Origin of the sequence: Rheinheimera sp. NSM, from assembly GCF_052380015.1 — a bacterium.
Classification (GTDB): Bacteria; Pseudomonadota; Gammaproteobacteria; order Enterobacterales; family Alteromonadaceae; genus Alishewanella.
The window spans coordinates 1,264,305-1,313,789 of sequence record NZ_JBQTCI010000001.1 but is presented as its reverse complement, the minus strand read 5'-3'; the positions used below and the strand labels follow the sequence as shown (position 1 = coordinate 1,313,789).

Here is a 49,485-nt window from a genome sequence, read left to right as displayed (position 1 = left end):
CCCGTGGCATGGCGCGCATTATAGGGCGTTTTAGAATACCTGCAAGCGGTTATTTGAGAAAACTTGTACTTTTAAGATCGTTCGCCGATTTATTACACAAAACGCTATAAAAGCAGACAAAATACGCTATTTTTCACTTGGTCTGATTACTACCGCAGCCTTAAGCCGGTTTTTACCGTAACTAAAAGCTTTGATAAACACGCTATGCTCTACCGGAATATATTGCCGCTCGGCGGTCGACAGCCAGGGGATATCTTCAGTATCGGGATCATTAATATAGACAAAGTGTTCATCCACTGCACATAACACCACCCAATGTGGCGCTTTGCTTTTATCAAACTGCCAGGTGCTGATAAGCACCAGCAACAAAGCACCATCCTGCAGGAGCTGTTTTATCTTACCGATACCGGGTTCTGAGCGGTGTAGCACTATGCCACTTTGTTCTACTTTTTGCCGGAATGAATCGTGCACGCGCTGCAAAATCGCTTTCTTTACCTCACTGCGCACAGTGTCAGTAAATAGCGGCCCCTCTTTATTTAAGAAAATTTCAACCGCAAAGCCCCGGCTATGTGCAGCCAACGCCAGGCCCCTTGGACCGCAGCCGCCATGGCCAGATGTCATAAAAATAGTAGTAGCCTCGCGCCAGATATCAATTTCCAGTGCCGCAGGATCAAACTTGCCGGGTTGAAAGTAATTAAACACCATTAACAAGCAAGCCGGTCCACAGGTAAAAGGTGTGGTTTGCGCTATATAAGGTACCTGACGGTTTAGCGATCCGCCATTGAATTGAATAATCTGTTTTTGCATACAGATAGCATCGGAGTGATCTTCGTAAAAGTCATGCTTAACAGCGAACTCATGGTAATTAAGTTTCTGATATAAGCGGATAGCAGCTACATTATCGTAACGCACCTCTAAACGCAGCAACACACAACGCCTGGCTGCAGCCGCTTTCTCAGCTTGCAACATCAGAAACTCTGCTATGCCCTGATTACGGCAAGCCGGGTCTACCGCCAAAGAATACAAACGTGCCAGGCTGGTACCTCTGCGGTATATAAGCAGAAAGTACCCCACCACCTGCTCTGCACGTTCAACTAACAGCAGGTCACTGCGCTTTTCCGCGATAAAACGCTTAAAGCTGCGCAGGCTGATGCGGTCAGCAGTAAAACACTTATGCTCTAATGCCACTAACGTAGCCGCATCAGACAAACTGGCATTTCTGATGGATAACATCGCCGGAGCTGCGGTTAACGCCATAACTACACTCATTATTGCCTTTATCTGGTTTTTAACTAAGTTTAGGATAACAACAGCTAAACAAATGAAAAGCCAACAAGAAATTTAACTGTTGTAGTGCAGATTTCTTCGCTGTCTTTTTTTGTCACACCACGACATGCTTTAGTAAAACTACAGGAGTGGCAATGGCCAAACTTATTATCGTAGTCGACAAAGCTCAGGATTGGGCACCTTTTCATCAATATGATGGCGTAATGACATTACCGGCCTATTTGAAATGGTCGGCGAAAAACAAACAACGTACCCGGGTCATTAACTTATGCCGCCAGGCGCAATACCTGGGGAGCGGCTACTACTGTTCATTGCTGGCAGAAGCGCGGGGCCATCACGTAGTACCTTCTGTACGGGCGTTTAATAAATTTAACCGCCATGAAATAGCGGATATTGCCGAAGAAATTCCGGGCACTATTCTGACGCAGCTAAACAAAGCCTTAGTTGATGAAACCAGCACGCAGCTTATTTTTAATATTTACTTTGGTGAAACCGAACATAAAGCGCTGAAAAAAGTGGCAGGCTACCTGTTTGAAGCCTTTCCGGTACCCATACTGCGCGTTGAACTGCAAAAGAAAGTCAGCTGGCAGGTGAAGACATTAAAAATTGGCAGTGTGCATAAACTGAATGAGCAAGAGCAAAGCTTGTTCGGTAATACGTTAGAACGCTACAGCCATAAAATCTGGCGGGTAGAACCAACTAACCGTAAATATAAGTATGATCTGGCCGTATTAGTCGACCCGAAAGAGAAGTTCCCGCCCTGCACGCCTAAATCGCTGGAACTGTTTAGCAAAGCCGCCAAAAAAGCCGCTATGGACACTGAGCAGATTGGCGCCAAAGATATTCACCGGCTGGCAGAATTTGATGGCTTGTTTATTCGTGAAACCACCGGTGTGAACCACCATACCTTTCATATGGCATTAAAAGCCGAACGCGAAGGCTTAGCCGTAATCGACGATCCTAACTCTATACTGCGCTGTGGCAATAAGGTGTATCTGCAAACTTTATTTGAGCAGCATAAAGTACCTATGCCTGATGGCATTATGCTGTTTAAGCAAGACGAAGATAATCTGGAGCGGGCCGCCGATACCTTGGGCCTGCCCTTAGTGCTGAAGATCCCCGATGGCAGCTTTTCCCGTGGGGTGGTAAAAGTAAAAACCCTGACCGAGTTACGCTCACAACTTAGCGCACTGTTTGAGCAAAGCGCGATTATTCTGGCACAGCGCTATACCTTTACCGAATACGACTGGCGCATAGGCGTACTGAACGGTATGGCTATTTTTGCCTGTAAATATTTTATGGCCCGCAACCACTGGCAAATTTATAAACATGGTAAGGCAAAAACTGAAAGCGGAGGCTTTAGCACCTGCGCTATTACTGAAGTGCCGGCGCATGTACTTGATGCCGCTATTCGCGCCTGCGCTCCTATCGGCGATAGCTTGTATGGCGTGGATGTAAAACAAGACGGTGACAAAGTTTATGTTATAGAAGTAAACGACAACCCTAATATCGATGATGGTGTAGAGGATTTATATCTGGGTAATAAACTCTATGACATGCTGGTGGATGACTTTATCCGCCGCATCGAACTAAAACGTTAAGTTTGGGGGGCACAAAAATGTCCGGAACATTTTTCACTCGCATCATCCCTAATGCTCGCCTTCGGCAGCAGAGCTGTGCAAAACGGCTATCCTGCCGTTTTGTGGACAGCCGAAGGCTGGTCCCGAAGGGATGCCTGCATGGATTGCAGGCACAAAAAAACCGGCCTGGGCCGGTTGATTTGGTGCAGATGGAGAGACTCGAACTCTCACGCCTTGTGGGCACAAACACCTGAAGCTTGCGTGTCTACCAATTCCACCACATCTGCGTTATGTCTTCGCTACCGCGTTAACATGGCGTGCAGTATAGCGACTTTATAAAACCAGTCAACTGTGAAAATGCACATTTTGTGTCGTTTTATATCGTTCGGGCAAATACTAAGCAAGGTGCTTAGTATTTCGCCTTTTTCAACAAACCAATCTCCTCTAAACGCTGCATTAAGTAGTCGTTAGAGTTAATCGGCTCAGGGTAACGATTGGGTCTGTCGGCGCTGATGCAGCTATCCAGGGTCTTTATGACATAATCCGGGTTCGGGTGCATAAAGAACGGAATTGAATAGCGCGGCTGACCAGCTGCAACACCTGCCGGATTAACCACCCTGTGCGTCGTCGATGGCAACACATGGTTAGTCAGGCGTTGCAACATATCACCGATATTCACCACTATGGTACCTTCAATAGTAGTAACCGGCAGCCAACTGCCATCTCGGCGCAGAATTTCCAGCCCGGCTTCATTAGACCCTACCAGCAAGGTAATAAGATTAATATCTTCATGCTGGCCGGCACGGATAGACGCCGTTGAAGTATCCTGAATTGGCGGATAATGAATCGGCCGTAAAATGGAGTTGCCGTAATTCACTTTATCGGCAAAGTAGCTTTGCTCCTGCCCCAGAAATAAGGCCAGGGCTTCAAGTACCCGATTGCCTAACTTTTCCAGCTCAGCATATAAGGCATAAGTTGCCTGTTTAAAACCCGGCACTTCTGCTGGCCAGACATTCGGATACAAACTCGGATGCGGTGCAGGGCCATCCAGTTCACGACCAACATGCCAGAACTCTTTTAAATCCGGGTGATTAGAGTCTTTAGCTTTTTCGACGCCAACAGCAGTATAACCGCGTGCTCCGCCCTGACCCGGTTTATGGTATTTCGCTTTAACCTCATTCGGTAAAGCGAAAAATTGCTTAATTACTGTGTAAGTATTTGCTACCACTTCGTCGGGAATACCGTGGCCACTAATGCCGCAGAATCCAAACTCAGTGTAGGCCTTGCCAATTTCGGCAACAAAGTTATCTTTGTCGGTGGCAAACCGTCTTATATCTAACGTTGGAACTTGCTGTGTCATATAAAAGACCTGTTTTTTAGCCTAAGGAAAAAAAGAACCCTGCAATAGCAGCGCTCATTAAGTTGGCTAATGTTGCTGCAAGCAAGGCTTTTAAACCCAGCTCCGCAATATCAGCCCGGCGACCCGGAGCCATACCGCCCAAGCCACCTAATAAAATAGCAATGGAAGAGAAGTTAGCAAAACCACATAGGGCGATAGTCACTATCACCTGAGTATGAGCGCTTAACTGCTCTTTCACCTGCACAAAATCGAGGTATGCGACAAATTCATTAATAACCAGCTTTTGACCAATAAAACTACCGGCAAGCCGCGCTTCTTCCCAAGATACGCCAAGGATAAACGCCAGTGGTTGAAACACATAACCAAAAATCAGCTGCAAGGTCAGGTTGTCCATGCCGAACCAACCGCCCACGCCACCTACTATACCGTTAACCAATGCGATTAAACCGACAAAGGCCAACAACATAGCACCAACATTCAGCGCCAGCTGCATACCACTGGACGCTCCGGCAGCTGCAGCATCAATCACATTAGTGTGTGGCTTGTCGGCGCTGATTTCAGTCAGCTCATTTTTAGGCTGTTCGGTTTCCGGCAAAATTAACTTTGCCATTAAAAAGCCACCCGGCGCCGCCATAAAGCTGGCAGCAATCAGATACTTCAGCTCAATGCCTAAACCGGCATAACCTGCCAATACCGAGCCGGCGACAGAAGCTAAACCACCTACCATCACAGCAAACAGTTCCGACCGCGTCATAGTAGGAATAAAAGGCCGCACTATTAACGGTGCTTCGGTTTGGCCAACAAAGATATTTGCCGCCGCAGACATAGACTCCGGGCGGCTGGTGCCCAGCAGCTTTTGCAAGCCACCACCAATGATGCGGATAACCCAGGTCATAATGCCAATGTGATACAGCACGGCAATTAATGACGAGAAGAAGATGATGATAGTAAGTACATGAATGGCGAAAATAAAGCCCTGCGAGAACCGGCCCAAATCACCGAATAAAAACTGGATACCGGCGTTGGCATAACCAATGACATTGGCCACCACCTGCGAAATGCTATACAGCACATCCTGGCCAAAAGGCACGTAAAGCACAAAAGCGCCTATCGCCAATTGAATAGCAAAAGCGCCGCCTACGGTACGCCAGTTAATACGGCTACGGTTGGCAGAGGCCACATAAGCCACCAGTAACAGGGCGAAAATGCCCACTAATCCCATCATACGTTATTCCCTGATTATTATTATTCTGCCAGTAACTGGCGAATTTTTGCTTTTATAATATCGATAGCAATCTGGTTTTTACCGCCGCGGGTCACCACCAGATCGGCATATTGCTTGGAAGGCGCAATAAACTCAAAAAAAGCCGGTCGCACTGACGTTTCATATTGCTCTGTTACCGAGCTTAAACTGCGGCCACGGTCTTCCAGATCACGCTTGATGCGGCGCAGCAAGCACACATCCAACGGCGTATCCATAAACACCGTAATATCAAACTGCTGCCGTAACTGCTCATCAGTAAGCAGCAAAATGCCTTCAACCAGGATTACTTTCGCCGGTTGCACCCTTATGGTTTCTTCTGTACGGGTGTGAGTTTTATAGCTGTATTGCGGCATTTGTATTGCTTTACCGCCACGTAGCGCACGCAAATGTGCCGCCAGTAACTCATGCTCAAACGCTGCCGGATGGTCGTAATTGGTTAAAGTACGTTGCTCAAACGATAAATGGCTCTGATCGCGGTAATAGGCATCTTCCGACAAAATAGCAATCCGCTCGCCGCCTAATTCAGCTACCAGTTCCTGGTATACCGTTGAAGCGAAAAGGCTTTTACCCGATGCAGAAGCACCGGCAATAGCAATAATAGTGTTTTTTCCCACAGAAACATTCACTTTGGCAGAAATTAGCTGGTGATTATCGCTAATAACCGCTGATTAAGAAATAAAAAAATGCCCGCACAAAGCGGGCATTTACTAATTACTCTGAAAGATTATCAGAACTTGTAGCTTAAGCCTAAGCGAACTTCCCATAAAGAAGGTTCGATACGACGGCTCTCTGCAGTCGGCTTTCTGAAATTGTAAACATACTGACCATTATCATTGATACTGGTTGTTACAGCAGCAGTTTGTGAGTTGCCTTCTTTAACAATACCCCAATCGTCGTTCAGGAAATTACCCACGTTTTCCATTACGAAATAAACACTGCCTTTGTGCTCAGCACTAAAACCAGCAAACTGTTGTTCGACGCGAATATCAAACTTGTTCCACCAGCTACCGCTAATTGCATTCCTTGGCATGATATTCCCGCGGAAACCTTCAAGTCCCTGCTCGCTAACCCACGCATTGAAATCTGCTTCGTTTTCCGGAGAGACAAAAACTACACGATTATCATTAACTTCAGGTACATACAATAACTGACGACTAGCGTCATTAAAGCCTAAACCTGAACTGGAGCGGTTAAATGTATAACCATAAGAGTTGCTCTTCACTGCCTGTCCAAACAAGCTAAAGCGAGTCTCGTAGCCAGCAAAAAATTCATGCGCATAGGTTAGATTCAGAGTCAGACGATGTGGGATCTCGTAATCAGAGGTCGCCAGCGCCAGATTTTGAGTATCCGACGCAGCTACGAAGTGATAGTTAGAGAACGCAACAGAACTGTTCATTGGGTGTACATCTTTGGCATCCGTGTAAGCATAACCTAAAGATGCAGCAATACCATTGTCATATTGCTTTGACACTGCCAGAGAAAACACCGTTGAGCGGGCATCGTCGCCCTTGCGGTTCGTCAACATAAAATCGTTGAAAGTACCACGGTTTGAAGTGTAAACAGGACGCCCATCAGGAGCTGTTGCTGTTTGTCTCAGTGCAAGATCTTGAATAATAGCTGAGTTTTTCTTACGGCTATGAATTAAATCTGCTGTCAACACATAATCATCCGGCGCAGTAAAAGTTGCACCTAATGAGTATTTCCATTCTGATGGGATCTTAAAGTTAGGATCGGTAACGTTCGTAGTAGCATCTGCGGTACCATCACCAACAGCATCATAAAGTGACTGCGGAATATCGTAACCCGGGCGTCCTTGTCCAATCAAATCAACGGCATCATCGCCAAGTAATTGGATATTTCGGAAGTTAAGCTGAATATTCCGAATACCGTCATTTGAATAGCTGTTAGAGATCCAGACATTAGGATTGCCGCCCGAATACAAACCAACACCACCACGCACTTCTAAATCATCAGTCGCAACCCAGTTAATACCTAAACGTGGTTGCAACAAGCTCTTACCATCTAAATTCTGCTGATTTGAAAAGCCATAACGCCCTTCGAAATTAGGGTTATTAGTAGGTACATCACTGCTGCTATACCAGTCATAACGTAAGCCTGCAGTAACAGTTACATCAGCATTTGGTAAGCGGTACTTGTCTTGAGCATAAACTGTGTGAATCGCGTATTTGAACTCACCGGCAGCATCAGCAGGGTTATGAGATGAGGCATTACCATAATAAACTCTTGCCAAACCATCGCGGAAAGCATCAATACCTTCAAAACGATACTGCCCTACTGAATTCTGTACAAACAGGTTATACACATCCAGATTCTCATATTCATAACCAAAATACAGCTCATGATCGTCCAGATAGTACGTGCCGGCTAATTTAAAAGACAGATTGTCATAGTTAAGCACATTAGATTGTCTTGAGTCATCAGGCCCTAAATAAACAGTGGCACCATTTACACCCAGAATTTGTACTTCACCAAAGCCGCTGGCTGCATCGATTGAAATTTGTCTGTTTTTCAGTTTGGAGTAACCAATGCGTACTTCAGTAGAAAAATCTGCAGTCCAATCAGAATACAGTGAACTGACATAAGACTCGAGCTTAGCTCCTCGTTCAAAGAAGTGATTAGATAAAGAAATCCGGTCTGAGCCAGCATCTGACTGTGATATTGAGAACCCGTCATTATAGTTATAAACAAAATTCAGACGGTGGTAATCATTAATATTCCAGTCCAGCTTGACCAGGATTTTTTCATCTTCAACCGGCATGCTCGGAATTAATGAACCAGGATCATAGTTATACAATTCTTTAGAAATGTTAACTATTTCGTCTATTTGAGACTGGGAAACTACACCATTAGCAAAGGGGGCGTAGTCAAAAATATCTGACCCTTCTAATTTTTCGTAAGCAACGAAGGCGAACAAATTATTTGCGATTAACGGGAAGCCGACGTTAAAGCCATAACGCTTTTCGTTATAAGAACCTAAATCCTGTTTATCTCCCTCTAATTCATCACCTTTTAAACTATCACTGGTGTAATCAATAAACACCCCACCGCTAAGCTTATTACCACCAGACTTAGTAACAGCGTTGATATTACAAGAGGTAAAACCACCATATTTCACATCGAAAGGAGCCAGCTCTACAGCAACTTGATCTATTGCATCAAATGAAAAAGGGATGCGCTCTGTAGGATAGCCACTTGAGTTCAGACCAAAATTATCATTCATTCTCACGCCGTCAACGGTCAGACTGTTCGAGCGAGGGCTGCCACCGGCACACTGTATGGCACTGGAACCACTTTCATTGATATAAATACGTGGGTCTATGCGAATAACATCTTTAATATCGCGATTTACCGCAGGTGATACTTCCAAAGTTTGCGCATCAAAACGGGCAGCAGGAGCATTATCTCCGGTAAAACGTGACAATGATGAGCCTGACACCTGAATTCGTTCTACACCTGAAGTTGCGTCAAGTGTTCTTACTAACTGATATGTCTCACCTAAACTTAAATATACATCGGAAACTTCTGTATCAGCAAACTGTTCGGAGTCAACCAAAATGCGGTATGGACCACCAACGCGAAGGCCTTGAGCATTAAAAACGCCATTAGCGTTAACTGTAACTGTGCTACTGGTACCGGACGGAACGTGGATAATAGTAATTTTAGTACCTTCCGCAGGTACACCTTGTGGGCCGGTAATAGTACCGCGAATAGCCGACGATGTATTCGCCAACGCAACATTACTGACGCCAAGAGCCAAAGTCACGGCTAAGGCTATATGTCTGATTTTCATATTTTCTCACCTGGTAGTTGTAGGTATTTATCTAAATCCATTTGAATACAGATGCTGCTTTCAATTTGGGAGATAATGGTAACTAAACCATATTACATTTTTCTTACGCCAATCCGATTTACGGGAACTTTTTGCTCCTCTCATTGTCATAGGCGATTGCCACATAAGTGTAACATAGCTGGTCTGAGTTGCGCACTATGCTGGCTAAAATTGGTTAAAAAACGACATCATATGCATTTTCAGCTATTTACTGGTGTTTACCTGCGAAGCCTTTTATCCTTATCGCCTGCCTGAATTAACGGTCCACTTTTAATGAAAAAATACGCTTTAACTCTTATTTTCAGTTCGCTGTTTAGCTTTGGAGCATCAAGCAATATGAGTGCAGCCGAAATTACTTTCGCCACCTTTAACGTCAGCATGGAAGCGCAAAATTATTTACCGCAGGGTGAAACCGGCGATGCCACTGTGCTGGCGAAATTGTTGCAAACCGGCAATCAGCCGCAAATTCGTAACATTGCCCACATTATTCAGCTGGTGCGGCCGGATGTGTTGCTGCTGAATGAATTTGACTACATTGCCGATGCCGATAAAGGCGTTAAGGCTTTTATTAGCAACTATCTGCAGCAGCCACAAGGCTCTGCTGCAGCTATTGATTACCCCTACTTCTACTACAGCACAGTGAATACCGGCCAGCCCAGCCCTTTTGATCTGGATAACGACGGCAAAGCAACCGGCACAGGCGCTGATGCCTGGGGTTATGGTTTTTATCCGGGCCAATACGGTATGGTACTGCTATCTAAATACCCGATAGACACAGCCAATGTCCGGACCTTCCAGCAGTTTAAATGGAAGGATATGCCTGGTTTTATGCCAACGAAAAAAGCGGACGGCCGCCCCTGGTACAGCCCTGATGCCTGGGCAGAGTTTCCGTTATCTTCAAAAAGCCACTGGGATATTCCGCTGCATATAAACGGCAAAACAGTGCATGTTTTGGCCAGCCACCCGACACCACCGGTGTTTGATGGCGCAGAAAACCGCAACGGCATCCGTAACCATGACGAAATACGTTTATGGGTAGATTATTTAACGCCGCAAAACGCCGGCTATATCTATGACGACAATGGCAAGAAAGGTGGCTTAGCTGCAGGTGCGCGCTTTGTACTACTGGGCGATTTAAATGCCTCAGCCGATGGCGAGGGTGATGCACTAAATGGCGCTATCAGTGCTTTGTATAATCACCCGCGCATTAATAATGCCATGCCACCAAAGAGCGCGGGCGGCGTTGAGAATACACCAGACAACCCCAAAGCAGCGTTCCATACCGCGGGCTGGCGTATGCGGGCAGATTATGTGTTGCCGTCTAAAGCCGGCTTTATATTAAAGGACAGTGGTGTATTTTGGCCGGCTAAGGCCGATGCGTTGTATCCGCTGGTGGGCTCACGCGGTGCCAGCTCTGATCACCGTCTGGTTTGGCTGAAGCTTGAGCTCAGCGCTGAATAATCAGCACTGAGTTAGCAAAAGAAAGATCAGAATTTCAATACCAGGTTTTGCACGTGTACCGTAACTTCTTCACGGTCATGGTACAGGTGCTTAACTTGCAAGCGGAATTTAATATCTGCATCTGCCAGGCGCTGCTCAAGCTGAGCCAATATATCCGTTACCGTTTCGTAGCGTTTTTTCATCGGCAGTTTTAAGTTAAATATTGCTTCCTGACACCAGCCGTTAATCAGCCAATCGCCCATTCGCTCCGCAACCCGCTGCGGCTGCTCAATCATGTCACAGACAACCCAATACACATTTTTCTTTTGCGGCTCAAACTTAAAACCATCTACAGTTAAATGCTTAACCTGACCGGTTTCCATCAGCGATTCCGCCATAGGGCCGTTATCGATAGCGGTAACCATCATGCTGCGCTTTACCAGTTGATAGGTCCAACCGCCCGGGCTCGCGCCCAAATCAACCGCATTTAAGCCGCCGCCAAGGCGCTTGTCCCATTCGTGTTTCGGAATAAACTGTAAAAAGGCTTCTTCAAGCTTCAAGGTACTGCGACTTGGCGCTTCATTGGGGAATTTAAGCCGCATAATGCCGTTTTCCAGCGGGCTGTTATTCTCCGGATACGACAAACCAACATAGCCCTGTTGGCCGGTTAGCAAAAATAAATGCAGCACCGGCGCGCGTTTTTGCTCTCTTGCCAGCATAACCCCGGCCTGGCGCAATGCCTGGCGCAGCGGCACAGTGAGTTTGCGTGCCAACGTCGACAGGGTTTTACCATCGTTAGTTTCCGGATACTCTACCCTTAACTCGCCGCAACCACTTAGCTCCGCTGCCAATACCGCTTCAATTACCGGCGCAATACGGTCGGCCGGCGGCAGCTCCAGCAGTTCCGCCTGTAACAGGCTCCACTGACGGATAAAAATAAACTGCTCAAACGGAAAGTCACGGTAAAACTGTGCCAGGCTGTCGGCGTCATAAGCTTCAAATATCACAAAGGCGCTGTTGGCACTGAGCTTACAAAAGCCGAACACATCGTACTGGCCGGCCTGGTGCTGAATTTCGGCCGCGCATTCTTTTTCAAAACCAGCGCGACAATACAGTAATAGTTGTTTCATGTTAACTCCGCCGCCAGGCACTGATGGCAAGCAACAGCCAGGCAGCTATAAAGAGCTGGCCGCCGATGGGCGCCAACTGTGAATAATAGAACGGCCAGGCAAATACACCTGCCAATATAGTCCAGACAAAACACCACAGCCCCAGATGCCAGATAACAGCCACTAACTTTGTCAGCTTAGCCTCGCTGTGCTGCCGGCCCAGCGCCAGTAACGCCAGGCTATGAAACGCCAGCATGGCCAGAGCACTAACTACCCTTGCTACCGCCTCTGTACTTAATTGCCCCTGCCACATATGCATTAGTACTGCACTTAAGCCCACTACAGCAGCGCCATACAGGGCTGCTATGCTGTTACTGCTTTGCCAAAAGTACTTCATCAATTTCCCTGCTGCAAAATTGGGCGGCCTGTGCGATAAGCTGCTGTTGCGTTAAGCCGCTTTTAAGCCGTGGTTTAAAATCATGATCGCCGTCGCTAAGCCAGTGTAATGTTAGCTGCGGCCAGCTTTTATCTGCCAGTTCAGCTTTACTGCCAAAAGCATCACGCTCTCCCTGGGCAATAAACAGCGGGCAAGCTAAAGCGGCAAAATGCTCAGTACGCCAGCTGTGCTTTTTCGGCGGGTGAAACGGATAACCAAAAGCGAATATGCCCTGCACCTTGTCATGCCCGCTCAGCAAACTGGCGACACGCCCGCCCATAGATTTACCGCCGGTAAACAGCGGTAAATCAGCCGGGCAGTTATCCAGCCGGCGGCTGAACTCAGCCTGCAATAGCGGCATTTTATCCGGTAAGCTGCGCTTACCGCTGTCGATAAAGCGCTGCATATAAGCAAAGTTAAAGCGCCATACTTCTATATTAAGCAGCGCCAGTTGCTGTGCCAGTTGTTGCATAAAGTCACTATGCAAACCTGCACCAGCACCGTGGGCCAGCAATAAGCGCGCCTTTGGCAAGCCGGCGGTATCAACAATAACCTCAGTCAAGGGCAACCGCATTGGTAAACTGCTGCTCGGCAAAAGCAGCTTGCTCTGCTTCTACCATGGCTACCATCCACTGGCGGAAGGCCGTTATTTTACCCAGCTCAGTCTGACTTTCACGACAGACTAAATAATAAGCATCTTTTGAAATCAGCACATGATTAAACGGCACTATTAAGCGGCCGGAGTTAATATCCGGCCGCGCCAGCACGTTATGCGCCAGCGCCACGCCCTGACCATGAATGGCAGCCTGCAATACCATCGACGAGTGGCTGAATATCGGCCCCTGATTGACATTAAAATGCTTAAAATTTTGCGTAGTAAACCAGGCTTTCCAGGCCCGGCGTGAGCCATCATGCAATAAATTATGGTATTGCAGATCGGTTGGCTCCTGTAGCGGCTTAGTGCTGTTTAATAACAGCGGCGAACATACCGGTAATAAATACTCAGTGTGTAGCTTATCAGCATGCAAATTGCGCCAACTGCCGCGGCCATAATAAATAGCCACATCAACATCATCGGTCAGTGAACCTTCGTCCAGATCCACCGCTTTAATCCGCACGTCAATATCCGGATGTTGCTCGCTAAACTGATTCAAGCGTGGCACCAACCACTGAATAGCAAAACTGGGCTGCAGGCTTACCGTTAACGAGCCTTTAGCACCGCGCGCCAACAGCTTTTCGGTAGATTCATGCAGTTGTAAAAAGATTTCTTTAATATCAAGAAAATAGCTTTGCCCCTCTTCGGTAAGCAGCAAAGAGCGGTTTTTACGCATAAAGAGTTTAAGGCCAAGATGATCTTCCAGCGCTTTAATCTGATGGCTGATAGCGGCTTGGGTAACGTACATCTCTTCTGCCGCCTTGGTGAAACTTAAATGCCGGGCGGCAGTTTCAAAGGCTTTTAAGGCATTAAGCGGAGGCAGGCGACGCGCCATAATATCTCTTAGATAACTAAATCAGTGATTAAATTTTCTAATCCGAATTATAACGCCGCCACTACTACTTAGCCAGCACTGAGATAAGCTAAACTTATTTTTCTACCGGCTTGTAGCCTTCAATCTCAACGTCTTCGCCTTTAAACAAGAAGGCTTCCATTTGTGCTTCCAAAAACTGCCGATGCTCGGGGTTCATCATATTCAGCTTTTTTTCATTAATCAGCATAATCTGTTTTGCCTGCCATAAGGCAAAAGCTTCTTTGCTGATACTGTTAAAAATCTTTTTGCCAAGCTCGCCAGGGTACAGCTGAAAATCCAATCCGGGGGCTTCTTTGTTTAAATATTCGCAAAATACGCTACGGCTCATACCTGTTTATCCTTGTTGTCCGGGGTTGTCGCCGGCAACTGCTGAAACAGTTGTTTTGCCGGTGCTGACAAACCTACCTGTGGAATGCGGTCTATTGTAAACCAAGTTGCCGCTGATTGCTCCTGCACGTTAGCAGGCTTGCGCGCCAGCTGCACCAACTGCGGCTGGATCCACAAATGAAAATGACTGAACGTATGGCGAAAGCCAGCCAGTTCGGTGCTGCTTTTAACATCCAGCGCATTAAGGGCGATATATTGTTCACGCTCAGAGTGTGAGGAAAACTCAATAAAGCCAAACAGCCCGCCCCACAGGCCGGCAGCCGGACGCTGTGTCAATAATACTGCATCGTCATGCTGCAGCAACAGCCAAAAACTTTGCTTCTCCGGCAGGGCTTTTTTGGCTTTTTTGCCGGGATATAAGGCCTGATCACCGGCCAGGGCCGCTTTGCACTTTAATTTAAGCGGACACTCAACACAGCGTGGCTTACTGCGGCTACACAAGGTAGCGCCTAAGTCCATCATCGCCTGGTTAAATTCTGCTACGGTTTTTTCCGGCGTTAGCTGCTCTGCCAACTGCCATAGCTGCTGCTCTGTTTTTTTATCACCGGGCCAGCCGGATATAGCGGCAAAGCGCGCCAATACCCTTTTGCAGTTACCGTCTAAAATCGGATAATGCTGCCCCAGCGCTAAAGATAACACCGCACCTGCGGTAGAACGCCCTATACCCGGCAACGCCAGTACCTGGTCAAATTCGGTTGGAAAGTCGCCGTTATACTGTGCCGCCATAACCTGCGCCGCTTTATGTAAATTGCGCGCCCGTGCGTAGTAGCCAAGTCCGGTCCATAAATGCAGCACCTCATCAAGCGGGGCCTGCGCCAGGGCATTAATATCAGCAAAGTGTTCGGTAAAACGGTCGAAGTAAGGAATTACCGTGGCCACCTGGGTTTGCTGCAGCATTACTTCGCTAAGCCAGGTTTTATACGGGCTTTTATTCAGCTGCCACGGCAGTGTTTTACGGCCGTGCTGCTGGTACCAGCTAACCAACTGATTTGAAAACCAAACTGCTTCTTGTTGCGGCAACATAACGGCCCCTGCTGTGAAGATTGCGCGCAGTATAAGCAGCACTGTTTGCCTTGCCAACCATAATCGCGGTTGAGCAAAGCCGCTAATACAAGGATAATACGCGCCGTTAACGATTATGCGGAGCAACAAATGACAGACAGTACCGGCCAGCAGCAGGATCAACAGGCTGAAAACACTACCTATATGCGCAGAATTCGCTCTTTTGTGCTGCGCGAAGGCCGGCTGACCAAGGGCCAGCAACATGCACTTGATACTTACTGGACCGACTACGGTTTAACTTATCAGAGCCAGCCGCTGCAATTGGCAGAAGTATTTGGCCGCGACAACCACAAAGTGCTGGAAATCGGCTTTGGTATGGGCAAATCGCTGGTGCAGATGGCAAAAGACGCTCCGGAAAAGGATTTTATCGGTATTGAAGTACACCGCCCTGGCGTAGGTGCTTGCTTATCTGAGGCCGTAGCGCAGCAGGTAAAAAACCTCAAAGTGTTTGAACACGACGCGGTAGAAGTACTGGAGCACAGTATCGCCGATAACAGCCTGGATACAGTACAGCTGTTTTTCCCCGATCCCTGGCACAAAAAGCGCCACCACAAACGCCGTATTGTGCAGCCGGACTTTGCGCAGCTGCTGCGGCGTAAATTAAAGCCCGGCGGCGTATTTCATATGGCCACCGATTGGCAAAACTATGCCGAACATATGCTGGAAGTGATGCTGCCTGCAGAAGGCTTCAGCAACCTGTCTGCTGACAATACTTATGTTGAGCGGCCAGAGCATCGGCCACTAACCAAATTCGAACAACGTGGCCAACGTTTGGGCCATGGCGTTTGGGATCTGATGTTTAAAAAGGAAAGCTAAATGCTAGCAACAGCCAGTCAACTGGTACTACGTAACATCGACGATCTACGCGGTAAAGTGTTAATAGTTGAGCCTATGGCCGACAACCTGGCCACTGAACTGCTGCATCTGGCGCCGGAACTGGAACTAAGCTGCTACAGCACAGATGCCGGCGCAGCCCAAAGCTGGAGCCATCCTGCGGTACAGCTGTATGCTGATGTCAGCCCGCAGTTTAGCGCCGGCTTTGACACTGTGGTGCTGTTTTACCCGAAAAGCAAAGAGCAACTGGCTTTTACGCTGGCCCAACTTAAACCGGCTCTTAGCGCTACCACGGCAGTGTTTGTTACCGGCGATAACAAAGGCGGCATTAAAAGCCTGAGCAGCCACGCGCAAAAACTCGGTTTAAATGCCAACAAGCTCGATAACGCCAAACATTGTTTATGGTTTGCCTTACATGGTGATTTTCAGCAATTGCCCCAGGCTAAAGCAGTGAGCTTTAACATAGACGCGGCCGGTGAAAAGTTAACCCTGCATTCGCTGCCGGGCGTATTTAACCACGGCAAGCTGGATGTCGGCACTGCACTGTTGCTGGATAATCTGCCGGAAGTACACCAGGGTAAAGTGCTGGACTTTGCCTGTGGCTGTGGTGTTATCGGCGCTATGTTAAAGCGTAAACATCCGGCAATTGAGCTGTTTAGCTCTGACATCAGTAGCTTAGCCGTAAAGGCCACAGAGCTGACCCTGGCAGCCAATAATCTGACCGGCACTGTCGTTGCCGCAGATGGCTTACCGGCCACGCCGAAACAATTTGATTGTATTGTCAGTAACCCGCCGTTTCACACCGGCATTAAAACCGACTACAGTATTGTGGATGCTTTTATCAGCCAAAGCGCAGCCAGGCTTAGCAGCAACGGCAGCCTGACTATTGTTGCCAACAGCCATCTGTCTTACCTGGAGCTGTTACAACAGGCGTTTAAAAAGGTTACAGTAAAAGCCAAAGCCAATGGCTTTGTGGTGTACCGGGCGACTAATCAAAGTTAAAGGATAAGGCTATGCGCAAACTGTTTGCTCTGTTATTGCTGATCTGGCTCACGCCGGCAACAGCAGCTGACAATTTGCGCTGCATTGAAAACCCGAAACGGATAAAAGCCTGCCCGCACTTGCTGTACCGGGTGGCACAATTATCCGACATGGCAGCGCCTGCTGTGATTTGTATTTGCGTCAGCGACTTTGCGCAAGTGCTGGCACAGCCCAAAGATGAGGCTGAAAAGATAAGATTAAATATGACTAAACGCCAGTTGGAAGTACAACATGGCGATAAGCTGCAGCAGGTACTGGATATACTGCAACGGCGGATTTAGTCCGGCAACAACACCAGCCGCTCGCTAAAACTACCTAAGCTTTCTTCGCGCTGCTGCATTAACACCGGCACCAAAAACAGCTCGCCCTGCTCCACCCAATAAATCGCATTTTGTTCAAAGCGCAATGCCAGTTGCACGGCACAGCTTTTATCACACAACACTATCCAGCTTTTTTCCTGAAAGCTTAAATCCGGTGCACTGCCTATTACCGAGCGATAAGGCAAGCGTTGCTGATTAAGATAAGCCTGCAATTCATTGTCACGACGTAGGTTAAGATAAGGATGTTCGGTGATACCGGCGGGGTTTTGCGCACTGACAATAGCAAAATCAACATCACAAGTCAGTGCCTGGTGGCAGAGAAAAATACTCGTTTTATAACTTTCCCACAGGCTCATAACCTAACCCAAAAGCAACAAGTGCTCTTACTATAAACGGCTTTACTAATTTTGCCACTGTTGTTTGCTAAAAAGCGTTAATGTGCATAACATCAATGCAGGGCTGGCAAAACAGCCGGCCAGGGCTCAGTTTGGATGAGATAAACGAATGATTACCATAGATAAAACCACGTCGATAAAAAGCGCTTTAATTTGGGTGATCATGCTTATATGTAGTCTTACGCTGTGCCTGGCGATGGTAATATCTACCATGCAGGATGTGAAGTTACAGCGAAAAAAACTGATTTCTCAGCTGGATGGCTATGTCAGTATTATTGCTTTTAACGCCCGCAACAGCATTTTGCAGGATGATGCCGACACTGAAGACAACCGCCTCAGCTCTTTTGCGGCAGTGAATATTTTGCACAATGTGCATATTTATAAAAAACTGACAGAGCCAGACAAGCTGAGTTTTTTTTCCAGCTATAATCGCCGTGATATAGGCCCTCATCCGGTGCAGTTCGACCGTGCCCCGGCCCTGCTTAAGCCATATATCAGTGACGACTATATAGAGCTGAGCAAAGCCATTAAAGATAACGATACCCTGCTTGGTTATGTGTACCTGCGTGCCAGCCAGGAAGAACTCAGCGCTTATATTCAAACACGGATCCTGCTGGACATCTTAATTGCTCTCGTCGCACTGGGCAGCGCCTTTTTTATCAGCTCCAGGTTACAACGGCGCTTTACCACGCCGATAGATACGCTGTTAGATGTAGTGCAAAAAGTCGCCAAAGAAAAAGATTACCGCATCCGCGCGCCGATAGCACCAATCAAAGAATACAATATGCTCAGCCGTGCCTTTAATACTATGCTGGACAGAATTGAGCAGCAAATCAGTAAGTTGCAACAAGCCGAGCAGGAGAACCGCCGCTTAACATTAAGCCTGGAGCAAAAAATTGAGCAGCGTACTGACGCATTAAAAACCTCAAACCAGGAGTTACTCAATACGCTGGCAACACTGCACCAGTACCAAAACCAAATTGTCGAAACCGAAAAGATGGCCAGCCTGGGCCAGATGGTAGCCGGCGTGGCGCATGAAGTTAACACCCCGATCGGCCTTGGCGTGACAGCCTCTACCCTGTTGCAGGACAGGCTGGCTGATATCCAAAAAGCCTTTGATGAGAAAAAACTCACCTCATCGCAACTGGCTAAGTTTTTATCAGAGAGCAAAGAAAACCTTGGCATTATCTATCGCAATATGGAACGGGCAGCCAGTTTAATTTCCAGTTTCAAACGGGTAGCCGTTGATCAATCCAATGAAAACCGCCGCCAGTTTAATATGCTGCAGCTGATCAACGAGGTACTGCTGTCCCTGAGGCCTAATCTGAAGAAAACCCAACACCAGATCAACGTTAACTGTGAGCCGGAGCTGGAACTGGACAGTAAGCCCGGGCCAATTAACCAGATTTTGATCAACCTGATAATGAACAGCCTGATCCATGCCTTTGAGCATATAGAGCAGGGTGAGATACAAATCACCGTCAGCGTCGAAAACAACAACTGTAAGCTGCTGTATGCAGACAACGGTGCCGGCGTACCGGAGTCAATTAAAAAGCGAATTTTTGACCCCTTTGTTACCACCAAGCGCGGTGAAGGTGGCAGCGGCCTGGGTTTGCATTTGGTGTATAATCTGGTCACTCAGGCATTAAACGGTAAAATTCAGCTGCAAAGCACCCTTGGTCAGGGCATTCAGATCCAAATAGACTTCCCGGTAATAGTACGCAGCAATAAATCAGCTAAATCATTAACTTAGTTAAAAAATGCTTGATTAGTAGCCCTGAAAACACATTAGAAAAATCTAATTGTTAACAAAAAACTTGTTAACAATTGGACAGATGGTTATAATTGCGTATTATTTGACAAATCCAAGTCATCTATAAAACGTAAACGCATTATAAATTTCACAAAATTCACATAAGGTTTAACTCCAATGCAAACACCTGTGATTCTGATCGTTGAAGACGAAGAAGTAACCCGCCTGAACCTGGTTAGTCTGTTCCAGGGGGAAGGCTATGATGTCATTGAAGCTGTGAATGGCGAAGAAATGAACCAAAAGCTTACCGACAATAAGGTAAATCTGGTGGTTATGGATATTAATCTGCCGGGCAAAAACGGTTTAATTCTGGCGCGGGAGTTACGCCAGAGAGAAAATATCGGTCTGATTTTCTTAACCGGCCGTGACAGTGAAGTAGACCGTATTCTGGGTCTGGAAATTGGTGCTGATGATTACTTAACCAAGCCTTTCAACCCACGTGAATTAACGATCCGTGCCCGTAACCTGTTAACCCGCACAGTGGCGCAACCTGTGGTTGAAGAACACAAAAGCGTAGTGAAGTTTAACGGTTGGACGCTGGATGAAAACAGCCGCAATCTTACTTCCCCGAAAGGTGTGGCGCGCCGCTTACCGAAAGGCGAATACCGTGCCTTACGTTTAATGTTGGATACCCCGGGTAAAATTTTCACCCGTGAGCAATTAATCCGCCATATGACCGGCCGTGATTTGCGCCCGAACGACCGTACAGTAGATGTGACCATTCGTCGTATCCGTAAGCATTTTGAATCTGACATCGACAGCCCTGAGTTAATCAGCACCATTCATGGTGAAGGTTACCGCTTTGTCGGCAAGTTAGAAAAGTAGACCGTTACGCATTTTCGAATCGGCAAGTTAGAAAAGTAGACCGTTACGCGTTTTCGAGTCGGCAAGTTAGAAAAGTAGACCGTTACGCGTTTTCGAGTCGGCAAGCTGGAAAAGTAAGCCGCTAAGCCTGTTCGATGTATTCAGACAGAGCAGCCAGGTGCTGCTCTGTTTTTAAGTGAAAGTCTACCAGTTGCCGCTCCAACCCCTGCCAGTTAACCGGGTCCTGTTCAAAGCGTTTTGCCTGTTGCTGCACCCATAACAAACCAACCGATGCTGCCGCACCTTTTAACTTATGTGCCGCTTCCTGAAAGTCATGCTCCTGACGTTGCACCGCAGTTTCCATCATGCGGTTCATATAACCGGGCAGCAACTGGCTAAACAGTTGCGCACTGCGTTTTATCGCATCCTTACCAAGCGATTGGATATAGTCATTCAGTGTGGCCTGATCCAGCACCTGTTGTTCATTATCCGGCGCCACCACTTTGGGCAGTTGCAACTTCATCGCGCTGGGTGAAAACAATCGCGCCAGCACTTGATCTAACTTAGCCGTATTCAATGGTTTAGCCAGGGCGCCATCGATATGTAATCCGGCCAATTGCTGCTCTGCTTTGCGCACATTGGCGCTAAGCACCACCACCGGCAACGCACATAGCCGCGCTTCATTGCGGATATAGGCAGCAATTTGCTCACCGCTCATATCCGGCAGTTGCATATCCAGCAGTACTAAATCAATATCATCTTCGGTTTCCAGCAGTGCGATGGCATCTTCACCGGTTTCTGCATGCACCACAGTGTGGCCACGTTGCTCCAGCAAGCCAATGGCAATTTCAGCATTAAGCGGTACATCCTCTACCAGCAATATGGTTAGCTCCGGGCACTCAATTGCCTGCTGTTGTTCCTGCTGCAGTACTTCTGTTGGTAAGCTGACAGCAAAGCGGCTGCCTTGCGCCACAGCGCTGCTGACACTGATTTTTCCCTGCATGGCTTCCACCAGAGCTCTTGATACCGACAAACCTATACCCGAGCCCATAATGCTCAGGCGGCGGCCATCGTTGGATTTATAGTACATATCAAAGATGCGCTCTTGCTCCTGTGCCGCTATACCTATGCCGGTATCTTCTACCGCAAAGCTCAGCCGGTTATTGTCCAGCTCGCAGTACAGACTAACAGCGCCGTTCGCGGTGAACTTCACGGCATTATTCAGCAAGTTCCACAGCACCTGGCGCAGCCGCGTCGGATCAAGGCGTAAATAAACATCCATTCCGCCTGTGCAGCTAAGGTTAAACTGCAGGCCCTTTTGCTGGCACAATAACTCAGCGAAGTTAGCGATATCATTAATAAACTGCCGCAACGACACGCTCTGATAGACAATATCCAGGTCCTGGCGGTCAATTTTATCCAGGTCGATAATGTCATTGAAAATATTGCCCAACGTTTCGGCACTGCTGAAAATGGTGTTGGCCCAACCATGCTGCTGTTTGGTCAGCTTACTTTCAATTAAACGCCGGCTTAAGCCAACGATGCCGTTTAACGGCGTCCTGAGTTCATGGCTTAGCGTGGCAATAAATTTGCCTTTATCCAGATAAGCTTTTTCTAACGCTTGTTCAGCCAGCTTACGTGAGGTAATGTCGCGGCCAAAACCAAGTAAACCGATGTAGCGGCCGTGGCGGTCGTAAAACGGCACTTTGCGCATCTCAAACCATAACACCTGGCCGGCGTCTTTAATAAATTCGACATCCAGCGTCAACTCTGACTGCTGCATATCACTGTTGTACTCGGTCAAAATGGCAGCCTGGGCGCTGTCATCGGTATAAATATCGGCCGGATAACGGCCAATCAGTTCACCGGCCGTTTTGCCCATAATGGCTTCAAACATTTTATTGCAACTGGCGAAGCGGCCGGTTTCATCGCGGTAATAGAATAAGTCGGGGGAACTGTCAACAATAGAGCGGATCAGCAGGCTTTGTTCTTCCAGTTCAATCTGGGCTTTTTTACGTTCGGCAATTTCTTTACGCAGTTCATCTATAGCGCGGCGTTTCGCCTGGAACGCCTTTTTCCGCTCTTCAATTTCAAAGTTAAGTTGGCGAATATTGTCCTGCATGCCCTCGTTCAGCAAGCGTTCCTGATGTGCAGAGTCTTCCAGATAAGACAGTGCCGCATCTAAATGCAGCACCAGATAAAACACGAAGGCGATAAACACCGGCGCAATAATCAGCATTACCAGGGCTGCGCCCTTCACCGCTGCCCAGTCAATGCTGTTAGTCATGACAATGCTAAAGGCAGCGCTTATCGCGGCTCCCAACGCCAGCAACAACAACTGGCAAAATAATGCCAACCGCAGCTTGCCCCACTTACGGATCCAGCTTGCTACGGCTTTAACCTGTGGATGAACCGGTCCATGCATCAGCTGGTCACCTCACTAAGCGGACATTATTGTACAGGTTGAATATCCAGCATCAGGTTGCGGTAAGAGCAATACTGCACTTCTGTATCCTGCTGACGGAATACCCCCTGGCGGGTATAAGATGAATGATCTTTATACAAACTTATTTGATGGCCCTGACCCACCTTAACCGCCTTGCCATCGGCCTGACGGCTTTGTGTCAGGCAAAGTAAATGTGCCAGCTGCTTATAATTGTCGCGCTCAAACAGCTCGCCTGAGCTCAGCATAGGTGCCTGGGTATTATTAGGTGCAAACTTCCAATCGGCAAAACGGCTGCGCAGCAGGCCATCTTTTAACTCCAGGGTGTCACCACGAGTCAGATAATGGGTGCTGACCTGCGTAATCTTAGTCGCACTGCCCTCGCCTTCAGTTAGCGTTTGCTGGTTATCAACCACATAAACACCGGCAGCCCCCAACACTTCCATTTTCACCTCAGGGGCATTTTCCTCTGTACTAAAACCCACCAGTAAGGCGGTGGCTTCGTCTACGCCAAAACCAAACCGGGTTTGCGTATCATGTTGTAAGCGGATCAACCGGCCCTGGCGGCCACGCTCAGAGAAGTGGGTATCCAGTACACCCCATGGAAACAAGCCTAAACCACCGCTGGCGGTGTAGGTAAGATGATTCTCTGCCAGGCCGTTGCTACAGCTTTGATCTTTATCACAGCCCGGTTGCGGTGCCGGCAAATCAAAAGCGCCAAACTGCATGGCGTTGTAACTGTCGCCATTGCTAATCATCGGCGTATTGTGCCCCAAATAGCTGCCGCCGGACATTACCGCCGTGCCGGCGCTGGTACCGGCAACAATGATCTGGCCGGCGCTTAACATCGATTGTATTTGTTTCAGTTCAGCTGAGGCACTGCCATCGTCCAACCTGAAAGCCTGGAGTGTCAAGCTCTGGTCGCCACCATTAATAAAGATAGCGTCAGCACGGCGAATTTGCTCCACCGCAGCTGCGCTGCCCTGGCGGCAAAACTTCATTTGCTGCTGCATCAGATCCGGGTATATCCGTTCGCGTTGGTAGGTACCGTGGTACGCCGCCAAATATTGTGGCAACTGCTCACAAGAGGGTTCATTGTCAATACGGTTTTGTTGCGCGGCGCGGTATGCCGCATTGATCGGTAACCAGCTGACTTCAGCGCCTGCTTCTTCAAACAAGTTGGTATAAAAATCGACAGATGCATAAGGATCACGGCCTGAGGCGGTAACCACTAACAACCGGGGCTTACGTGCCGGCCCTGCCACCTGCTGTGCTAATTCAACAATTTTACGATACAGCTCCACTGAAAACGCATCGCGGGTCTTGGCCAGATTGGCATATTCTTTTTGTCTTTGCGCTGCACTGCGCCGGCTGGTGTTGTCTTGCGCCGTCGCCATTACCTGCAATTGGTCCAGCACGAAGTTGCGCTCGCGGTCGCTCAGTTGGTTGTAGTTGTCGCGGCCTGATACCCAGATACCGTCAATTTCTATTTCTGCTGAACGCCACAGCCTGACTAACTCGCGCTCAGTCACCCGTTCATTAGTTACTCTGCTGCGCACAAACTGCAACAGTGCCAGAGTTTGCTGTTGTTCTATAGCCCGCTCTGCACTCCAAAAGCTGTCACTGGCAATATTGTTAAGCTGAGTAGTTGACAGGCTGAACAGGTCAGCTGATTTTGCTGCCGGCGAAAAAACGTCCGGCTCTGAGCAGGCGCGGGTATTGCCTGAGCTACAACTTTGTAAACCGCCGCCAACTAACACCATTGAATAATCGGGAAATTTTTTATTACCCTCTGTGTTTGCCGCAGAAACGGAGCACGCCAACAGGCTGGCAGTGATATAAAAGCTGAGTGATCTCATTATTCTCTTTCTTATCTTAAGCGCAGAATCAGGTAACTATCGTAGATCCGGACAGAACCCAAAAATTTCAGATAGCATAGATTATCCTGTATTGACTTCTTTGCCAATTAGCAGTAATTCTATTAACGTTGTTTAATTGCTCACACATCATTTTTGGTAGCGATATGTTAAAGAAAGCCTTCGCGCTCAGCTTATATCACTACTCGTCCTACTACCTGTCGGAGTGGTTTAACGAGTAGACACACGTCAGGCACTAAACCGTGTCTGGCAGGTCTCTATTCCTGCACCACAACAACTAACATAAATAATTATAAGCACACTTATGCGGACTATACCGCAGGCTGTGCCATGTTAAGACAGGTGTATCTATGCGCAAGTTATCTCCTTTAGCGCTGGCAGTTGCCGGCAGCTTTTTCGTTAGCCCATGCCTTTTTGCCGCGGAAGAAACCGCAAAAGAACAGCAAAAAATTGAGAAAATTGAAGTTACCGGTTCGCGTATTAAAGGTGTCGACCTTGAAGGCAGCCAACCGCTGGTCATTATCTCTGCCGATGATATTAAAAACTCCGGCGCCAGCACAGTGTACGATTTACTAAAAGACGTCGGCCAGTTGCGCGGCGGTTCCGGCACTTTCTCCACATCTGAAAGCGGCACTGCATCTAACGACACGCCTGCCGGTCAGGCTGCTGCATCGTTACGCGGCTTAGGCCCTTCTTCTACCCTTACCCTGATCAACGGCCGTCGGGTTGCTGCATCATCCTTTGCAGCCGGTACCGAAAACTTTGTCGATATTAACTCTATTCCGGTATCAGCCATTGAGCGGGTTGAAATTCTGGCCACCGGCGCATCCGCCATTTACGGTGCGGATGCCGTTGCCGGTGTTATTAACTATGTACTTAAAAAAGATTATGACGGTGCTGAGCTGAACCTAAGCTATGGCAACTCGATGGCAAGCTCTGACGAAGGCAAAACCGGTATTAATTTGATTTGGGGTAAAAGCTTCGGCAACAGCAATCTCACCCTGTTTGCCGACTACTTTGATCGTAATGACTTTGCTTACAGCGACCGGGATATGACTGACGAAACATGGTCATTATCCAGCCGCGGTCAGTTTGCCAGCGTGCGTTATACCACCTCAGATTTTTTAGATCCGGTATCAGATGAATATGTTGGCTTCCCTGATCCTGCCTGTCCGGCGGAACTGGTTGTGGTTACCGACCCGGTGTTTGGCGATAGAGCCTGCGGTTATAATCCAAATCAGGATATGCTGATCCGCCCTGCGCTGGAATCAGCTTCCGGCGGCTTTATGTTTAACACTGAGCTCGATACGTTACGCTGGTCGAATGAGTTTTTTATCAGCCGTACCAAATCAACCGCACAAAGCACACCGGCTAACTTCACTAATCTGCAGGATCAAAGCAACTGGCTGTTTGCTGCCTTCGACAATCCTTTTATTCAGAACAACGCAGAATTGGTGTCATTGATTTATCCGGGCTTTGAAGCCAGCCCTAATGGTAACGACGTGGATGTTGTTGAATTACGCGGCCGCTTTCTGGCACCAAGGCAGATTGAGAATGAAACCACAGCACTGCGTTTTGTGTCCGCATTGCAAGGAGAAGTTGCTGACTTTGAATGGGAAGGTGCGGTTATGTATTCGCGCAGTGAGTCAGAGCAAAACGCACTGGCCGGCATTTACAATCGCTACAAATTTAATGCCGCCTTGTTTGGCGAATTATGTGCCGATGGCAGCACCAACTGCTCACCAGATGACGGCGGCTTGTGGTTCAACCCCTTTGGCGGCCAGACCGGCAACGACGACGTACTGGCGTTAATTACAGAAAACCCGTCGCGCAAGGGTAAATCGGAGGTACTAAGCGCCGATCTGCGTTTTAATGGTGAGCTGTGGGAGATGCCGGCAGGTGTGGTTGCTACAGCTTTTGGTGTGGAATACCGGCAGGAGAAACTGAGTGATAATCCTGATTTAATTGCCCAGTCGCGTTTTGACCGCGACTATCTGGTCGATGTTATCGGCTTCGGCTCAAGCAAGTCCAGCGCAGAGCGTAAACAGTGGGCTGCCTTTGCCGAATTGTTTGTGCCACTTACCGGCACAGTCGATTTGCAACTGGCAGCACGTTATGACAACTACGACGACTTTGGCAGTAGCGTAAATCCTAAAGTGGGCCTGACCTGGCGCCCGACTGACAGCCTGGTACTGCGCTCCTCATGGGCCACATCGTTCAGGGCACCTTCGCTAACGCAGGCCGGTGTCGAACTTCGTACTACCAGTACAACAGCGCGCTGCCTGCCGGAATTTGCTGAGCTGTTTTGTGGTGGTGACGTTGGTGGTGAAATCACCCCTAACACGCTGGAGTTTGGCAATCCTAAGCTGAAAGCGGAAGAAGCCGAATCCATCAGTGCCGGTTTTGCCTGGAGCCCGACACGCGACATCACCTTTACCGCAGATTACTGGCAATTTGATCATAAAAAGATTATCGGTACAGACTTAGAGTCGATGCTGGTACGCACTCTTACTGAATCAGACCTACGCTTCTGTGGCTTGGTACCCGCAGAGCAAACAGGTATCTCCTTTGACCCGGAAATGTGTGATGAGCTGGGCCTGGCGTCAGGCTTCACCGAAGATTTAAATCAGGTGCTTGCTGACTGGCAAGATGTTGATACCCGCGCCACCAGTCTGCCATTGTTTCGCGACCACATACTATTGCTGGAAAACACCGGCAACCAACAAACTAAAGGTATCGATTTTACCTATAGTCAGCGTTTTGACAGCGATTGGGCGGTAATCCGCTTCAGTGCCGACATTACCAAATTGATGAGCTTTACCCGCGATCGCACCGCGTTTTCCGGTACAGAACAGCTGGCCGGCAGCTTCCGTTATCCAAAACTGTTAGCCAGTATGAAACTGCGTTTTAGTGGCGATAGCTGGTTTGGTGGCATTAGTGTTAATTACACCAGTGATTACCAGGATGAAATCGCGCTGTTGGAGCCGTCAGACATAGACTTGTTAGCTGAGCAAGGGGTCGCCATTGACCGCCGTGTGCCGTCATGGACCAAAGTTAATGCCCATTTTGGCTATGATATTTCAGACAGCCTGACGGTCAGCCTGAATATCGATAATGTGCTGGACCGCGACCCACCATTTGTTTATGGCCGCTATAAAGACGTCGATTTTATTAACCATGACGTTATAGGCCGTAACTATCGCGTGCTGGCAACCTATCGCTTCTAAAATCAGCCGGGGGGAGCCATACTCCCCCCGATAATTCAAACAGATCCCAAGGCTTTTATATGTCTACCGTAACAAAAAAACCGGTATCGATGCCTGATGCCTTTGTCATCCTGTTCTTTGTGATGATGCTGGCTGCCATAGCATCGCATCTGGTACCGGCCGGTTCTTTTACGCTAACCGAACCTGCACCCGTTGCCGAAGGCGCCGCCAAACTGAAGGGCAAAATTGACCCGAACAGTTTTACCTTTGCCACAGAGACGCAACAAGGTGTACCGCTGTTTGCCGAAGGTGGTGGTATTGGCTTTTTTAACTATGCCTTTGAAGGCCTGGTGTCCGGCAATAAATGGGGCTCGGCTATTGGCGTAGTGGCCTTTATTCTGCTTACCGGCGGTGCCTTTGGCATCATTATGAAAACCGGCGCTATTCATAACGGCATCCTGGCGCTGATTGCCAAAACCCAAAGCATGCAGTTTTTGTTTATTCCGCTGATGTTTGGCTTGTTCTCTTTAGGTGGTGCGGTATTTGGTATGGGCGAAGAAGCTATCGCCTTTTGTATCGTGCTGCTGCCGCTGATGCTGGCATTGGGCTATGATGCTATCACCACAGTGCTGGTAACTTATGTCGCCACCCAAATTGGTTTTGCCACCTCCTGGATGAACCCGTTTAACGTGGCTATTGCCCAGGGTATTGCAGAAATACCGCTACTGTCGGGCAGCGATTTACGCATTGTTATGTGGGCGGTATTCACGCTGTTTGGCGTTATTTTCACCATGCGCTACGCGGCAAAAGTGAAGGCAAACCCTGAGCTGTCGTTAAGTTTCAGCACCGATCAGAAGCTCAGAGCGCAGCAAAGTGCCGATGCCAAAAACAGCTACAGCCCGCTTGACTCGATAATACTGCTGGCATTTTTTGCCGGCCTGTTATGGATCATCTGGGGCGTAACTACCCGCCAATACTATATTCCGGAAATTGCCAGTCAGTTTTTTACCATTGGTATTGTCATTGCCGTTATTGCCGTGCTGGGTAAACGCCTGAGCATGAATGAAGCCGCCGACGGCTTTAAACATGGCGCAGCCGAGTTATTGCCTGCAGCACTTATTGTGGGTATGGCTAAAGGTATAGTGTTATTGCTTGGTGGCGATAACCCTGAGTCGCCCTCAGTGTTAAACACCCTGCTGTACTACAGTGGCCAGGCTCTGGGCGATTTACCGGCCTTTTTATCAGCCTGGTTAATGCTGATTATCCAGTCAGTGATTAACTTCTTTGTCGCTTCCGGCTCCGGCCAGGCCGCACTGACTATGCCGCTGATAGCACCATTGGCCGATTTAGTCGGACTTTCCCGCCAGATTGCGGTATTAGCTTTCCAACTGGGAGATGGCTTAACCAACTGCATTATCCCCACCTCTGCCGCGTTAATCGGCTGTTTGGGTGTGGTACGGCTTGACTGGACGGTATGGTTCCGCTTTGTCTGGAAATTACAACTATGGCTGTTCGCTTTAGCCAGCGCCTTTATGCTATTGGCCGTGGCCATAGGTTATCAATAACAGCCTGCTGGCTGTTCGAGGTTATTATTTTGAAAACAGTTTTGAACACAGTTTCTAACAACATCATCCTGATAAAAAATGCCGAAGTACTGGCACCGCAGCCACTGGGCAAAATGGATGTCGTGATAGCCGGTGGCAGCATCGCCGCCGTGGGTAAAGACTTTAACCTGGCTGGCAGCAACTTACCGGTAACAGTGATTGACGGCAGCGATTTTTATTTAACGCCGGGCTTTGTCGATTCGTTAGTGCACTTTATCGGTGGTGGCGGCGAAGGTGGTTTTGCTACCCGCACCCCGGAAATGCAATTAACCGATGCCACCCTGGGCGGTGTTACCACCGCCGTTGGCGTATTGGGCACTGATGCTACTACCCGTACCCTCACCAACCTGCTGGCCAAAGCCCATGCGCTGGATATTGAAGGCATTACCACCTACTGCCATACCGGCTCGTACGAAATACCCTGTCGTACCCTTACCGGCAGCATTACTGACGATTTGATTTTGATCGACAAGTTTATCGGTGTCGGCGAAATTGCCATCAGCGATCACCGCTCATCGCAGCCCACCACCGATGAAATCCGTAAAGTGGCAGCAGCGGCGCGGGTGGGCGGTATCTTGTCGGGTAAAAGCGGTATTGTCAGTGTGCATATGGGCGCCGGCGAGCGTATTTTGCAGCCGGTTTACCAGGCGGTAGCCGGCACCGAGTTAAAGCTGAAACAGTTTTACCCCACCCATATGAACCGTAACCGCCGTGTGTTTGAAGCCGGGTTAGAGTTTGCCACTAAAGGCGGTGTAATTGACTTTACTACCAGCACTACCGACTTCGACTTAAAACACGGTGAAGTGGCCGCCGCGGCTGCACTGGCTGAAGCACTGCAGTTTGGCATTAACCCGATGCAGCTCACGCTTAGCTCCGATGGCAATGCCAGCTTACCGATATACAATGACGATGGCGTATTGCTCGGCTTACAGGTTGGTACAGTGCAAAGCCTGTATCAGGCAGCCAGAGATGCGGTAACCCAGCATAAAGTCGCAATCACAGACGCGGTTTGCAGCATTACGGCAGCACCGGCAGCCATCTTGGGCTTAACACGCAAAGGCCGTATTGCCGCCGGACTGGATGCCGATATGGTACTGCTGCAGCGCGACGATTTGGCCATCAACAGCGTTATAGCCAAGGGGAAACTGTTGGTGCAACAGGGCGAAGCGCTGGTAAAGGGTACCTTTGAACGTTAAAAGCCAGCGCGTTAAAAGCAAATAAGACAAATTCGCATAAATATGGCGCCTTCAGCCATAGCTATTGAAGCTAAAAAGCTGCTGCGGCAGCTTTTTTTATTGCTGCTGCAGGTATCATTGGCAAAAATATCGCCAATTCATGTAATTAATTTTCATTTTCGCCGGCTCTGCTTCTGCGACACTTAACCCGCATTTTGCTACAAAGTCAGCTTGCATTTTCACTAAAATAGCGGTATACATGTTCGCTCTTGAACGTTTAGATGGCTAAACATTTCCAGAGCAAATACTCTACAACGCATTGACCTCTGAAAGAGTAACCGTTATTTTCTTTCAGCAGCAGCAAAAACCAATAAAAAGAATAATAATTCATAAATAATAAATATTTATTAAATATCAGGACAAGTGTGGAGGTTAGTCATGGCGTTGTACCAGCACAGTCAGGCAAGAGAAAACTGTGGCTTCGGTCTGATCGCACATCTGGAAGGCGCTGCCAGCCACCGGATCGTCAGAACCGCAATAAACGGCCTTGACCGTATGCAGCACCGCGGCGGTATATCTGCCGACGGTAAAACCGGTGATGGTTGTGGTCTATTAATGCAAAAGCCGGACAGCTTCTTCCGCGCTATTGCCGAGGAAAATGGCTGGAATCTGGCAAAGAAATACGGTGTCGGCATGATATTTTTCAGCCAGGACCCGGTAAAAGCCGCTTTAGCAAAAAAAATTATCGAGCAGGAAATTGCCCGCGAAACCCTAACCTTAGTGGCCTGGCGCGTCGTGCCGATAGACAGCAGTGTGCTGGGCCCGCTCGCGCTTAAATCAATGCCCACCATTGAGCAGGTTATTGTTAATGCGCCGCACGGCTGGGGCGATCACGACTTAGAGCGCCGGCTGTATATGCTGCGCCGCCGTATTGAAAAACAACTGAGCGACGATGCGGACTTTTATATTCCCAGCTTCTCGTCATTAGTTACCGTATTTAAAGGACTGATGATGCCGGCAGACTTGCCGCGCTATTATCTCGACTTAGCCGATATCCGCATGGAAACCGCCATTTGCGTGTTCCACCAGCGGTTTTCCACCAATACCATGCCGCGCTGGCAACTGGCGCAGCCGTTTCGCTTTTTAGCCCACAACGGTGAAATTAATACCATTACCGGTAACCGCCAATGGGCGCGCGCACGGCAGTATAAGTTCTCCTCACCGCTGTTAAGCGATTTGCAGGAAGCGGCGCCCTTTGTCAGCCAAAGCGGCTCGGATTCCAGCTCACTGGACAATATGCTGGAGCTGTTATTAGCCGGTGGTATGGATTTATTCCGTGCCATGCGTTTGTTAGTGCCGCCGGCCTGGCAAGGCAACCGCGTAATGGACGATAACCTAAAGGCGTTTTACGAATTTAACTCCATGCATATGGAGCCGTGGGACGGCCCTGCCGGTATCGTAATGACCAACGGCCAGCATGTCGCCTGTAACCTCGACCGCAACGGCCTGCGCCCTGCCCGCTTTGTTATTACCCGCGACAAGCTGATTACGCTGGCCTCTGAAGTCGGCATTTGGGATTACACCCCGGATGAAGTGGTGGAAAAAGGCCGCGTTGGCCCGGGCGAAATGCTGGCGGTAGATACCACTACCGGCAAAATCTGGCGCTCGGATGAAATCGACAGCGACTTAATGGCGCGTCATACCTACCGTGACTGGTTAAATGCCAACGTGCAACGGCTGGTACCCTACGAGAAATACGAAACCGATTTAATCGGCAAACGGGTATTTTCTGATGATGACATGCTGGTGTACCACAAGCTGTTTAACTACAGCTATGAAGAAATTGATCAGGTAATGACAGTACTGGCCAAAGACGGCCAGGAAGCGGTCGGCTCTATGGGCGACGATACGCCGATGGCGGTATTATCGCGCAAGCCGCGTACCTTATATGATTACTTCCGCCAGCAGTTTGCTCAGGTAACCAACCCGCCTATCGATCCTTTGCGTGAATCACATGTAATGTCGCTGGCCACCAGTATCGGCCGCGAGCACAACGTATTTAAAGAAACCGCCGGTTACGCCCGTCGTATTCAGTTTGAATCGCCGGTGATGATGTACTCCGACTTAAAGCAGTTAAAACAAGCGGACGAAAAGTACTACAAGCATCAGATTTTTTCGCTGAACTTCGACCCGGCCGCCCTTAACCTGCAACAAGCGGTAGAGCAACTATGCGCCGACGTTATTACTGCAGTGCGCGATAATAACGTGGTGCTGGTAATGCTCACCGACCGCCGTATTGAGCAAGGCAAACTGCCGATCCCAGCTGCTATGGCGGTAGGCGCGGTGCAACATGCCTTAGTTAATGCGCAGCTGCGCTGCGACTCCAACATTATTGTTGAAACCGCCTCGGCGCGTGACTCGCACCATTTCGCCGTGCTCATTGGTTTAGGTGCCACCGGCATTTACCCCTTTATGGCCTATGAAACGGTAGAGCAGCTGGTAGAAAAAGGCGTAATTAACCTGACCGCCCGCCAGGCGGTGCTGAACTATCGTAAAGGCATTAATAAAGGCCTGTACAAAATTATGTCGAAAATGGGTATTTCAACAGTGGCCAGCTACCGCTGCTCTAACCTGTTTGAAGCCGTCGGCATTGATAAAACCGTAATGCAGCTCTGTTTTGCCGATATCCCGTCGCGTTTGGGCGGTGCCGGCTTTACCGACTTTGAGCAAGATGTACAGCAACTGGCCAAAATAGCCTGGTTAAAGCGTAAACCGTTGAACCACGGTGGTTTATTAAAATATGTGCATGACGGCGAATACCACGCCTATAACCCGGATGTAGTGCAAACGCTGCAAAAAGCTGTGCGCTCGGGCAAGTACGAAGATTACCAGCAGTACAGCAGCATTGTGAACCAGCGGCCGGTGGCGCATTTGCGCGATTTATTTAAACTGGCCGACAGTACGCCGGTGGCGCTGGAGCAGGTAGAGAGCAAACAAAACCTGTACCCGCGCTTTGACAGCGCCGCTATGTCGATTGGAGCCTTAAGCCCGGAAGCGCATGAGGCCTTAGCCATAGCAATGAACCGCTTGGGCGGACGGTCTAACTCGGGTGAAGGTGGTGAAGACCCTCGCCGTTTTGGCACTGAGAAAAACTCCAAAATTAAGCAAGTCGCCTCCGGCCGCTTTGGCGTAACGCCGCATTACCTGGTGAATGCTGAAGTGATTCAAATCAAAGTAGCCCAGGGCGCTAAACCCGGCGAAGGTGGCCAGTTACCCGGTGAAAAAGTCACCGCCGAAATAGCCCGGCTGCGCTACTCGGTGCCCGGCGTAACACTGATATCACCACCGCCGCACCATGATATCTACTCGATTGAAGATTTAGCCCAGCTGATTTTCGATTTAAAACAGGTGAATCCGCAGGCGCTGATTTCAGTGAAGTTAGTGTCAGAGCCCGGCATCGGTACCATCGCCGCCGGCGTAGCCAAAGCCTATGCTGACCTTATTACCGTATCCGGTTATGACGGCGGCACCGGCGCCAGCCCGTTAACCTCGGTGAAATACGCCGGTAGCCCGTGGGAGCTTGGCTTAGCCGAAGTACACCAGGCTTTAGTGGAAAACGGCCTGCGCGATCGCGTACGGCTGCAGGTAGACGGCGGCTTAAAAACCGGCCTCGACGTAATTAAAGCGGCCATTTTAGGTGCCGAAAGCTTTGGCTTTGGTACCGGCCCTATGGTAGCGCTGGGTTGTAAGTTTTTACGTATTTGCCATTTAAATAACTGCGCCACCGGCGTAGCAACCCAGGATGCCACACTGCGCCGTGATCACTTTACCGGTTTGCCGGAAATGGTAATGAACTACTTTAAGTTCTTAGCCTTTGAAGTGCGCGAGCTGATGGCACAGCTGGGTGTAACTGAGCTGACCCAACTGATTGGCCGCACCGATTTGCTGGCAATAAAAGACAGTGAAACGCAAAAACAAGCCAAACTGGATTTAACGCCGATATTGCAAGCCAGCGGCGTCAAATCAGACAAGGCGCTGTTTTGTGTGAAAAACAATACACCGTTTGATGAAGGCGCATTAAACCAGCAGTTGTTAGCGCGCTGCGAGCAAATGGTACTAAACAAAAGCGGTGGCCGGTTAAACCTGAGTATCCGCAATACCGACCGCTCAGTCGGCGCGGCGCTGTCGGGCTTTATTGCCCGCCAGCACGGTAACCAAGGCATGGCAACCGATCCTATCCGCATCCGCTTTACCGGCACCGCCGGCCAAAGCTTTGGCGTATGGAATGCCGGTGGCCTGCATATGTCACTGCAGGGCGATGCCAACGATTACGTTGGTAAAGGCATGACCGGCGGCCAGTTGGCTATTTTCCCCGCCAAGGGCGCCAGCTTTGCTAAAAACGGCTTTACCATTGCCGGTAATACCTGTTTGTACGGCGCTACCGGCGGCCGGCTGTATGCCGCAGGCCAGGTGGGCGAGCGTTTTGCCGTACGAAATTCGGGCGCTTTAGCCGTGGTAGAAGGCACCGGCGATAACTGCTGTGAATATATGACCGGCGGTGTGGTTGTGGTGCTGGGCTGCACCGGGGTGAACTTTGGTGCCGGTATGACAGGCGGCTTTGCTTATTTACTTGATGAGCAAAACGATTTAGAGCTGCGGTTAAACCCCGAGCTGGTAGAAGCGCTGGAAGTCAGCACACCGATACTGCAGGAACACCTGCGCAGCCTGTTGCACCAGCACGTGGAAGAAACCGGCAGCGATAAAGCACAGAAAATCTTAAACGACTTTAACCGTTATTTAAGTCAATTTAAGCTGGTTAAACCAAAAACCAGCGATGTAAACACCTTGCTGGGACACCGCGCACGCTCGTCAGCCGAGCTGCGGGTTCAGGCGATGTAGGGAGACGTTATGGCACAGAATGTATACCAGTTTATTGACGTAAAACGGATTGATCCGCCAAAACGCTCACATAGCGAACGCACTATAGAGTTCGTCGAAATTTATCAGCCAATGACCAACACCCAGGTGGAAGGCCAGGCTGATCGCTGCCTCGATTGCGGCAACCCGTACTGCGAGTGGAAGTGCCCGGTGCACAACTATATTCCGCAGTGGTTAAAGCTGGCCAACGAAGGCAAAATTATTGAAGCGGCCGAGCTGGCACACAAAACCAACAGCCTGCCGGAAGTATGCGGCCGCGTATGCCCGCAAGACCGCTTATGCGAAGGCGCCTGTACGCTGGATGAAGGCTTTGGCGCGGTAACCATTGGCAGTATTGAAAAATATATTACCGACAAAGCCTTTGAAATGGGCTGGCGGCCGGATTTATCGGCCGTAGTTAAAACCGAGCGCCGCGTGGCTGTGATCGGTGCCGGTCCGGCCGGTTTGGCCTGTGCCGACGTACTGGTGCGCAACGGCGTAACCCCGGTAGTGTTTGACCGCTATCCGGAAATCGGCGGCCTGCTAACCTTTGGTATACCGCCGTTTAAGCTGGAAAAAAGCGTACTTAGCCTGCGCCGCGAAATCTTTACCGACATGGGTATCGAGTTTCGCTTAAACACTAACGTTGGTGTCGATGTCAGCTTTGACAGCCTGCTAAGCGAATACGATGCGGTGTTTTTAGCGCTGGGTACTTACACACCGATGAAAGGCGGCCTGGTGAATGAAGATGCGCCTGGCGTATACGAGGCGCTGCCGTTTTTAATCGGCAATATCAATAACCTGATGGGCTGGCAAACCGAGCACCCCTATGTCAGCTTAAAAGATAAAACCGTAGTGGTTTTAGGCGGCGGCGATACGGCAATGGACTGCGTACGCACCTCCATCCGCCAGGGCGCAGCCAGGGTAAGCTGTGCCTACCGGCGCGACGAAGCCAATATGCCGGGCTCACGTAAAGAAGTACAAAACGCGCGCGAAGAAGGCGTGGAGTTTTTGTTTAACCTGCAACCGCTGGGCATAGAAGTAAACAGCGCTGGTCAGGTGTGCGGCGTTAAGGTGGTAACCACTGAAATGGGCGCACCCGATGCTAAAGGCCGCAGAAGCCCGCAGCCGGTACCTGGCTCCGAGCAGGTACTGGCCGCCGATGCGGTAGTTATAGCTTTTGGCTTCCAACCCAGCCCGCCGCAATGGTTGGTGGATATGGGGGTACAGCTGGACAATAAAGGCCGCGTTATCGCCAGTGAAAAGAGTACCTTTGCTATGCAAACCAACGAGCATAAGATCTTCGCCGGCGGCGATATGGTATTAGGCTCAGACTTGGTAGTAACTGCTATCGCCCAGGGCCGTAAAGCCGCCGAGGGTATACTGGATTATTTAGAAGTATAAAAGCCAGGAAGTATAAACAGCAGGTTTAACAACCTGCTGTTGCTTGTACCATCCGCAGCAGCGGACAAGATAAGCGAGATTAGGAGAAAGGCTCGAACCGGCTTACCCACGCCGACACGCCGTAAACCCATCCCTGGGGGCTCGTTTGTAAACTTCATCCGTGAAGTTCACCCTTCGGGCCAGCGCAGCTGTCCAAATTCGTTCCTGACGAATTTGTCAGCCCGTCCGGGGCTTCAACGGTCAGCTTAGGGTAAGCCTAATCTCGCTTTATCGTTTCCGGTTGCAGGTTCCAACAACAAGGAGTTCGTTATGCCGCCATTCACCCTACCCGACCTCTGCGACGCCCATGCGGCTTATATCCGCGTAGCAGAACCCATCTTTAGCAACTACGGTGGCAAAACCGCCTTTGGCGGGCAAATTGTTACGGTGAAATGCTTTGAAGATAACTCCAAGGTTAAGCAGTTAGTGGCCACACCGGGCCAGGGTAAGGTGTTGGTGGTAGACGGCGGCGGCTCTAAACGCCATGCGCTGCTGGGCGATATGCTGGCCGAACAGGCCGCAAGCAACGGTTGGGAAGGTATTATTATCAACGGTTGTATTCGCGATATAGACGAGATACACCAAACCCCGCTCGGCGTGCAAGCGCTGGGTATTCACCCGATGAAAACCGACAAGCGTGATTTAGGCGATATCAACGTAACAGTGACCATCGCTGGGGTAGATTTTATCCCCGGCCAGTTTGTTTATGCGGATAATAATGGGGTGTTGGTGGCGACTAAGCAGTTGATATAGCAAAGCGACTTTAAGCCTTTATACGCATCTGATGTTGCTTAATATAGGCAACTTGCCTACAATTCGGCAATGGAAGCCAGAGGTATTCAAGATGGCAAAGCGTGATTTATTCGCAGAACTGATGCAAGGTGTCAGTGAAATGGCACAGCAACGCCAGGGTAAGGTTACATTGCGCGAGGTGGCTGTGGAGGCAAAGCCTGTACCCATGGTTACAGCAGAGGAAATCGTCGCCTTAAGGCAAAAACTGCATTTATCTCAATCAGTCTTTGCTCAAAGATTACGTCTGAACCCGGAGACACTTAAAAACTGGGAGCAGAGCAAATCTAAGCCTAATGGCCAAGCAGCCCTTTTAATTAAGCTGGTCGAAAAATATCCTGACATGATAGAACGACTGGCATCTGTTTAATTAGCTACGAACCCATTTTCACTGTTACCAGCCTGAGTAAACCAGCTGCTTTATTTTGAGTAATTTCAGAATTGCTCACAGGCGGTGCCTTGATGAAAAACCATCTGCCATTTTTCACCATCAAAACGCCAGATAGAGCTGCGCACCGAGTAGCTCGGGCTTTCGTTTTCTGCACGCTGTATCGTTGCGCGGTAAGTCAGCTGCGCCAGCCCTTCAGCTAACACACGGCAGTTAAAATCTTGCTGGGTAATCACCGGTGGCGTTTCAGTTGGTAAACGCTCCAGCACATCCGTTTTACCAAAACAGCGGCCGGTAGCAGCAATTTCATAAAAATCATCCGCCAGATAGCGGTTTAGCAGTTCGGCAGATAAACGCGTAGCCGGTTGAACCAGCAATTGCTCCAGTTCCATTATTTGCTGTTTAACGGTATCGCTATGCATTTTTAATACTGCCCCCAGTTTAGTCAGTCGAACCTGTTACGTTCACCGGAGTATATTCCATCCCTGCTCAGTATTGCTATGCGGACAACAACGGCAGAATGTTGGCAACAGCAAAGCTGTTGCTGGTTTGAGTTATCCGGGTGCTGTTGCTGTGCTCCAGTCAGGTTATTTATTACGGCCAGTTTTATGATTACCGCTGAACAAATCAAACAGCTTTCTACCGCCGAAAAACTGCAGGTGATGGAAACCTTATGGCAAGAGCTAACCGCTGAAGGTGCCGAGCAGTTGGCCTCCCCCGCCTGGCATCAGCAGGCGTTGCAGCAAACCGAGCATGCCGTCAAAGAAGGTGATGAAGTCACTCACGATTGGGAGCTGGCGAAGAATAGTTTGCACAATAAATTTCGATGAAAATACAGGTTACTTACGTAGTTTTGACCTTTGCGATTTTAATTAGCTACGACTCCATTTCCTAACCCCATTTCCTATTAGCTACGGCCCCATTGTCCTTTTAATTAGCTACGACCCCATTTTCAAATTAGCTACGACCCCATTTTCATTATCGCCAGTGAAAAGAGTACCTTTGCTATGCAAACCAACGAGCATAAGATCTTCGCCGGCGGCGATATGGTATTAGGCTCAGACTTGGTAGTAACTGCTATCGCCCAGGGCCGTAAAGCCGCCGAGGGTATACTGGATTATTTACAGGTTTAATAAGTTAAAGCAGCAGGTTATTCGCCTGCTGCTTTGAAAGCTATTTTGCGGTTAAAAAATATAGTCCCAGCTTTTAGTGGTAAAGGCGTTGATATCAAAATACTCACCGCTCCAGGCCTGAAACTTCAGTGTGCCATTAAAATCCGGATAAGCCGCTTTCTGTTCATTCAACAGCCACAGCTGTACATTTTCAATCGGCTTTGAGGTCACCGTTAAATCACCTGATACCGGTGCCATATGTGGCAAAGAGTACACAGCGCGCTTTAACTGGCCGCGATAGCGATAAATCATTGGGCTACGGTAGTCTTGTGTTTTTGGCCGGTAGTATTGGTTATAACCAACAATACTGACTTCATTGCCACTAAAACTAACAAACATAAAGTTCGGGGTGTCGCTGGTAATCAGACTATGATCGGCCAGCATTTTTGAGGCATCTTCATGGCTTAACAGACTGTTATCGCGCGTATCTACACCGGTGTAAACATGAAAGCCATGCAAATCTGTCATGGCTTTTAGCAGCAGTTCCTTTGATGGCGTCGGGTGCTTCCAGCGTACTTGCCGGGAACAACCACCAGCAACCAACAACACAATCAGGCAAATAACTAACCGGCCAGCAGTGCCGGAGGTTAAATATAACGGCTTTAGCAAAACACCAGCCCCCGTTGCTGTAGTTGCAGATTCAGTTGTTCAATTTTAGCGTTATCAGTTGTGGTACAGATAAAACGCGGGTTTTCATGCAAATACATTTTTCCGTCATTTTGCAGTATGCCAAGTTCCAGTAGCTTTAATCCCACCAGCTGTAGTTGTTGCTGTAAAACCGGCAGGAAAAAACCGCCTGCATTATACATAAACTCCTCATAGCTGATGTCCTGAACAGGAGAGCCCTGTTTATCATAAAGGCTGTCTGTCGATAAGGTGATTCCGGCCTGTTTAACCGGAATTAACGCATTGAGTCTATCCACTCCCCACGGGTCAAACTCTTTCCATTCAACATAACAGAGGAAATTTTCTCCCAATAGCTGATCCAGCCAATAGACTTGCTTGTACTCTCCCTGCCGTTCATCTACTGCTGGCACAGTAACCTCTTTTGCCGAAAACCCTGGTATTGCTTGTTCCAGTGCAACAAAAAATGCTTCACTACTCATGTTTTATCCTTTTAGCAAATAATTTTATGCAGGTAATCTGTTTTGATTTTTAAACTGTGGTGGCAATTAGCCAGTGATTAGCCCCCTAATCCACTGGCTGTTTTTCACATAATTGTTAACTAAATATTACAATATTATGCCGCGTATCACAGCAGTAAATCGCTGTTTCATCTTAATTAGCCTTATCGTTTTAGTTTTTGCAATACAAGGATCAAGCCGGTAGTAAGTATACTCTCTCGGTTTTTGCCCAAAGATTACGCCTGAACCCTGAGGCACTTAAAAACTGGGAACAGAGCAAATCTAAGCCCAATGGCCAGGCTGCCCTTTTAATTAAGCTGGTGGAAAAATATCCCGACATGATTGAACGGCTGGCATCAGTTTAATTACCTACGACCCCATTTTCAGAGAGGCTAATGGGTGCCCCCGAAGCCAGGAAATTTTTAGTGAAGACTTTTTCTAGTCTTTACTCGACACGATTCTTCTCAAATTGCTTTTAATTGAGTTTTTGATATCGGTGCAATCCACTCCATTGATAGTTGATAAATACTGAACTGCTAAATTGGTATCTGAAGGTAAAAGGGCTTTTCCATTTAACTTTGCAAACGGTCCATCTGTTTCCAGTAGAATTCGATTCAAAGGCATCCAAGAAACAACCTTTCTCCCTCTAGCCGAATCCAACATTGCTGGGCCTATCGAAAAGTAACACCCCATGTCTACAGCTGCATCCACCTGTGACTTGGATCCTAGAAACCAGTGCAATATAGAAGTGCCTGCCTTGGGGTACGCTTTCAAACAAGTCAGTACTTCGTCAACCGCATTGAGGCTATGAATTGTCAGTATCTTGTCCGAGTATGATTCGCAGGACTTCAGGATATGGCTAAAAACCATCAGTTGATCAGCAAAGTGTTCTTTGAATCCTTTTGAACCATCAAGACCAATCTCTCCAATATAGCGAGTCCGTTCAATTAGCTGATCGAACAGAACTAATTCATTCTTCCTTTGGTGAGCCAATTGAGGGTGTAAACCTAACGCAGTTTTACAATTCTTCAGATGTTTAGTTAGGCCTTCCGTCCCTTCAAAAGCAGAAGGGACGGTAGTAACAGATAAGACATAAAAATTACAGCTCTGGATGTCGTTTAGAACCTCACTAAAGTCAGGATACAAATCAACATGACAGTGCAAGTCCATCATCTTATTTTCTTCCTGCTTTCAGAAATGTTTCGACTTCTGCAAGACCTCGTTTTATCGTCGACTCCAATTTGTCTCTGATCACTGAGTCCTCAGGAATGGGACCAGACTGTCGGAGCCAAGACCTGTAATTATTCGTTTGTTTTAATCTAATAATCGCTGTTTGCACTGCTTGAAGATCATCTCGTATGTCTTTTTCCTTCATCAGAGCTTCCAACCTATTTGTTTTATAAGACGCATCAACACTAAAACCTGCTCGGTAAACTGACGCCCTTCTAATAAGGCAAGGTACGCAATGCCCACACTGCTTGTGTTCTCTATGCCAGTGGCTGCAAGAAACACTAAGTGGTACAGCTTTCTTGATTGCATCCTGGTCTACACATTCAGCAAGCATTTCTCCTTTAGTTTTAAACTGATAAGGATTAACGAATTTGACGTGAAAACCGACTTCATTTAGAAGTGCTTCAAAACCATTCAAAAAATAAGGATGAGTAGTTCTTGTACTATGGCTACCAATCCGTCTTCGAGTCAAAGGAGGATTAATCGAAATATACCCATTTTCCGGAACAATTACGGTCTCAATGCTGCTATCACCGTTGGCATTACGGAGAGATACAATACCTAACACTGCCATGCTCAGGAAATTAAAACTCCGCCCTCTCATGCTGATATCAGTTTTACCTTCTAAGCACTTTATAATATGTGGCGAAATTGAATAGGATAGTTCGCCAAACGGCGAGGACAATAATGACTTTATCTCCTCTTGTTTGGATCCATCTCCCCGATAGGCGTGACTTACTAGCAGTGGTTTCAGTTCCGATTCGCCATTCAATATATCTATTGCGCCAACAGCGCTATCTAGTCCACCTGAAAAAAGGCAGACTGAATTAAGGCCTTTTAGGGACTTCGCCTTGTCTTTAGCTTGTTTACTGTTCTTGGGTTTCGGCATAGGCATCGTCGTTTTTTCAAACGTAAACGCCCACTGGTCACCTGTTAGATAATTCAAAAGCGAACTTAATTTAGGTTCGACAGAATTCCATATGTTTTCATTAGTCACAGGTACATGCAAATGCAGTTGTCTTGACCAAGCATTTTCTGCTTTTTCTCTTAGTTCGAACGTATCAGCAGCAGTAACAGCAGTAGCAATTGTTATCAAGTCAATGGCATCAGCGTCTAGGGCAATTCCTAGATCTCTGACCGTTTGAAGTAGCTGTTTTGAAGCCATGCTACGCTTGTAAGGATCATGCTGATGCGTATGAAAGAGTTGCACTGGATGACAATTTTTTGAGTAATTAGGTAGATTTGCAGGATCATGATTAAAGTAAAAATTAGTCATCAAAACTCTCCCACTCATCTACTGTTAACGTGATCGTGTCAGCTTGAACCTTGGCAATATTGTCTCTGTTTATATTAGTAGGATTACCTTGTGTAACCTTTTCTAGTTGTTGCTGCGCAATAACTTTTATCAATGCTCTCAACTCCACTTCCATTTGATGGTGCTTGCTAGCAGGCTCAACATAAAACCAAGCTTTCCCCATCCCTTCTACTACGTCTTGAAAAATTAAGTCGGTAAGATAGCAACCTATCACTTCTTGAATTACTTCATCGGTAAAACTGTTTGGATCAAATGAATTTGTAGCTGGCAGCGCTTCTTCGAGTGCATAGTCTAATGCAATACGAACGGCATCTGAGTCTGCATTATTTGGAGCAAGATGAGACGCAATTTTATCGATTACCTGGTCTGTTGAGAGACCTTTAAGATCCGCAAGCGATAAAACTTGGTTATTAACGCTGACGCTTTCGCCTCGCATTATCCCTAAAAGGCTTGAGCCAGCAGTGATACCGCTAGCTAATCGACGACTCGTAGTCTTTCCGCCACCGGATCCCTTTTTAGAGTAATGTTTGAGGGCGCGTTTTAAGTCTGAAGTATTTCCTCCCGACTGCGCATATTTCCCGAATGCTCTTCTTGCACTGGCAAACCTATTTGGAGGAGGAGCTGGTTGTCCAGGACCGTCTATTTCTTGTTGATCAGTTTCAACCTTATTACCACTTCCCTCCCCGCTCCCCGCTTGTTCACCATCAGACTCATCAGACGCCGAAGTGCTACCATCTGTGCCTGATGCAATTTCGTCCTGCGCAGCGTCGCTGCCTTGTGCCCATGACGGTATTAGCGGGCTTTGACCATTTGGTCCCGTTGAAGATGCCGATGTCCCCATCTATTTAGTTCCTTCTAAATCTTTCATTATTGGACTGAGCCACCTTTGTTTTGGTAACCCTTTTAAATAAGTTAAAAAATTTGCAGCGCATTTTTTATCTTGCTTGGCTAATAAAAGTGCACCATAAACTCCATCAGGTGTTACGCTCCAATCGCCAATAGCTTTGAAGTTGTCTATCAGTGCATCCATAACGGGCATAAACTCTTCTTTTGGCGTAACACCTATAGCGTCACTGTTAACTTTACTAACCCGAACTTTCTGCTTCATAAGCATCCCAACAAGCTTTTGAGCAGCTCCAGACATAACGGCATTCACTACTCCCATCGGGATACTTTCACGACTCAGATATGCAGCAGGAGTTAGGTTTACTCCAGAAAACTTCGGAGGGAGCTTTGACCATTTGTCGATAAAACCTAAGTCCAACTTCCATTCTTCAGGCAGGTTTATTTTCTCGAATTCAACTTCAGGGTTTTCTAAATCAGCGAGCACCTTAGGGAAGCCGTTTTCTCTATCGATTAGCTCATACAACTTATTGGTTGCTTGAGTTCCCAAACATCGTTCGAAAAGAACAAGTTTCGTAATTGTTTTTTCGTCTAGCTGCATACCTCTTCGATGAGCGGTTCTCTTGCGCATTCTGATTTGGTTCAGTAATCGCTTAACAATTCGAGGATTTCCGTTGATATTAGGAGATTCCGCAAGCAAAGGAGCTAGTTGTTCAGCAACCACAAACTTACTTCTTAATTCAGCGATATCACTAATATCTTTGCCATCCAGTAATTCATCAATCGAGATTTGAGATTGCTTCCAAGACATTCTCAACGAATTTTCGAGTAAGCCCCTTAACTCCTCCTGCTGAACTTCACCGACTCCGTGATCTTGAGCAATCAGCATCATTAAGTACGCTCTGATTTCCAGCAGCCCTGGCCTTGGCACATGTACAGGTATTTGGATTAGTTTATCCAGATAATCTGTCTGGTGACGTTGTGTAGCACCTTTGTGGTATTCCGATACAGCTAAACGAATCATGTCCTCATCAGCAGCGATCACAAACGCCGTATTTGGTAAAAATAGGAATAGTCTCATCGCTTCGAGTGTTGAAATAGCATTAAAAGGTGAACAACGGTCTAGATTGTCTACGTAAACAACTAAAGGCTTATTAAACTCCTCAAGCAATTTTGAGTAGGCTTCACGAAACTCTTTGATCTCTTTTGGCGGGGACTTAATTTTTTGAGGGCCTATTAATCCTTGTTGCTCTTTCGCAAGCTCTTTCGCACCTTCAAATCCACCCTTAATATCTTCAGCACCAAACTCACCATCGTCACCACCACTGAAGAAACTCGCCAATTTTTGCATCGCTCCCATAGTTGGGATTCCAGCCAATGCCGCGCCACCATCCATCAGTAACCCCAACATACGTATTTTATTAATACGTCCAGCGAACTCCTTGGCTTTTTTTGTAAGGCCCTTGTTACCTTCGGCTTCCTTTATTAACGTAGAAGCGATAGTTTCCAATAATGCCGCTTTTGCGTCGTCATAGCCTTGATATAGCCAGGCATCAAAATGCACTTGAATGTGGTGCTGACCTTTTTTCTCTAATGCTTTCTTGGTTAATTCAAGGACTGAAGATTTACCGGCACCCCAATCACCAAAAATCCCAACGCTTATAGGTAAAAGATGCTTCTCTGTTATTAGATCAGTTATTGATTCAGCTGTCTCATTGAAGTTCAGAAAGTCTATATTTGATTCTTTGTCCGGCCACATAACAATCCTTATCGTTTCTATTTTTAAGACTCACCGCGCATGAATCAACATGCTAATTAACACAGAGTTCTACAATACTGTTTTGGAAGCTTTAGGGTCAGGTCTTGCCTTTTGTCACCCAGATCTTTAAATGCCCAGATTGGCCCCCAAATTTTTATCACTTTTACCTTAAATCTGAACGCCGTCAAGTATTTAAATCAGCTAAGTCTTTGAATGGCACCACGACCAATGATAACAAAATCCATACTGCTATTTGGGCACCGAATAAAACTAACGAACTTCTGATTTAATGCTGATATTGCCGTTTCCTGGTTATTTTTTGCGCTAAATTTTTGTTCTGGCGTTAGTTAACCTGCTTCAATAAGAAAAGAATTTTCTGTTCCGTGTAATCTCACCTGATTAGCCAACAGCACCCCAACCAGAAAACTATTTTCTTGCTTGCTCAATGCACCTTAAAAAGTTACTATTTTTTAACTTTAATTTACAAGGATGAAGCATGAAACAAGCAAGCCACCAGTTGGCAGATCGCACATATGCCCAGTTAAGAGAACATAGCCGCACGCAAGCAATATTAAAATTGCCGTTAAATTTGCAGGAAGCAGTAAAGCTTGACGATATTACCGGTAGAACGATGGCGCAGTTATCCCGTTGGGAGGCGCATCCTGACCGCCGGGTAATGTGGTCGTGGCAGCATTGGGCCAGCCGCTACGCCGCCATTTATCCTAAGCGGTTTGAGCTCGCCATCTGGTTTCATAGTAAGCTGTGCAGTGTGTCACTAGGTCGGCCAACCTGGGGTGCCGGCAAATTGCGTTTAGATATGATTGAATCTTCTCCCGAGAAAACACCACTAACAGGCCAGACGGTACAATTAACAGTTTTAGTCGCTGAAACTTATGCCGACATTATTGGTGCTGAACAGATCAGAATAATGAACCCAATAAACAGCAAAGTACGTTCGCATTATGAAGCTATGGGCTTCACCTATGTTGGCGGTAAAAGTGATTACTGTGTGAAGGATTTACTATGAACAAACGAACTGACAGGCCTGAACCAGGCACTCCCGAGTTTGACGAATGGCTGGGTAAGCGGATAGCCAAACGCGTTAAAGAGCTGGAAAATGTACCCGAGTTAGAAGACGAATTCGGCGTATTGTCAGGTAGCTTTGAAAGCATGACAAATACCGATGCTGAAGCCTTCCCAGACGAGCCGGAAGAATATATGCCGCATGAGCGGGTGCGAATTGTGGTAGATAACGACAACAAAAAGAAGCCTTAAAAGCGAAATATGGCGATATTTAACGACAGACCAAAGCCGGGCACGCCGGAATTTGAGCTATGGCTGCGTGAAAAAATTCGCGAAGACTTCAAAAAAATGGAGAATGCGCCTGAACTTTATCAGTTGGGTATATTGTCTGGCAGACCGGAAAATCTAACCCAAACCGATGCTGAAGCCTTCCCAGACGAGCCGGCAGAATATATGCCGCATGAGCGGGTTAAAATTGTGGCAGATAACAGCAGCAAAAGAAACCCTAACTACAAAAGCTTACGCCACTGATTTGGCAATATTCTGCGCAACAACATAGGCTTTGTACTGGGCGTCAATTTTAAAAAACACCTCTACCGGCACGTTATAAACCCGCTTTATCTTGGTTGCCAGGTCAATGCTTAACTCACTTTCGCCGTTGATAAAACGGGTAATGGTCGATTTGGCTACATTAAGATCACGGGCAGCGTCGGCTGCAGTCAGGTTTTTACGCTGCAGGTAGCGTTTAAAATGTGCGCCGGCCGCTTTTGGCGGGCCAATCACCCCCATCTCACGCAGGTTTTCACTGCTTAGCAATTCAGTATTGTTTGTCATTTCATCTATTACCTTAACGTTGAAACGCGCGTTGAAATTACACGGCTAACCTTATGCAGACATAACTTAGTCATAGCGAATAACCTCTATCATCAGCATGTCCTCCCCCTCGCTTTCACCCAACAATCCCGCTACCACAAACTGAAAATTTTCCTTTATCGACACACTGAAACTGTTGCCCTCTATCACCATGTCGTCTAATAAGATTTCCTTGGCTTCCTGCAGTGACATCGCATTGACCAGAATATCAATCACGTCAGTTACTTCCTCCCTGGCAAGTGATGGCAGGCTGCCAATTGCTGCGGTTGTGCTGGCTTCTTTTCCTGGCTTAATAACTACCTGCAATAAACACCTCCCTGTTGATCATTACACAGCGATGCCATCATTCTAGACGCAAGTTGCGCAACCCGCAACTCAGTCTATTAACCTTTGCGGTATAGTTAGCTGCTGCTGATAACCCTTTTTAAACGCCTTTGACGCCAGGTTGATAAGCCCATTCGCATCGGGTGTGTTTATAGCAGTGGCACTGTTGACGGCCGTTTGCTTTACCCCCGCTATCCGCTAAGCTGCTTTACAACCTTTAACCTGGTGCCGGATTTAGCATGCGTATGCTGTTTACTCTGACAGGCTATGTGCTGGCGGGCTATTGCCTGCTGTGCTTATTGTTGTATCTGCTGCAGCGGCAGTTAATTTATTTCCCCGTGCCGGCACAGTTGCCGCCAACCGAGCCGCTGATTTTGCAGCAAGCCGATGCCACTGTGCTGGTAAGCCGCAAAGCGCGCGAAACCAGCCAGGCGCTGCTGTATTTTGGCGGCAATGCCGAGGATGTCAGTGTGTCTTTGCCGGAATTTGCCGCGGCTTTTCCCCACCATGCTATTTATCTTATGCACTATCGCGGTTACGGCGGTAGTTCCGGCAAGCCCTCAGAGCAGTCACTGGTAGCGGATGCGCTGGCGCTGTTTGACCAGCTGCAGACTAAACATAGTGACATTACCGTACTGGGCCGCAGCCTGGGTTCCGGTGTTGCCGTGCAACTGGCGGCGCAGCGTAAGGTAACGCAGCTGGTGTTAATTACCCCGTTTGACAGCCTTAGCGCCCTGGCGCGGCGGCAGTTTCCGCTATTTCCGGTTAAGTGGTTGCTAAAAGACACCTACAACTCTGTGGCCTATGCGCCGGGCATTAACAGCCCCACGCTACTCTTACTGGCGGAACAAGATGAAATTATCGGCCGTGCCCATAGCGAGGCGCTGTACCGGGCATTTGCGCCCGGCATTGCCACACTGAAAAGTTATAGCGGCAGCCACAATAGTATTCTACCCGCCAGCCAGCTTGCTGCCTGGCTTGCTACTGCAACACCTTCAGTCGCACTATCAAATTAGCCAGCCGCAAATTAGCCAACCTCAAAACAGCTGGCACTTTTACCTTAAACTTAAACAGCGCAAAGAATTTAAACCGCTTATACGGGTTTTGCCGACCCGGTGCGGTATTTACGCCAGCCTGCTACCACAGTTGCAATGACAAAACGGCTAAGCCAGGACAGCAGTGCTAACGCGGCGGCTATCATCAGCGGCAGTATGCCACCGAAGGTAAACGTCATCGCCACAACAAAGCCACTGATATAGTGCAGCCGGTAAAGCGGAAACAACACGGCACAGGGCAGTAAGCCGAAAAACAGCAGCGTGGTTAGTGTCATCTGGCCCAGCGCAAAACTGGCGGCAAACACTGCACCGTAGCAGGTAGCGCCGATAAGCCCCGGCAATAAGCTGACAGGCACTGTTGCCAAGCGCGATATATGTGCCGGTTGGCGCTGCGCATAGGTTGCCAGCGCTAAG

Annotated in this window: 44 protein-coding genes and 1 tRNA gene (1 of these 45 cut by a window edge); 20 read left to right on the top strand and 25 right to left on the bottom strand. The window is 48.1% G+C overall.

The genetic code is table 11. From position 1 onward, the window contains the following. Positions 1-126: 126 nt before the first annotated feature. On the bottom strand, positions 127-1,257 hold the full coding sequence (locus ACTZWV_RS05885; RefSeq protein WP_444785635.1) for a peptidase C39 family protein: 1,131 nt from the start codon (positions 1,255-1,257) through the stop codon (positions 127-129). Between the two features lie 164 nt (positions 1,258-1,421). Here ACTZWV_RS05885 and ACTZWV_RS05880 point away from each other — a divergent pair, with 164 nt between their 5' ends. Beyond that, positions 1,422-2,888, top strand: a complete 1,467-nt coding sequence (locus ACTZWV_RS05880) for a RimK family protein (RefSeq protein WP_444785634.1) — start codon at positions 1,422-1,424, stop codon at positions 2,886-2,888. A 180-nt stretch (positions 2,889-3,068) separates the two neighbouring features. On the opposite strand, the gene ACTZWV_RS05875 is transcribed toward ACTZWV_RS05880, so the two are convergent. From ACTZWV_RS05875 to ACTZWV_RS05855, 5 genes are all read right to left on the bottom strand, one after another. Further along, positions 3,069-3,154: transfer RNA gene (locus ACTZWV_RS05875), tRNA-Leu, on the bottom strand. A 122-nt stretch (positions 3,155-3,276) separates the two neighbouring features. Continuing rightward, a complete protein-coding gene (locus tag ACTZWV_RS05870; RefSeq protein ID WP_444785633.1) occupies positions 3,277-4,227 on the bottom strand; it encodes an isopenicillin N synthase family dioxygenase in 951 nt (316 codons plus the stop codon). 16 nt (positions 4,228-4,243) lie between these two features. Continuing rightward, on the bottom strand, positions 4,244-5,452 hold the full coding sequence (locus tag ACTZWV_RS05865; RefSeq protein WP_444785632.1) for a NupC/NupG family nucleoside CNT transporter: 1,209 nt from the start codon (positions 5,450-5,452) through the stop codon (positions 4,244-4,246). Between the two features lie 20 nt (positions 5,453-5,472). Beyond that, positions 5,473-6,105, bottom strand: a complete 633-nt coding sequence (gene udk / locus ACTZWV_RS05860; protein ID WP_444785631.1) for a uridine kinase — start codon at positions 6,103-6,105, stop codon at positions 5,473-5,475. A gap of 113 nt (positions 6,106-6,218) precedes the next feature. Continuing rightward, entirely contained in the window at positions 6,219-9,302 is a 3,084-nt protein-coding gene (locus tag ACTZWV_RS05855; RefSeq protein WP_444785630.1) for a TonB-dependent receptor, read from the bottom strand. A 375-nt stretch (positions 9,303-9,677) separates the two neighbouring features. Between ACTZWV_RS05855 and ACTZWV_RS05850 the strand changes: the two genes are divergently transcribed. After that, complete coding sequence (locus ACTZWV_RS05850) at positions 9,678-10,802, top strand: endonuclease/exonuclease/phosphatase family protein (protein WP_444785629.1); 1,125 nt, start codon at positions 9,678-9,680, stop codon at positions 10,800-10,802. A gap of 26 nt (positions 10,803-10,828) precedes the next feature. On the opposite strand, the gene rlmM is transcribed toward ACTZWV_RS05850, so the two are convergent. The 6 genes from rlmM to mutY all read right to left on the bottom strand — a co-directional run bounded on the left by rlmM (position 10,829) and on the right by mutY (position 15,265). Next, entirely contained in the window at positions 10,829-11,911 is a 1,083-nt protein-coding gene (gene rlmM / locus ACTZWV_RS05845) for a 23S rRNA (cytidine(2498)-2'-O)-methyltransferase RlmM (RefSeq protein WP_444785628.1), read from the bottom strand. Position 11,912: 1 nt separating this feature from the next. Further along, positions 11,913-12,287, bottom strand: coding sequence for a DUF423 domain-containing protein (locus ACTZWV_RS05840; RefSeq protein WP_444785627.1), 375 nt, complete (start codon positions 12,285-12,287; stop codon positions 11,913-11,915). Beyond that, entirely contained in the window at positions 12,262-12,900 is a 639-nt protein-coding gene (locus ACTZWV_RS05835) for an alpha/beta family hydrolase (RefSeq protein WP_444785626.1), read from the bottom strand. Before ACTZWV_RS05835 ends, ACTZWV_RS05840 begins: the two co-directional genes overlap by 26 nt. Continuing rightward, the gene (locus ACTZWV_RS05830) at positions 12,881-13,816 is read right to left on the bottom strand and encodes a transcriptional regulator GcvA (protein WP_444785625.1); all 936 of its coding nucleotides are present in this window, start codon (positions 13,814-13,816) and stop codon (positions 12,881-12,883) included. The genes ACTZWV_RS05835 and ACTZWV_RS05830 overlap by 20 nt, the downstream gene beginning before the upstream one ends. A 94-nt stretch (positions 13,817-13,910) precedes the next feature. After that, positions 13,911-14,183, bottom strand: coding sequence for an oxidative damage protection protein (locus ACTZWV_RS05825; protein WP_305552827.1), 273 nt, complete (start codon positions 14,181-14,183; stop codon positions 13,911-13,913). After that, positions 14,180-15,265, bottom strand: a complete 1,086-nt coding sequence (gene mutY / locus ACTZWV_RS05820) for an A/G-specific adenine glycosylase (protein WP_444785624.1) — start codon at positions 15,263-15,265, stop codon at positions 14,180-14,182. The genes ACTZWV_RS05825 and mutY overlap by 4 nt, the downstream gene beginning before the upstream one ends. A 129-nt stretch (positions 15,266-15,394) precedes the next feature. On the opposite strand from mutY, the gene trmB reads away from it, so the two are divergent. Genes trmB through ACTZWV_RS05805 form a run of 3 tightly spaced genes read left to right on the top strand, consistent with a single transcriptional unit; the run spans position 15,395 to position 17,460 of the window. Continuing rightward, a complete protein-coding gene (trmB, locus tag ACTZWV_RS05815; RefSeq protein WP_444785623.1) occupies positions 15,395-16,120 on the top strand; it encodes a tRNA (guanosine(46)-N7)-methyltransferase TrmB in 726 nt (241 codons plus the stop codon). Next, the gene (locus tag ACTZWV_RS05810; protein ID WP_444785622.1) at positions 16,121-17,140 is read left to right on the top strand and encodes a methyltransferase; all 1,020 of its coding nucleotides are present in this window, start codon (positions 16,121-16,123) and stop codon (positions 17,138-17,140) included. It begins immediately after the preceding gene. Positions 17,141-17,151: 11 nt separating this feature from the next. Continuing rightward, positions 17,152-17,460: a hypothetical protein gene (locus ACTZWV_RS05805; protein WP_444785621.1), complete on the top strand. Its 309-nt coding sequence runs from the start codon at positions 17,152-17,154 to the stop codon at positions 17,458-17,460. On the opposite strand, the gene ACTZWV_RS05800 is transcribed toward ACTZWV_RS05805, so the two are convergent. Beyond that, on the bottom strand, positions 17,457-17,855 hold the full coding sequence (locus ACTZWV_RS05800; RefSeq protein WP_305552822.1) for a DUF3293 domain-containing protein: 399 nt from the start codon (positions 17,853-17,855) through the stop codon (positions 17,457-17,459). The two genes, ACTZWV_RS05805 and ACTZWV_RS05800, sit on opposite strands and share 4 nt — an antisense overlap. A 148-nt stretch (positions 17,856-18,003) precedes the next feature. Here ACTZWV_RS05800 and ACTZWV_RS05795 point away from each other — a divergent pair, with 148 nt between their 5' ends. Together ACTZWV_RS05795 and arcA are read left to right on the top strand one after the other, a co-directional pair. Continuing rightward, complete coding sequence (locus ACTZWV_RS05795; RefSeq protein ID WP_444785620.1) at positions 18,004-19,647, top strand: sensor histidine kinase; 1,644 nt, start codon at positions 18,004-18,006, stop codon at positions 19,645-19,647. A 177-nt stretch (positions 19,648-19,824) separates the two neighbouring features. Beyond that, entirely contained in the window at positions 19,825-20,532 is a 708-nt protein-coding gene (gene arcA / locus ACTZWV_RS05790; protein WP_173502352.1) for a two-component system response regulator ArcA, read from the top strand. 121 nt (positions 20,533-20,653) lie between these two features. Here the strand turns inward: arcA and ACTZWV_RS05785 are convergent, their stop codons facing one another. Both ACTZWV_RS05785 and ACTZWV_RS05780 read right to left on the bottom strand, forming a co-directional pair. Further along, positions 20,654-22,936 (bottom strand): ATP-binding protein, encoded by a 2,283-nt coding sequence (locus tag ACTZWV_RS05785; RefSeq protein ID WP_444785619.1) that lies wholly within the window; start codon positions 22,934-22,936, stop codon positions 20,654-20,656. A 26-nt stretch (positions 22,937-22,962) separates the two neighbouring features. Continuing rightward, a complete protein-coding gene (locus tag ACTZWV_RS05780) occupies positions 22,963-24,813 on the bottom strand; it encodes a cyanophycinase (protein WP_444785618.1) in 1,851 nt (616 codons plus the stop codon). A gap of 368 nt (positions 24,814-25,181) precedes the next feature. Here ACTZWV_RS05780 and ACTZWV_RS05775 point away from each other — a divergent pair, with 368 nt between their 5' ends. The 7 genes from ACTZWV_RS05775 (at position 25,182) to ACTZWV_RS05745 (ending at position 38,335) form a co-directional block, all read left to right on the top strand. Next, positions 25,182-28,058 carry a TonB-dependent receptor domain-containing protein gene (locus ACTZWV_RS05775; protein WP_444785617.1) on the top strand — a complete coding sequence of 959 codons (2,877 nt, stop codon included), beginning with the start codon at positions 25,182-25,184 and terminating at the stop codon, positions 28,056-28,058. A gap of 59 nt (positions 28,059-28,117) precedes the next feature. Next, positions 28,118-29,602 (top strand): putative basic amino acid antiporter YfcC, encoded by a 1,485-nt coding sequence (gene yfcC / locus ACTZWV_RS05770; RefSeq protein ID WP_444785616.1) that lies wholly within the window; start codon positions 28,118-28,120, stop codon positions 29,600-29,602. 29 nt (positions 29,603-29,631) lie between these two features. Beyond that, positions 29,632-30,837: a beta-aspartyl-peptidase gene (gene iadA / locus ACTZWV_RS05765; protein WP_444785615.1), complete on the top strand. Its 1,206-nt coding sequence runs from the start codon at positions 29,632-29,634 to the stop codon at positions 30,835-30,837. A gap of 417 nt (positions 30,838-31,254) precedes the next feature. Then, complete coding sequence (gene gltB / locus ACTZWV_RS05760; protein ID WP_444785614.1) at positions 31,255-35,715, top strand: glutamate synthase large subunit; 4,461 nt, start codon at positions 31,255-31,257, stop codon at positions 35,713-35,715. A gap of 9 nt (positions 35,716-35,724) precedes the next feature. Beyond that, positions 35,725-37,137 (top strand): FAD-dependent oxidoreductase, encoded by a 1,413-nt coding sequence (locus tag ACTZWV_RS05755; RefSeq protein ID WP_444785613.1) that lies wholly within the window; start codon positions 35,725-35,727, stop codon positions 37,135-37,137. Positions 37,138-37,446: 309 nt separating this feature from the next. Beyond that, a complete protein-coding gene (rraA, locus tag ACTZWV_RS05750; RefSeq protein WP_444785612.1) occupies positions 37,447-37,929 on the top strand; it encodes a ribonuclease E activity regulator RraA in 483 nt (160 codons plus the stop codon). A gap of 91 nt (positions 37,930-38,020) precedes the next feature. Then, entirely contained in the window at positions 38,021-38,335 is a 315-nt protein-coding gene (locus tag ACTZWV_RS05745; RefSeq protein ID WP_444785611.1) for a helix-turn-helix domain-containing protein, read from the top strand. Positions 38,336-38,400: 65 nt separating this feature from the next. On the opposite strand, the gene ACTZWV_RS05740 is transcribed toward ACTZWV_RS05745, so the two are convergent. Beyond that, positions 38,401-38,775, bottom strand: a complete 375-nt coding sequence (locus ACTZWV_RS05740; protein WP_444785610.1) for a nuclear transport factor 2 family protein — start codon at positions 38,773-38,775, stop codon at positions 38,401-38,403. A 186-nt stretch (positions 38,776-38,961) separates the two neighbouring features. On the opposite strand from ACTZWV_RS05740, the gene ACTZWV_RS05735 reads away from it, so the two are divergent. Both ACTZWV_RS05735 and ACTZWV_RS05730 read left to right on the top strand, forming a co-directional pair. Beyond that, a complete protein-coding gene (locus ACTZWV_RS05735) occupies positions 38,962-39,183 on the top strand; it encodes an addiction module protein (RefSeq protein ID WP_444785609.1) in 222 nt (73 codons plus the stop codon). Between the two features lie 177 nt (positions 39,184-39,360). After that, positions 39,361-39,486, top strand: coding sequence for a hypothetical protein (locus tag ACTZWV_RS05730; protein WP_444785608.1), 126 nt, complete (start codon positions 39,361-39,363; stop codon positions 39,484-39,486). Between the two features lie 51 nt (positions 39,487-39,537). Here the strand turns inward: ACTZWV_RS05730 and ACTZWV_RS05725 are convergent, their stop codons facing one another. The 6 genes from ACTZWV_RS05725 to ACTZWV_RS05700 all read right to left on the bottom strand — a co-directional run bounded on the left by ACTZWV_RS05725 (position 39,538) and on the right by ACTZWV_RS05700 (position 45,796). Continuing rightward, positions 39,538-40,134: a hypothetical protein gene (locus tag ACTZWV_RS05725; protein WP_444785607.1), complete on the bottom strand. Its 597-nt coding sequence runs from the start codon at positions 40,132-40,134 to the stop codon at positions 39,538-39,540. After that, on the bottom strand, positions 40,128-40,631 hold the full coding sequence (locus tag ACTZWV_RS05720; RefSeq protein ID WP_444785606.1) for a hypothetical protein: 504 nt from the start codon (positions 40,629-40,631) through the stop codon (positions 40,128-40,130). The genes ACTZWV_RS05725 and ACTZWV_RS05720 overlap by 7 nt, the downstream gene beginning before the upstream one ends. A 456-nt stretch (positions 40,632-41,087) precedes the next feature. Continuing rightward, positions 41,088-41,822: a Qat anti-phage system TatD family nuclease QatD gene (gene qatD, locus ACTZWV_RS05715; protein ID WP_444785605.1), complete on the bottom strand. Its 735-nt coding sequence runs from the start codon at positions 41,820-41,822 to the stop codon at positions 41,088-41,090. A gap of 1 nt (position 41,823) precedes the next feature. Further along, positions 41,824-43,155 carry a Qat anti-phage system QueC-like protein QatC gene (gene qatC / locus ACTZWV_RS05710; RefSeq protein ID WP_444785604.1) on the bottom strand — a complete coding sequence of 444 codons (1,332 nt, stop codon included), beginning with the start codon at positions 43,153-43,155 and terminating at the stop codon, positions 41,824-41,826. Further along, positions 43,148-44,035, bottom strand: a complete 888-nt coding sequence (locus tag ACTZWV_RS05705) for a hypothetical protein (protein ID WP_444785603.1) — start codon at positions 44,033-44,035, stop codon at positions 43,148-43,150. The genes qatC and ACTZWV_RS05705 overlap by 8 nt, the downstream gene beginning before the upstream one ends. Then, a complete protein-coding gene (locus ACTZWV_RS05700; protein ID WP_444785602.1) occupies positions 44,036-45,796 on the bottom strand; it encodes a KAP family P-loop NTPase fold protein in 1,761 nt (586 codons plus the stop codon). Between the two features lie 496 nt (positions 45,797-46,292). Between ACTZWV_RS05700 and ACTZWV_RS05695 the strand changes: the two genes are divergently transcribed. From ACTZWV_RS05695 to ACTZWV_RS05685, 3 genes are read left to right on the top strand one after another with little or no spacing between them, the layout of a single operon-like run. Further along, positions 46,293-46,823 carry a hypothetical protein gene (locus ACTZWV_RS05695; protein WP_444785601.1) on the top strand — a complete coding sequence of 177 codons (531 nt, stop codon included), beginning with the start codon at positions 46,293-46,295 and terminating at the stop codon, positions 46,821-46,823. Beyond that, positions 46,820-47,071 carry a hypothetical protein gene (locus ACTZWV_RS05690; protein WP_444785600.1) on the top strand — a complete coding sequence of 84 codons (252 nt, stop codon included), beginning with the start codon at positions 46,820-46,822 and terminating at the stop codon, positions 47,069-47,071. Before ACTZWV_RS05695 ends, ACTZWV_RS05690 begins: the two co-directional genes overlap by 4 nt. A gap of 9 nt (positions 47,072-47,080) precedes the next feature. Then, complete coding sequence (locus ACTZWV_RS05685) at positions 47,081-47,350, top strand: hypothetical protein (RefSeq protein WP_444785599.1); 270 nt, start codon at positions 47,081-47,083, stop codon at positions 47,348-47,350. Here ACTZWV_RS05685 and ACTZWV_RS05680 read toward each other — a convergent pair. Next, on the bottom strand, positions 47,339-47,653 hold the full coding sequence (locus ACTZWV_RS05680; protein ID WP_444785598.1) for a helix-turn-helix transcriptional regulator: 315 nt from the start codon (positions 47,651-47,653) through the stop codon (positions 47,339-47,341). The two genes, ACTZWV_RS05685 and ACTZWV_RS05680, sit on opposite strands and share 12 nt — an antisense overlap. 66 nt (positions 47,654-47,719) lie before the next feature. Beyond that, on the bottom strand, positions 47,720-47,998 hold the full coding sequence (locus ACTZWV_RS05675; RefSeq protein ID WP_444785597.1) for a hypothetical protein: 279 nt from the start codon (positions 47,996-47,998) through the stop codon (positions 47,720-47,722). 257 nt (positions 47,999-48,255) lie between these two features. Between ACTZWV_RS05675 and ACTZWV_RS05670 the strand changes: the two genes are divergently transcribed. Continuing rightward, entirely contained in the window at positions 48,256-49,032 is a 777-nt protein-coding gene (locus tag ACTZWV_RS05670; protein WP_444785596.1) for an alpha/beta hydrolase, read from the top strand. Positions 49,033-49,109: 77 nt separating this feature from the next. Here ACTZWV_RS05670 and ACTZWV_RS05665 read toward each other — a convergent pair whose 3' ends face one another. Continuing rightward, positions 49,110-49,485: the 3' portion of a hypothetical protein gene (locus ACTZWV_RS05665; RefSeq protein WP_444785595.1), read on the bottom strand. Its footprint extends 173 nt past the window's final position; only the last 376 of its 549 coding nucleotides appear in the window; its start codon lies off the right edge, out of view — the gene reads right to left on this strand; it ends in the stop codon at positions 49,110-49,112.

Excerpts from the sequence above, each read along its gene's own strand:
- ACTZWV_RS05700 (WP_444785602.1), bottom strand. The coding sequence starts at position 45,796 with ATGTGGCCGGACAAAGAATCAAATATAGACTTTCTGAACTTCAATGAG.
- rraA (WP_444785612.1), top strand. The coding sequence starts at position 37,447 with ATGCCGCCATTCACCCTACCCGACCTCTGCGACGCCCATGCGGCTTAT.
- ACTZWV_RS05795 (WP_444785620.1), top strand. The coding sequence starts at position 18,004 with ATGATTACCATAGATAAAACCACGTCGATAAAAAGCGCTTTAATTTGG.
- ACTZWV_RS05840 (WP_444785627.1), bottom strand. The coding sequence starts at position 12,287 with ATGAAGTACTTTTGGCAAAGCAGTAACAGCATAGCAGCCCTGTATGGC.
- ACTZWV_RS05740 (WP_444785610.1), bottom strand. The coding sequence starts at position 38,775 with ATGCATAGCGATACCGTTAAACAGCAAATAATGGAACTGGAGCAATTG.
- ACTZWV_RS05735 (WP_444785609.1), top strand. The coding sequence starts at position 38,962 with ATGATTACCGCTGAACAAATCAAACAGCTTTCTACCGCCGAAAAACTG.
- mutY (WP_444785624.1), bottom strand. The coding sequence starts at position 15,265 with ATGTTGCCGCAACAAGAAGCAGTTTGGTTTTCAAATCAGTTGGTTAGC.
- ACTZWV_RS05810 (WP_444785622.1), top strand. The coding sequence starts at position 16,121 with ATGCTAGCAACAGCCAGTCAACTGGTACTACGTAACATCGACGATCTA.
- ACTZWV_RS05775 (WP_444785617.1), top strand. The coding sequence starts at position 25,182 with ATGCGCAAGTTATCTCCTTTAGCGCTGGCAGTTGCCGGCAGCTTTTTC.
- ACTZWV_RS05705 (WP_444785603.1), bottom strand. The coding sequence starts at position 44,035 with ATGGGGACATCGGCATCTTCAACGGGACCAAATGGTCAAAGCCCGCTA.
- ACTZWV_RS05805 (WP_444785621.1), top strand. The coding sequence starts at position 17,152 with ATGCGCAAACTGTTTGCTCTGTTATTGCTGATCTGGCTCACGCCGGCA.
- ACTZWV_RS05670 (WP_444785596.1), top strand. The coding sequence starts at position 48,256 with ATGCGTATGCTGTTTACTCTGACAGGCTATGTGCTGGCGGGCTATTGC.
- gltB (WP_444785614.1), top strand. The coding sequence starts at position 31,255 with ATGGCGTTGTACCAGCACAGTCAGGCAAGAGAAAACTGTGGCTTCGGT.
- ACTZWV_RS05685 (WP_444785599.1), top strand. The coding sequence starts at position 47,081 with ATGGCGATATTTAACGACAGACCAAAGCCGGGCACGCCGGAATTTGAG.
- ACTZWV_RS05745 (WP_444785611.1), top strand. The coding sequence starts at position 38,021 with ATGGCAAAGCGTGATTTATTCGCAGAACTGATGCAAGGTGTCAGTGAA.
- ACTZWV_RS05885 (WP_444785635.1), bottom strand. The coding sequence starts at position 1,257 with ATGGCGTTAACCGCAGCTCCGGCGATGTTATCCATCAGAAATGCCAGT.
- ACTZWV_RS05835 (WP_444785626.1), bottom strand. The coding sequence starts at position 12,900 with ATGCGGTTGCCCTTGACTGAGGTTATTGTTGATACCGCCGGCTTGCCA.
- trmB (WP_444785623.1), top strand. The coding sequence starts at position 15,395 with ATGACAGACAGTACCGGCCAGCAGCAGGATCAACAGGCTGAAAACACT.
- ACTZWV_RS05830 (WP_444785625.1), bottom strand. The coding sequence starts at position 13,816 with ATGGCGCGTCGCCTGCCTCCGCTTAATGCCTTAAAAGCCTTTGAAACT.
- ACTZWV_RS05880 (WP_444785634.1), top strand. The coding sequence starts at position 1,422 with ATGGCCAAACTTATTATCGTAGTCGACAAAGCTCAGGATTGGGCACCT.
- ACTZWV_RS05755 (WP_444785613.1), top strand. The coding sequence starts at position 35,725 with ATGGCACAGAATGTATACCAGTTTATTGACGTAAAACGGATTGATCCG.
- ACTZWV_RS05785 (WP_444785619.1), bottom strand. The coding sequence starts at position 22,936 with ATGCATGGACCGGTTCATCCACAGGTTAAAGCCGTAGCAAGCTGGATC.
- ACTZWV_RS05865 (WP_444785632.1), bottom strand. The coding sequence starts at position 5,452 with ATGATGGGATTAGTGGGCATTTTCGCCCTGTTACTGGTGGCTTATGTG.
- rlmM (WP_444785628.1), bottom strand. The coding sequence starts at position 11,911 with ATGAAACAACTATTACTGTATTGTCGCGCTGGTTTTGAAAAAGAATGC.
- qatC (WP_444785604.1), bottom strand. The coding sequence starts at position 43,155 with ATGACTAATTTTTACTTTAATCATGATCCTGCAAATCTACCTAATTAC.
- ACTZWV_RS05870 (WP_444785633.1), bottom strand. The coding sequence starts at position 4,227 with ATGACACAGCAAGTTCCAACGTTAGATATAAGACGGTTTGCCACCGAC.
- ACTZWV_RS05680 (WP_444785598.1), bottom strand. The coding sequence starts at position 47,653 with ATGACAAACAATACTGAATTGCTAAGCAGTGAAAACCTGCGTGAGATG.
- ACTZWV_RS05850 (WP_444785629.1), top strand. The coding sequence starts at position 9,678 with ATGAGTGCAGCCGAAATTACTTTCGCCACCTTTAACGTCAGCATGGAA.
- ACTZWV_RS05780 (WP_444785618.1), bottom strand. The coding sequence starts at position 24,813 with ATGAGATCACTCAGCTTTTATATCACTGCCAGCCTGTTGGCGTGCTCC.
- ACTZWV_RS05855 (WP_444785630.1), bottom strand. The coding sequence starts at position 9,302 with ATGAAAATCAGACATATAGCCTTAGCCGTGACTTTGGCTCTTGGCGTC.
- ACTZWV_RS05690 (WP_444785600.1), top strand. The coding sequence starts at position 46,820 with ATGAACAAACGAACTGACAGGCCTGAACCAGGCACTCCCGAGTTTGAC.
- ACTZWV_RS05825 (WP_305552827.1), bottom strand. The coding sequence starts at position 14,183 with ATGAGCCGTAGCGTATTTTGCGAATATTTAAACAAAGAAGCCCCCGGA.
- yfcC (WP_444785616.1), top strand. The coding sequence starts at position 28,118 with ATGTCTACCGTAACAAAAAAACCGGTATCGATGCCTGATGCCTTTGTC.
- ACTZWV_RS05695 (WP_444785601.1), top strand. The coding sequence starts at position 46,293 with ATGAAACAAGCAAGCCACCAGTTGGCAGATCGCACATATGCCCAGTTA.
- qatD (WP_444785605.1), bottom strand. The coding sequence starts at position 41,822 with ATGATGGACTTGCACTGTCATGTTGATTTGTATCCTGACTTTAGTGAG.
- ACTZWV_RS05720 (WP_444785606.1), bottom strand. The coding sequence starts at position 40,631 with ATGAGTAGTGAAGCATTTTTTGTTGCACTGGAACAAGCAATACCAGGG.
- ACTZWV_RS05800 (WP_305552822.1), bottom strand. The coding sequence starts at position 17,855 with ATGAGCCTGTGGGAAAGTTATAAAACGAGTATTTTTCTCTGCCACCAG.
- ACTZWV_RS05730 (WP_444785608.1), top strand. The coding sequence starts at position 39,361 with ATGCAAACCAACGAGCATAAGATCTTCGCCGGCGGCGATATGGTATTA.
- arcA (WP_173502352.1), top strand. The coding sequence starts at position 19,825 with ATGCAAACACCTGTGATTCTGATCGTTGAAGACGAAGAAGTAACCCGC.